The organism is Anaerotignum lactatifermentans DSM 14214 (assembly GCF_900142265.1).
In the GTDB taxonomy this organism is placed as follows: Bacteria; Bacillota; Clostridia; order Lachnospirales; family Anaerotignaceae; genus Anaerotignum; species Anaerotignum lactatifermentans.
Map to the genome: position 1 here is coordinate 1 of NZ_FRAH01000017.1, position 52017 is coordinate 52017.

48 protein-coding genes, 2 pseudogenes and 1 riboswitch are annotated in these 52017 nt (G+C 45.4%); of the genes and pseudogenes, 32 read left to right on the forward strand and 18 right to left on the reverse strand.

The window, feature by feature from the left end; all coding sequences use genetic code 11:
* The 3 genes and pseudogenes from BUB35_RS19540 to BUB35_RS06185 all read left to right on the forward strand — a co-directional run.
* Positions 1-155: pseudogene (locus tag BUB35_RS19540) on the forward strand (IS200/IS605 family transposase); the annotation flags it as partial.
* Between the two features lie 281 nt (positions 156-436).
* On the forward strand, positions 437-631 hold the full coding sequence (locus BUB35_RS06180; protein ID WP_072850128.1) for a 4Fe-4S dicluster domain-containing protein: 195 nt from the start codon (positions 437-439) through the stop codon (positions 629-631).
* Positions 628-1251, forward strand: a complete 624-nt coding sequence (locus tag BUB35_RS06185) for a 4Fe-4S binding protein (protein ID WP_072850131.1) — start codon at positions 628-630, stop codon at positions 1249-1251. Before BUB35_RS06180 ends, BUB35_RS06185 begins: the two co-directional genes overlap by 4 nt.
* 34 nt (positions 1252-1285) lie before the next feature.
* Here the strand turns inward: BUB35_RS06185 and BUB35_RS06190 are convergent, their stop codons facing one another.
* Positions 1286-1957, reverse strand: coding sequence for a Crp/Fnr family transcriptional regulator (locus BUB35_RS06190; RefSeq protein ID WP_072850208.1), 672 nt, complete (start codon positions 1955-1957; stop codon positions 1286-1288).
* A gap of 589 nt (positions 1958-2546) precedes the next feature.
* Between BUB35_RS06190 and BUB35_RS06200 the strand changes: the two genes are divergently transcribed.
* The gene (locus BUB35_RS06200) at positions 2547-2963 is read left to right on the forward strand and encodes a DUF1622 domain-containing protein (protein WP_072850135.1); all 417 of its coding nucleotides are present in this window, start codon (positions 2547-2549) and stop codon (positions 2961-2963) included.
* A gap of 89 nt (positions 2964-3052) precedes the next feature.
* Here the strand turns inward: BUB35_RS06200 and BUB35_RS06205 are convergent, their stop codons facing one another.
* Positions 3053-4942 (reverse strand): LTA synthase family protein, encoded by a 1890-nt coding sequence (locus BUB35_RS06205; protein WP_072850137.1) that lies wholly within the window; start codon positions 4940-4942, stop codon positions 3053-3055.
* A gap of 96 nt (positions 4943-5038) precedes the next feature.
* Entirely contained in the window at positions 5039-5641 is a 603-nt protein-coding gene (locus BUB35_RS06210) for a sugar O-acetyltransferase (RefSeq protein WP_072850139.1), read from the reverse strand.
* A 149-nt stretch (positions 5642-5790) separates the two neighbouring features.
* Between BUB35_RS06210 and hemW the strand changes: the two genes are divergently transcribed.
* From hemW to BUB35_RS06240, 6 genes are all read left to right on the forward strand, one after another.
* Positions 5791-6936, forward strand: coding sequence for a radical SAM family heme chaperone HemW (gene hemW, locus BUB35_RS06215; RefSeq protein WP_072850141.1), 1146 nt, complete (start codon positions 5791-5793; stop codon positions 6934-6936).
* Between the two features lie 250 nt (positions 6937-7186).
* Complete coding sequence (gene hrcA, locus BUB35_RS06220; protein WP_072850143.1) at positions 7187-8236, forward strand: heat-inducible transcriptional repressor HrcA; 1050 nt, start codon at positions 7187-7189, stop codon at positions 8234-8236.
* Between the two features lie 17 nt (positions 8237-8253).
* The gene (gene grpE, locus BUB35_RS06225) at positions 8254-8811 is read left to right on the forward strand and encodes a nucleotide exchange factor GrpE (protein ID WP_072850145.1); all 558 of its coding nucleotides are present in this window, start codon (positions 8254-8256) and stop codon (positions 8809-8811) included.
* Positions 8812-8851: 40 nt separating this feature from the next.
* Positions 8852-10684, forward strand: coding sequence for a molecular chaperone DnaK (dnaK, locus tag BUB35_RS06230; protein ID WP_072850147.1), 1833 nt, complete (start codon positions 8852-8854; stop codon positions 10682-10684).
* 97 nt (positions 10685-10781) lie between these two features.
* Positions 10782-11963: a molecular chaperone DnaJ gene (gene dnaJ, locus BUB35_RS06235; protein ID WP_072850149.1), complete on the forward strand. Its 1182-nt coding sequence runs from the start codon at positions 10782-10784 to the stop codon at positions 11961-11963.
* 153 nt (positions 11964-12116) lie between these two features.
* Positions 12117-12198: riboswitch (NiCo riboswitch) on the forward strand.
* Positions 12199-12271: 73 nt separating this feature from the next.
* Entirely contained in the window at positions 12272-13168 is an 897-nt protein-coding gene (locus tag BUB35_RS06240; RefSeq protein ID WP_072850152.1) for a cation diffusion facilitator family transporter, read from the forward strand.
* Positions 13169-13461: 293 nt separating this feature from the next.
* Here the strand turns inward: BUB35_RS06240 and BUB35_RS06245 are convergent, their stop codons facing one another.
* Positions 13462-14862 (reverse strand): aminotransferase-like domain-containing protein, encoded by a 1401-nt coding sequence (locus tag BUB35_RS06245; RefSeq protein WP_072850154.1) that lies wholly within the window; start codon positions 14860-14862, stop codon positions 13462-13464.
* Between the two features lie 121 nt (positions 14863-14983).
* On the opposite strand from BUB35_RS06245, the gene BUB35_RS06250 reads away from it, so the two are divergent.
* The gene (locus tag BUB35_RS06250) at positions 14984-15769 is read left to right on the forward strand and encodes a PhzF family phenazine biosynthesis protein (RefSeq protein WP_072850156.1); all 786 of its coding nucleotides are present in this window, start codon (positions 14984-14986) and stop codon (positions 15767-15769) included.
* 279 nt (positions 15770-16048) lie between these two features.
* On the opposite strand, the gene BUB35_RS06255 is transcribed toward BUB35_RS06250, so the two are convergent.
* Entirely contained in the window at positions 16049-16555 is a 507-nt protein-coding gene (locus BUB35_RS06255) for a DUF4854 domain-containing protein (protein ID WP_072850158.1), read from the reverse strand.
* A gap of 333 nt (positions 16556-16888) precedes the next feature.
* Here BUB35_RS06255 and BUB35_RS06260 point away from each other — a divergent pair, with 333 nt between their 5' ends.
* On the forward strand, positions 16889-17347 hold the full coding sequence (locus BUB35_RS06260) for a low molecular weight protein-tyrosine-phosphatase (protein ID WP_072850160.1): 459 nt from the start codon (positions 16889-16891) through the stop codon (positions 17345-17347).
* 59 nt (positions 17348-17406) lie between these two features.
* Here the strand turns inward: BUB35_RS06260 and BUB35_RS06265 are convergent, their stop codons facing one another.
* The 6 genes from BUB35_RS06265 to BUB35_RS06290 form a co-directional block, all read right to left on the reverse strand.
* Positions 17407-18021 (reverse strand): flavodoxin family protein, encoded by a 615-nt coding sequence (locus BUB35_RS06265; RefSeq protein WP_072850162.1) that lies wholly within the window; start codon positions 18019-18021, stop codon positions 17407-17409.
* 95 nt (positions 18022-18116) lie between these two features.
* On the reverse strand, positions 18117-19127 hold the full coding sequence (locus BUB35_RS19920) for a collagen-like domain-containing protein (protein ID WP_084730600.1): 1011 nt from the start codon (positions 19125-19127) through the stop codon (positions 18117-18119).
* A 265-nt stretch (positions 19128-19392) separates the two neighbouring features.
* A complete protein-coding gene (locus BUB35_RS06275; RefSeq protein WP_072850164.1) occupies positions 19393-20481 on the reverse strand; it encodes a putative NPN-dependent ornithine cyclodeaminase in 1089 nt (362 codons plus the stop codon).
* Positions 20482-20493: 12 nt separating this feature from the next.
* Positions 20494-20997, reverse strand: coding sequence for a GNAT family N-acetyltransferase (locus tag BUB35_RS06280; RefSeq protein ID WP_072850166.1), 504 nt, complete (start codon positions 20995-20997; stop codon positions 20494-20496).
* Positions 20994-21791, reverse strand: coding sequence for a carbon-nitrogen family hydrolase (locus tag BUB35_RS06285; protein WP_072850168.1), 798 nt, complete (start codon positions 21789-21791; stop codon positions 20994-20996). The genes BUB35_RS06280 and BUB35_RS06285 overlap by 4 nt, the downstream gene beginning before the upstream one ends.
* An 18-nt stretch (positions 21792-21809) precedes the next feature.
* Positions 21810-22145, reverse strand: a complete 336-nt coding sequence (locus BUB35_RS06290; protein ID WP_022364314.1) for an arsenate reductase family protein — start codon at positions 22143-22145, stop codon at positions 21810-21812.
* Between the two features lie 202 nt (positions 22146-22347).
* Here BUB35_RS06290 and BUB35_RS06295 point away from each other — a divergent pair, with 202 nt between their 5' ends.
* Both BUB35_RS06295 and BUB35_RS06300 read left to right on the forward strand, forming a co-directional pair.
* The gene (locus BUB35_RS06295) at positions 22348-23103 is read left to right on the forward strand and encodes an exodeoxyribonuclease III (protein WP_072850210.1); all 756 of its coding nucleotides are present in this window, start codon (positions 22348-22350) and stop codon (positions 23101-23103) included.
* Between the two features lie 41 nt (positions 23104-23144).
* On the forward strand, positions 23145-23423 hold the full coding sequence (locus BUB35_RS06300; RefSeq protein WP_072850170.1) for a hypothetical protein: 279 nt from the start codon (positions 23145-23147) through the stop codon (positions 23421-23423).
* Positions 23424-23784: 361 nt separating this feature from the next.
* Here BUB35_RS06300 and htpG read toward each other — a convergent pair whose 3' ends face one another.
* The gene (gene htpG, locus BUB35_RS06305) at positions 23785-25833 is read right to left on the reverse strand and encodes a molecular chaperone HtpG (protein WP_072850172.1); all 2049 of its coding nucleotides are present in this window, start codon (positions 25831-25833) and stop codon (positions 23785-23787) included.
* A 136-nt stretch (positions 25834-25969) separates the two neighbouring features.
* Positions 25970-26425, reverse strand: a complete 456-nt coding sequence (locus BUB35_RS06310) for a DUF5721 family protein (RefSeq protein ID WP_072850174.1) — start codon at positions 26423-26425, stop codon at positions 25970-25972.
* A 174-nt stretch (positions 26426-26599) separates the two neighbouring features.
* On the opposite strand from BUB35_RS06310, the gene BUB35_RS06315 reads away from it, so the two are divergent.
* From BUB35_RS06315 to pyk, 10 genes and pseudogenes are all read left to right on the forward strand, one after another.
* Positions 26600-28279 carry a glutamine--tRNA ligase/YqeY domain fusion protein gene (locus tag BUB35_RS06315; RefSeq protein WP_242949215.1) on the forward strand — a complete coding sequence of 560 codons (1680 nt, stop codon included), beginning with the start codon at positions 26600-26602 and terminating at the stop codon, positions 28277-28279.
* A 400-nt stretch (positions 28280-28679) separates the two neighbouring features.
* Positions 28680-30172 (forward strand): annotated as a pseudogene (locus tag BUB35_RS06320) (BCCT family transporter).
* Positions 30172-32253 (forward strand): homocysteine S-methyltransferase, encoded by a 2082-nt coding sequence (mmuM, locus tag BUB35_RS19925; RefSeq protein WP_159432865.1) that lies wholly within the window; start codon positions 30172-30174, stop codon positions 32251-32253. Before BUB35_RS06320 ends, mmuM begins: the two are co-directional and overlap by 1 nt.
* A 334-nt stretch (positions 32254-32587) precedes the next feature.
* Complete coding sequence (locus tag BUB35_RS06335) at positions 32588-33808, forward strand: efflux RND transporter periplasmic adaptor subunit (protein ID WP_072850176.1); 1221 nt, start codon at positions 32588-32590, stop codon at positions 33806-33808.
* 12 nt (positions 33809-33820) lie between these two features.
* Complete coding sequence (locus tag BUB35_RS06340; RefSeq protein WP_072850178.1) at positions 33821-34519, forward strand: ABC transporter ATP-binding protein; 699 nt, start codon at positions 33821-33823, stop codon at positions 34517-34519.
* Entirely contained in the window at positions 34513-35721 is a 1209-nt protein-coding gene (locus BUB35_RS06345) for an ABC transporter permease (RefSeq protein WP_072850180.1), read from the forward strand. The genes BUB35_RS06340 and BUB35_RS06345 overlap by 7 nt, the downstream gene beginning before the upstream one ends.
* Before the next feature lie 132 nt (positions 35722-35853).
* A complete protein-coding gene (locus BUB35_RS06350) occupies positions 35854-39339 on the forward strand; it encodes a DNA polymerase III subunit alpha (RefSeq protein WP_072850182.1) in 3486 nt (1161 codons plus the stop codon).
* 7 nt (positions 39340-39346) lie between these two features.
* A complete protein-coding gene (gene mtrB / locus BUB35_RS06355; protein WP_072850184.1) occupies positions 39347-39640 on the forward strand; it encodes a trp RNA-binding attenuation protein MtrB in 294 nt (97 codons plus the stop codon).
* Complete coding sequence (gene pfkA, locus BUB35_RS06360; RefSeq protein WP_072850186.1) at positions 39621-40601, forward strand: 6-phosphofructokinase; 981 nt, start codon at positions 39621-39623, stop codon at positions 40599-40601. Before mtrB ends, pfkA begins: the two co-directional genes overlap by 20 nt.
* A gap of 28 nt (positions 40602-40629) precedes the next feature.
* On the forward strand, positions 40630-42390 hold the full coding sequence (gene pyk / locus BUB35_RS06365) for a pyruvate kinase (RefSeq protein ID WP_072850187.1): 1761 nt from the start codon (positions 40630-40632) through the stop codon (positions 42388-42390).
* A 77-nt stretch (positions 42391-42467) separates the two neighbouring features.
* Here pyk and BUB35_RS06370 read toward each other — a convergent pair whose 3' ends face one another.
* Complete coding sequence (locus BUB35_RS06370; protein ID WP_072850225.1) at positions 42468-43019, reverse strand: cupin domain-containing protein; 552 nt, start codon at positions 43017-43019, stop codon at positions 42468-42470.
* 219 nt (positions 43020-43238) lie between these two features.
* On the opposite strand from BUB35_RS06370, the gene yhbY reads away from it, so the two are divergent.
* The 4 genes from yhbY to BUB35_RS06390 all read left to right on the forward strand — a co-directional run bounded on the left by yhbY (position 43239) and on the right by BUB35_RS06390 (position 46112).
* Positions 43239-43541 carry a ribosome assembly RNA-binding protein YhbY gene (gene yhbY / locus BUB35_RS06375; RefSeq protein ID WP_022255501.1) on the forward strand — a complete coding sequence of 101 codons (303 nt, stop codon included), beginning with the start codon at positions 43239-43241 and terminating at the stop codon, positions 43539-43541.
* Positions 43542-43563: 22 nt separating this feature from the next.
* Positions 43564-44796 carry a nicotinate-nucleotide adenylyltransferase gene (gene nadD, locus BUB35_RS19010; RefSeq protein ID WP_072850188.1) on the forward strand — a complete coding sequence of 411 codons (1233 nt, stop codon included), beginning with the start codon at positions 43564-43566 and terminating at the stop codon, positions 44794-44796.
* A 19-nt stretch (positions 44797-44815) separates the two neighbouring features.
* Positions 44816-45151, forward strand: a complete 336-nt coding sequence (rsfS, locus tag BUB35_RS06385; protein ID WP_072850190.1) for a ribosome silencing factor — start codon at positions 44816-44818, stop codon at positions 45149-45151.
* A gap of 280 nt (positions 45152-45431) precedes the next feature.
* Positions 45432-46112, forward strand: coding sequence for a phosphoribosylaminoimidazolesuccinocarboxamide synthase (locus BUB35_RS06390; RefSeq protein ID WP_022255504.1), 681 nt, complete (start codon positions 45432-45434; stop codon positions 46110-46112).
* 105 nt (positions 46113-46217) lie between these two features.
* Here the strand turns inward: BUB35_RS06390 and BUB35_RS06395 are convergent, their stop codons facing one another.
* From BUB35_RS06395 to BUB35_RS06405, 3 genes are all read right to left on the reverse strand, one after another.
* Positions 46218-46688 (reverse strand): GNAT family N-acetyltransferase, encoded by a 471-nt coding sequence (locus BUB35_RS06395; RefSeq protein WP_072850191.1) that lies wholly within the window; start codon positions 46686-46688, stop codon positions 46218-46220.
* Between the two features lie 249 nt (positions 46689-46937).
* Positions 46938-47234: a hypothetical protein gene (locus BUB35_RS06400; protein WP_072850193.1), complete on the reverse strand. Its 297-nt coding sequence runs from the start codon at positions 47232-47234 to the stop codon at positions 46938-46940.
* Positions 47235-47298: 64 nt separating this feature from the next.
* Positions 47299-47745, reverse strand: a complete 447-nt coding sequence (locus tag BUB35_RS06405; RefSeq protein ID WP_072850195.1) for a S1 RNA-binding domain-containing protein — start codon at positions 47743-47745, stop codon at positions 47299-47301.
* A gap of 105 nt (positions 47746-47850) precedes the next feature.
* Between BUB35_RS06405 and rlmD the strand changes: the two genes are divergently transcribed.
* The 4 genes from rlmD to BUB35_RS06435 all read left to right on the forward strand — a co-directional run bounded on the left by rlmD (position 47851) and on the right by BUB35_RS06435 (position 51585).
* Positions 47851-49224, forward strand: a complete 1374-nt coding sequence (gene rlmD / locus BUB35_RS06410; RefSeq protein WP_072850197.1) for a 23S rRNA (uracil(1939)-C(5))-methyltransferase RlmD — start codon at positions 47851-47853, stop codon at positions 49222-49224.
* Positions 49225-49855: 631 nt separating this feature from the next.
* Positions 49856-50566: a hypothetical protein gene (locus tag BUB35_RS06425; protein ID WP_072850201.1), complete on the forward strand. Its 711-nt coding sequence runs from the start codon at positions 49856-49858 to the stop codon at positions 50564-50566.
* 4 nt (positions 50567-50570) lie between these two features.
* Positions 50571-51176, forward strand: a complete 606-nt coding sequence (locus BUB35_RS06430) for a hypothetical protein (RefSeq protein ID WP_072850203.1) — start codon at positions 50571-50573, stop codon at positions 51174-51176.
* Between the two features lie 163 nt (positions 51177-51339).
* On the forward strand, positions 51340-51585 hold the full coding sequence (locus BUB35_RS06435) for a hypothetical protein (RefSeq protein WP_072850205.1): 246 nt from the start codon (positions 51340-51342) through the stop codon (positions 51583-51585).
* A gap of 178 nt (positions 51586-51763) precedes the next feature.
* Here the strand turns inward: BUB35_RS06435 and BUB35_RS06440 are convergent.
* Positions 51764-52017: integrase core domain-containing protein (locus BUB35_RS06440; RefSeq protein WP_143158948.1), on the reverse strand; the 254-nt coding region annotated here is incomplete at its 5' end.

Genomic DNA, 52017 nt, shown 5'->3' on the forward strand with positions numbered 1-52017 from the left:
ATTTTTGGTGTAGAGGATATTTTGTAGATACAGTAGGCAGATATGAAACGGCAATAAAAGAATACATCAAAAATCAGCTGGAAGATGATATTATGAATGATCAAATAAGTTTAAAGGAATTTACAGACCCGTTCACGGGTGAGCCGGTGAAATAAGGCATAAAAAGTGCCCCCGAGTAGGGGGCAGCCAGAGTTAAAAGTGTGGTTGCCAGACTATTCAATGCCCCCTTTAGGGGGCTACCACAAGAGATAGACCCTTATAGGGTCTGATCAAACCACCCGTTCAACGGGTGGTTTTGATTTTTAGATGATATTTGATATGTTTTCTTAAGGGGCATTTGCTTTGGATTTATCCGTTTTTTTATGTGACTCCATCACGGAAGAAGAAAACGCCATGGTGTATACTGATTACAGATCAAACAACAGGAGGAAATATCATGGCAAAAAGAAAAGCGAATGTACAAATCAAAGAATGTGTTGCCTGCGGTACCTGCGTGAAGGTCTGTCCAGTGGGCGCTATTTCTGTTTATAAAGGACTTTACGCAGATGTCAGCGCGAAATGTGTGGGCTGTGGCAGATGCGCCGCGGTCTGTCCCGCATCCGTCATTGAAATGCAGGAGGTGACACCATGACAAAGAAGAAAAAATGGTATGACTATTTATGGATTGTTTCCGCGACCTATTTGATTTTAGGATTTTTCAATATTCTCTTTGCATGGATTGGGCTGCTGTGCTTCTTCATTCCACTGCTCATTGCCATTTTTGGCGGTGATAAAATGTACTGCAATAAATTCTGCGGCAGAGGACAGCTCTTTGACCTGCTGGGCAACAAACTGGGACTTTCCCGGAAAAAAGATATTCCCAAATTCCTGCGGAGCAAATGGTTCCGTTATGGATTTTTGATTTTCTTTTTCATCATGTTTTTCAATATGCTTTTTAGCACCTATCTGGTATTCGAAGGCACAAGAGATTTGAAAGAAGTGGTCACACTCCTTTGGACCATCAAACTGCCTTGGAATTGGGCATATGACGGTACAGCCGTAACACCTTGGGTAGCGCAGTTTGCCTTTGGTTTTTACAGCGTGATGCTCACATCCACCGTCTTGGGACTCATTACCATGATTTTGTATAAACCACGTTCTTGGTGTGTATACTGTCCTATGGGAACCATGACCCAGACCATCTGTAAGGCGAAGCACAGATGCAATGGCGCCTGTGGCATTTCTCAACAAAATGATTCTCCTACAACATAAAAACAGAGCGGTTTTATACCGCTCTGTTTTTCGTTTACAGATAAGACCGCAGTTTCTTTTTGTCCAGAATGCGGATACCGCCCCGGAAGGTTTCCACAATGCCTTCCTCGGCAAAATACTTGATCATACGAGTGACCACCTCTCTGGCGGTGCCCATATACTTGGCAATCTGCTCCTGTGTCATATGGATTTCATCAGACTTTGTTTTTGCCATTTCGTCTGTCAGGAAGATTGCCAGCCGTTTGTCCATTGCCATGAAAAGGATTTGCTGCATGGCCCACATAACGTCGGAAAAACGGTCTGCTGCCATATGATAGCTGCATGCTTCTACATAGACATTTTCTGTAATCAGCTTATGAAAAGCGGAAGCGCTGACGGTGAGGATTTCTGACTTTTCCACCGTATCCACGGAAACGTCAAAGGTGATGGCGTCCAATACGCAGGAAGCGGAAAGAATGCAGATATCCCCGGGGTAGAGGCGGTAAAGGGTAACTTCCCGCCCATCTTCAGAAAGCAGATATGCCCGCAGCTGCCCGGATTTGATGTAAAGCAGACCAGCGCATTCTTCGCTGCCGTTGTGCAGGTTGACCCCTTTGGGATAGGTAGCCAGTGTGGCACTGCGGCAGAGCATGTCTTTCTGATCTTCTGTCAGATGCTCCCAGAAAGAAAAATTTTCTGCAAATATGGTTTCATATTCTCGTGTCATATTGATTTCACCGCTTTCGGATTGATTATCTTCAGTGTAACAAGCAATTTCTTTTTTTGCAAGAAAAAAGGCTCTCATCATTGAGAGCCTTTTCATGTTCGATGTTTCTGCATCGAGTAAGGGGAGGGGTATGTTCTATGTTTACAAATAATTTGGAAATTAGCTTTTGGGAAGGGGTGCCTGAGGCAACTCGGGGAAATCACCTCAGGCGGGAAGTAAAAGGGGGCGTCCTTTTGACTTCTCCTATAGTATATCGGGAAAATGTGTCCAATTTGTGAATAGAAACTTACAGCTAACTTAAGGAATTTGAAAGAACCTTTTTCGAAAAGCGAAAAAACTGCAAAACATGTGCGAAAATGCTGGAAAAACAACAAAAATTACAGCATGTCAGACAACAAAAAAGGAATTGTCGGATTTTTAAAGTGTGACATACAATTTGCACGGGAATATCCCTTTAAAATGGTAGGTTTTTCTGATAATATGCAAGAAATTTTGAAAAAGTGAATATTTTTATTTACATGGCATAAAGATTCTGTTAAGATTTTATATAAGAAAAGATAATGGAACGATAAGAGGAGGAAATGCTTATATGACAGAAGTGCTGCACCATTTGATGAGAGAACTGATTGAATATTCCATCATTTTGCTGGAATTGATTGGCGTACTGGTATTGCTGGCAGGCGCTCTGCGCGCTACCGTGAACTATATCAAGGGAGATCCCCACACCCGCGTGAAACTGTGCCGTGCTATGGCTATGGCGCTGGAATTCAAGCTGGGCGGCGAAATCCTGCGGACAGTTATCGTACGTGAGTTTTCTGAAATCGCATTGGTTGGCTGCATCATTGTTTTAAGAGCAGGTTTGTCCTTCCTGATCCACTGGGCAATCCGTACAGAGGAAAAAGACCAGGCGGAAGAAAAGCTGGAAGAATGCAATGTGGAAGTGCTGGACAAGGAAAAACGGGAAAAAGTGGCTCCCCGCTGGCGCTCCATCAAAGAAGTGATTTAAGATACAATTTCCTTCAATCCTAAATAAATAATACGAAACACAAAAGCACCTGACAGATTTTCTGTCAGGTGCTTTTGCATAATTTGTGATTAAAATTCAAATCCTTGCATTTTATCCAGATATTTTTCTCCAATGAGTTCATCATAAGTCAGATAACGATGGAGTTTCTGGAGTTCTTCATGTTCTTTCGCTGTGGTTCCAGGTGTATAGAGATTGTAATAAGGACTCATCACAGGGCAGGTTTCGTATACATGAAGCAGGAAATTGGTCTGCAGGCAAGCAGGTGCGTTGATGTAGTCGCAGAGCAGTGCCGGCAGCAGATAAGGAGAAACCTGCTGGTCTTCCGCACGATAGTCGTTGCCGGTGTCGTAGTTGGCAAACATCACATAAGGTGTGCAGAACATGGTGTATTTTTCTTCGTCTGTCCATTCTGCGGCTTTATCCGCATGAATGGTGCCTGTGGACGTGTAAGGTGTGAAATTATCCCCCAGTGTAGGCAGGTGGTCGCCGTACCAGAGCAGTACTGTGGGTTTTTCTCTCTGCATGATGTAATCATAGAGCATACCCAGTGCCGCATCGGAATCGCTGACACCTTTTGCATAGTTCTGAAGGGAAATCACTTCCTGTTCAGACAGGTTATCCCCGCTGACTTTAATGTCCCAGTCAGAAGAATCAAATTTATCTGTATATAGACTGTGGTTTTCCATAGTGATGGCAGTCAGATACAGACCTGTTTCGTGGGGCTGTTCCAGCTGATAAATGATTTCTTCTGCAATGGTCTGGTCAGTGATATAAGGACCGCTGTTCCAATGGAGTTCTGCGTGCATGTCGTTTTCACCCAGAAAATCATCATAGCCCATGAGTGGATAAGCCCGGTCACGTTCGTAGAATGTTTTCTGGTAGGTATGAACGCCCAAGGTGTCGTATCCCAGACTTTTGAACAGCTGTGCGTAAGAAAATGTTTTTTCCTTTAAATACTGTTGATAAGGCATATTGCCGGAGGGCAGTGTGCTGGTGGACATGCCGGATTGGATTTCAAATTCCGGTCGGATGGTGCCGCCGCCAAAGGTACAGGATACCATTTCGCCGCTGGGATGTTCTGCCGCAATGGCGCGGTAATTTTTCAGCGGATCATCAGAGAAGGTCACGCCTTCCAGTTTGGTTGGGTCCCAAAAGGCTTCAGACAGTACCACGATGACGTCAGGATTTTCAAAGTCAGAAGTATTTTCTTCCCTAGTGGGAACAAAGGGCGCGAACATCTCTGCCATGACTTCTTCGCTGTAATCCTGAGGCATCAGTGTGTCAACGGTGCCGAAGTTTAAAGCAAAGCCTGTCAAAAAGCCGTAGTTGTCGTAAATATAATCCTGATCGGTTTCTTCGTTGACAACGATACCGAAAAGGGGTTCATAGCATCCCCGCACCGTTGTGTTGGTGACAAATACCACCAGAAGGGCTGCCAGTACCGGAACTCCTACAAAATGCACTTTGCTGCGGATGGGCAGCATGGGGCGGGTCATATGCAGGAACAGCCAGTAAAGGATGGTCACCGCAAAAAGCAGGATATACTGCCATGGGAATGAAATGGAGCCTAAAAACTCTGTGAAGCTGCCGGCGTTCTGTGCCAGTGTCAAATCCCAAGGATAAAAATGATCCTGTAAAATGATGGATTTGAAGTGGTCAATGAGGGGCAGCAGGATAAACAAAAATCCTGTGATGCCTGCGGCTGTGGAAAAGCGGCGGAACAGGAACACAAAAGTGAAGTATACGCCGTAAACCAGAAGCAGCCCCAGCAGAAAGGCGCCTGTCTGTGCTGTGATGAGTGCAGACAGCATGGAACGGGAGCCAAAAGAAATGTAGTTCGCCACGAGGGTCATATAAATAGGAAACACAAGGGTCAGTATCCATAATATGGCTCTGGGCAATGGGGCGGAATGGAAAAATTTCCGCAGTTTTTTCGATTGTTTGGAAAATGTTTTCATTGGGTCAATGCCTTCTTTCTTTTCAATTACCCCGAGGTTTTATTTTATCATGACAATGGCGTATTTTCAACGCTGGCAGGGGAAATGAGAAGAATTTTATTTTCTGTCAGGGGTGATTTCCAGAGGGGTGATGCGGTCTTTTTCTGTAATGGGACGCAGTACACGGCAGGGATTTCCGGCAGCAAGGACTCCTCTTGGAATGTCATGAGTCACTACACTGCCTGCACCGATGACACTGCCTGCCCCAATGGTGACACCGCCGCAGACAGTAGCGTTGGCACCAATCCATACATCATTCTCCAGTGTAATGGGGGCAGAAGTGCCGATGCCTTCTCCTCTCTGGGCAGCATCCATGGCATGTCCTGCACAGGCAAGGCAGACACCGGGACCGATGAAGGCATTTGCGCCGATATGCACAGGAGAAGTATCCAGAATGACGCAGTTATAATTGATGATGGTCAGACCGTGGGTGTGGATGTGGAAGCCGTAATCACAACGGAAAGACGGCTCAATAAATGTCAGAGGGTGACAGGTGCCGAAAAGCTGTTGTAAGATTTCTGCCCGTCTTTCTGTTTCCGTAGGGGAAGTCTGGTTGTATTCCCAGCAAAGGGTTTTTGCTTTTGTTTGTAAGTGGTTGGGCATGTCGGTGTGGCGTGTGCAGTAGCCTTCCGGCAGTCCCATGATTTTCAAAATATCCATATGAGATGTCCTTTCTTTTGTTGAAATCAGATTTCCTAAGGATAAAATGTATCACATTTTCTGGCAGTACGCAATGGAGGAAAAAGGGGAATCTTGCGCGGATATTGCCGGATATGGTACACTGTTTGGAAAGAGAAGGAGGGGATTTTATGAGGGAAACAGGAATCTACATTCATATTCCGTTTTGTGTGCAGAAGTGTCTGTACTGTGATTTTCCGTCTTTTGGCGGGCAGGAAAAGGAATATGAGCGGTATACAGCGGCTTTGTGCCGGGAAATCGAAGCCAAGAGCCATCTGGCAAAGGATTGGAGGATTAAGACCGTGTTTTTTGGCGGCGGTACGCCTACGGTGCTTTCTGCCCAGCAGATGAAGCGGATTTTGGATACCGTTTTTCGATGTTTCGATGTGGAAAGTGACGCGGAAATCACTACCGAAGCCAATCCTGGTACATTGAGTCTGGAAAAATGCGTAGCTTTGCGGAAAATGGGATTCAATCGCCTGAGCATGGGCGTGCAGGCGTGGCAGGATGAACTGCTGGAGAGATTAGGCAGAATCCATACACGTCAGCAGTTTTTGAAAAACTTTGCCAGCGCCAGAGAAGCAGGTTTTGACAATATTAATGTAGATTTGATGTTTGCCCTGCCGGAACAGACCTTGGGTCAGTGGGAAGAAGCCCTTTCGGAAATCACCGCATTGCAGCCGGAGCATATTTCTGCTTACAGCCTCATTATAGAAGAAGGAACACCTTTTTATGATTTGTATGAAAAGGAAGTCTATCAGGAAACGGACGAGGAACTGGACAGAGCCATGTATCATACAGCGGTGCAGATTTTGGCGGAGGAAGATTATCATCAGTATGAAATCTCCAATTTTGCCAAAGATGGCAAAGAAAGCCGCCATAACCGCATTTACTGGCAGGATGAGGGGTATCTGGGCTTCGGTCTGGGTGCACATTCCTATTGGGAAGGAAAACGGTTCCACAATCCCTATGATTTGCATACATATATGGAGCAGGCAGAAAACGGCAATGTTTCCATGGAGGATGTGGAAGAACTTTCTTTGGCAGACCAGTACAGCGAATTTATGTTCATGGGGCTGCGTTTGAAAGAAGGCATCGAGAAAAAACGATTTGCCCAGTGTTTTGGCGTGGAAATGGAAGACGTTTACGGTGCGGAAATGGAGAAATGCAAAGAAGAAGGTCTGCTGGAAGAAAAGGACGGCTGGCTCCGTCTGACAGAGAGAGGACTGGATTTAAGCAATCAGGTTTTCATGGAATTTCTCAAAGAAGATGCCTGAAAAACCCCAGAAAACCAAAAGAAAATCCGAAATATAAAATTCAAAAAAAGTTCATAATTTTTTTCTCATTAGCACTTGACATTGCCGGTGGCAAGTGCTATCTTTATTACATGAGTTAGCACTCATAGCAAGTGAGTGCTAACAAAAGACAAATTTCCATAGAAGTGCGTCCAAATGAAAATGGACAGAAACAGAAATTTACTTCAAATAAAAACGGAAATTTACTTCATGAATGAGGAGGCGAAAGGCTATGTCGTTGAACGAAAGAAAAATTCAAATCTTACAGGCGATTATCAATGACTATATCGAAACGGCGGAGCCTGTCGGTTCCAGAACCATCGCCAAAAAATATAATCTGGGTATCAGTTCAGCCACCATTCGTAATGAAATGAGTGACTTGGAAGAAATGGGCTTCATCCTACAGCCCCATGCTTCTTCCGGCAGAATTCCATCAGACATGGGCTACCGTTTATATGTAGACCACCTGATGCAGAAAAAAGAACTGGGACCCGAGGAACAGCGGTATCTGCAAAATGTCATCACCAGAAATGTGGGACAGATTGATTACCTGCTGGAGGAAACGGCAAAGGCTCTTTCCGCACTGACCAATTACACCACCATCATTTCAGAGCCAGTGAGTCAGCGCACACGCATCAAACAGATTCGTCTGCTGCCCCTGGACAGCGTTTCGGTGCTGTTGGTCATTGTAACGGAAGATAATTTCATCAAAAATCATGTGATTCAGATGGGCACGGTTCCTGAGGAAGATAAGATCTTCACCATGGGCATGCGGCTGAATCAGGTGTTGCAGGGATATTCCCTACATGATATAGATGCAAGCGTCATCAACCGCCTGCAAACAGAACTCCATGAATACCGACAGATTCTGCCGCATATCTTATCGGCAATCGAAAGTACCATGCGTTCTGCGGAAAAGGTACAGGTTCACATGAGCGGCACCAAAAACATTCTGGCTTGTCCTGAGTTTTCTGATATCCAGAAAGCCAAGTCCCTGTTTCAGGCATTGGAAGAAAAGGATGTGCTGGTGACCCTCCTGCAGAGCAGTGCCGATACCAATGACATGCAGATTCTCATCGGCAGCGAAAACAGCGTGCAGTGCATGAAGGATTGCAGCGTCATTACGGCAACCTACAAAATGAGCGACGAAACCCGCGGTACCATCGGTATCGTAGGACCCACCCGAATGGATTATTCTCAGGTGGTATCCGTCCTCAACGGTATGGTTACCAATATGGAAAAAGTATTGAAAAATCTGTCGAAAGGCAATAAAAATACCTAGAGAAAAGAGGAGCAGATGTGGAAGATAAGGATTTAAGAGAAGAAAATCTGCAGGAAGAAGCCGCCAAAATGCAGGCGGAAGCAGAAGTGACAGAAGCCGTGGAAGCGGAAGTGGTTGATGAAACTGAAGCGAAAATGGCAGAGCTGGAACAGAAAGCTGCGGATTATCTGGATAAATATCAAAGATGTCTGGCGGAGTTCGATAACTTCAGAAAACGGACTTCCAAAGAAAAAGCAAGCATGTATGACGACGGTGTGAGAGATACCGTGGAAAAACTGCTGGCAGTGGTGGACAATCTGGAACGTGCCGTTGCGGCGCAGGAAGGAAAAGACACCGAAGATGCCTTTTTCAAAGGCGTGCAAATGACTTTGAAGCAGTTCCAGGAAATTCTCCATGGCATGGGCGTTGAGGAAATCAAAGCCCTGGGCGAAAAATTCGACCCCAATTTCCATGCAGCTGTAGCACATGAAGATGATGATGCTTACGGCGAAAATGAAATCATTCTGGAAATGCTGAAAGGTTATAAATATAAAGATAAAGTCATCCGTCACAGCATGGTGAAGGTGGCAAACTAAAACTGAAATTTTGATTTGACAATTTAGGAGGAAATAGATTATGGGTAAAATTATTGGTATTGACTTAGGTACAACAAACTCTTGTGTAGCAGTAATGGAAGGCGGCCAGCCTGTTGTTATCGTTAACAGCGACGGTGCAAGAACAACTCCTTCCGTAGTTGGTTTTGCAAAAAACGGCGAAAGACTGATTGGTGAAACAGCAAAACGTCAGGCAATCACAAACCCTGACAACACCATCAGCTCCATCAAACGTCACATGGGTGAAAACTATAAAGTAAACATCGAAGGCAAAGCTTATTCTCCTCAGGAAATTTCCGCAATGGTACTGCAGAAACTGAAAGCTGACGCAGAAAGCTATCTGGGCGAAACTGTTTCTGAAGCAGTTATCACAGTTCCCGCATATTTCAACGATGCACAGCGTCAGGCAACAAAAGACGCTGGTCGTATCGCAGGTCTGGATGTAAAACGTATCATCAACGAACCCACATCCGCAGCACTGGCTTATGGTCTGGATAACGAAAGCGAACAGAAAATCATGGTTTACGACCTGGGCGGCGGTACATTCGACGTATCCATCATCGAAATCGGCGGCGGCGTAATCGAAGTACTGTCCACAAACGGTAACACACACCTGGGCGGCGATGACTTCGACCAGAGAATCATTGATTACTTGGTAGCTGAATTCAAGAAAGCAGAAGGCATGGATCTGTCCAAAGACAAAATGGCTATGCAGCGTCTGAAAGAAGCAGCTGAAAAAGCGAAAAAAGAACTGTCTACCGTAACAACAACAAACATCAACCTGCCTTTCATCACAATGAACCAGGATGGTCCGAAACATCTGGATGTAACACTGTCCAGAGCAAAATTCGATGAACTGACAGCTGATCTGGTAGACGGCACAATGGGTCCTGTTCGTCAGGCTCTGTCCGACGCTGGTCTGTCCGCAAGCGAAATCGACAAAGTCCTGCTGGTTGGTGGTTCCACAAGAATCCCTGCCGTACAGGAAGCAGTTAAGAAATATACAGGCAAAGAACCTTTCAAAGGCATCAACCCCGATGAATGTGTAGCAGTAGGTGCTGCTATTCAGGGCGGTAAACTGGCTGGCGATGAAGGTGCAGGCAGCGTTCTGCTGCTGGACGTAACACCTCTGTCTCTGGGTATCGAAACTCTGGGCGGTGTTGCAACAAAACTGATCGACAGAAACACAACCATCCCTACAAATAAAAAACAGATCTTCTCTACAGCAGAAGATAACCAGACAGCCGTTGATATCCACGTTGTACAGGGTGAAAGACCTCTGGCAAGAGATAACAAAACTCTGGGTCAGTTCAAACTGGACGGTATCGCTCCCGCAAGAAGAGGCGTGCCTCAGATTGAAGTTACTTTCGATATCGACGCAAACGGTATTGTAAACGTATCCGCAAAAGACCTGGGTACTGGCAAAGAACAGCACATCACAATTACAGCAGGTTCCAACCTGTCTGAAGAAGAAATCGACAGAGCTGTAAAAGAAGCTGAACAGTTCGCTGAACAGGATAAGAAGAGAAAAGAAGCGATCGACGCCAAAAACGAAGCTGACTCCCTGATCTTCCAGACAGAAAAAGCGCTGGGTGAACTGGAAGGCAAACTGGGCGACGACGAAAAAGCAACAGTAGAAAGCGCTCTGAACAGCCTGAAAGATACTGTAAAAGATATGCAGCCTGAAACAATGACGGAAACAGACGTAGCAAACGTAAAATCCGCTACAGAAGCGCTGACACAGGAATTCTACAAAATCTCTGAAAAACTGTACCAGCAGGCACAGGCAGCTCAGGGCGGCGCAGCAAACGGCGGCGATCCTAATGTGGTTGACGGCGAAGGCAAAGAACTGTAAAATAAATAAGATTGCGATATGAAGGCAAGGGTGGGTTTCGTCCCGCCCCTGCTTTTGCCGTTTACAGTTTTTTCAGTAAAACAAGGTGGTGAGAAAGTTGGCTAATAAAAGAGATTATTACGAGGTCCTGGGGGTACAGAAGGGTGCGTCTGAAGCGGAGCTGAAAAAAGCTTACCGTAAGATGGCGGTAAAATACCATCCTGACCAGAACCCTGGCGATAAAGAAGCAGAAGAAAAATTCAAAGAAGTCAACGAAGCCTATGAAGTGCTGAGCAACCCCGAAAAACGTGCGCAGTATGACCAGTTTGGTCACGCAGCCTTTGAACAGGGCGGCATGGGCGGCGGCGGTTTCTACAGCGGCGGCTTTGAAGGCTTTGATATGGGCGACTTGGGGGACATTTTCGGCAGTATGTTCGGTTTTGGCGGCGGCGGTTCCGCTAGAAGAAATGGCCCCAGACGCGGCAGAGATATCAATGTCAGCATTCAGCTGACTTTTGAAGAAGCCATTTTTGGCTGTACCAAAGAAATTTCCGTACCCATTCTGGACGAATGCGAAACCTGTCATGGTACCGGCGCAAAACCCGGCACCCATGCAGAAAGCTGTTCCAAATGTAACGGTACCGGTCAGGAACGTTTTGTACAGCAGTCCATGTTTGGCGCTGTGACATCCGTTCGTACCTGTTCCGCATGTCATGGTACTGGTAAGATCATCAAAGAACCTTGTACCACATGCCGTGGTACCGGCAGAGTCAAAAAGACAAAGAAATACGAAGTCAAGATTCCTCAGGGGATTGACAACGGTCAGACCATCCGTCTGGGCGGCAAAGGGGAACTGGGCGAAAACGGCGGCGGCTACGGCGACCTGCTGGTAAGCGTTTACGTACAGCCCAACCGTGTCTTTGTTCGTAAAGGCAATGATATTTACTGTGATGTGCCCATCACATTCGTACAGGCAGCACTGGGCGGCGAAATCACCATCAAGACCATTGATGGGGAACAGAAATATACCATCAAACCCGGCACACAGCCTGATACGGTGGTTACCCTGCGCGGCGTAGGGGTACCCAACCTGCGTAACCCGAAGATCAGAGGGAACCAGATCGTCACACTGAAGGTAAAAATCCCTACCAGCATGACAGAACGCCAGAAAGACCTGCTGCGGCAGTTTTACGGTGATGCCCCGGCGGGGGCGGCAAAGCCCGAAACTTCTGCGGCGCCGGAGGAAGAAAAGAAAACTTTCGGTGAGAAGGTCCGGGACTTTTTCGAAAAGGACAAATAAGAATTTTTCCAAAGGGATGCTGATAAACCAGCATCTCTTTGATTTTCAGGCAGCGGCATCATACAAAAAATGTTATGCTTGACAAACTGCGAAATAATGCGATAAAATCATAAAAACTCTTTGCACTGCACATACGAAGTGACCTTCGCACATACAGTACAAACTGAGCAGACAGCGGATTTTTCCGTGTGGTCGGGCATTTTTGCAGCGAATGACAGACATTCGTGGGACAGTTTTATGTTCTACGGGTGTCTTTTTTTGTGTAAAATCAGAAGGGGCGGAGAGGTAAACATTAGGAGGGATTTTTTATGACAAATGACTTAGCAAAACAAAATGAGAAAATCGTCATGCGTGTTTCTACCAACAGCATGATCGTCAACATCATCTTATCGGTATTTAAAGTGGCAGCAGGGTTTATTGCCCATTCCGGCGCCATGATCTCTGACGGTGTCCATTCTGCATCAGACGTGTTCAGCACCATCATCGTTATGGTAGGCTATAAGATGTCCGCAAAAGATTCCGATGAGAACCACCAGTATGGTCATGAACGAATGGAATGTGTTGCAGCTATTTTGCTTGCTATGGTATTGTGTGTGACAGGCTTTGCCATTGGGGCAGGCGGTGTGGAAAAAATCTTCGGTGCAGAAGCAAGTGCACTGGAAGTTCCCGGCAAACTGGCATTGGCAGCGGCCATCCTGTCTATTGTGGTAAAAGAAGGTATGTACCATTACACCAGACATGCGGCAAAACAGGTCAATTCCGGCGCATTGATGGCAGACGCATGGCACCATCGTTCTGATGCCCTGTCTTCTGTGGGCAGTTTGATTGGTATCAGCGGCGCAATGCTGGGATTCCCCATCTGCGACCCCATTGCCAGCGTTGTCATTTCCCTGTTCATCATCAAAGCTTCTTATGATATTTTCAAAGATGCCATTGATAAAATGATGGATACAGCCTGTGATACAGAAACACTGGAAAAAATGAAATCTGTTGTGGAAGCTCAGAATGGCGTTATGGGCATTGACCGCATCCAGACCAGACAGTTTGGTGCAAGAGCTTATGTGGATGTGGAAATCGCCGCAGACGGCAATCTGACACTGACAGCAGCCCATGCCATTGCAGAAGGCGTTCACGATGCCATTGAGGAGAATTTCCCAGAAGTAAAACATTGTATGGTTCATGTAAATCCAGCAGTGGTCAGATAAGAATAAACCCCCTATTCTATGGAATAGGGGGTTGTAGGTGTCGAAAAAGTCGACACCCTTCGTCAAAGGCTCATTTCATTCAAGCCTTTGACGAGTAGACAGAAGTATAAAGCCAAAGTTCCATCGGCTAAAGAGCCTTGAAACTTCGGCTTTTCCTTGTCGGAAGTCAATTCCGACTGCGGATTAAAAAAGGGAAACTCTTCGTTTCCCTTTACCCTTCAGCGGTATCAAAAATTTGAAAAATAGGTTTTTTGACAGTCTGAATCTCCCTATTCTATGGAATCGGGGGGGTGTTATATACAGAAAAAATTTTCATCCATATCAGAAGCCAATAAGTCACGCAGGATAGAAAGCCCTTTTGTCAATTCTTCTTTTGTATCAGGAGAGGAAAGGGCAATCCGCAGGTACTGCTGCACATCGGCTTCTCCTACAAGAAAACGGTGGGAATGACAGACGGAAATGCCGCGCTTCTGTGCCAGATGTTCAAAGTCTGTTTCATGAAATCTTTCTGGCAGAGGCAGCCAGAGGGAGAATCCCAGCGGATTTTTTGCAATTTCCGGGAAAAAGTCTTTGCAGATTTCACTGCGGGCAGCAGCTTCCATACGCTTTTGTCCTATGATTTTTTTCGCAGTGCCGCTGTAAATCAGTTCTCCTGCGGTTTCGCTGTTCAATGATGGGGTTTTCACGTTGACGTTATAAATGCCCCGCCGGATATCTGCGGCAAACCGTGTGGGAAATGTCAAATAGGCGATGCGCAGACCGGAACAGATGGATTTTGACAGACTGCAAATATAACAGGTGTAATCCGGTGCAAAATGTGCCAGAGGCAGGGATGGTTTTTCCAGCAAAAATCCATAAATGTCGTCCTCAATTGCCAAAAGCGCATATTTGCGGATAATGGCAGCAAGGGCTTCCTTTCTGGATTGGCTCATGATGTGCCCGGTGGGATTGTGGTAATTGGGCACCAGATAAATGCCGTTGAGCTGCTGCAAACGACAGTGATTTTCCAGCACATCCGGCAGCATCCCTTCTGCGTCCCCAGAAATGGGTATCAGACGAATCTGCATCATGTTTGCCAGCTCAATAAAATTGGCGTATGTATAATGGTCTGTGGCAATCTTATCGCCAGGGCGGAATAATGTCAAAAGCAGTATGGCAAGGGCGTTTTGGGCGCCGGCAGTGATGGCAATGTTGGATAGAGAAACATCCATGGAAAAATGCTCTAACCATTTTTGAGCAGCGGCTCTTTGGTAAGGGGTTCCCATGGGGTAACTATAATCCAAAAGGGAGGTGCTGCCTCGCTGGAGCACCTGTTCCATGACGGCATAGGTTTCCGTATTGAAAGCGTCTAAGGGCTTGATGATTCCCATTTCGATGTAGGAAGCTTCTTCTTTTTCATCGGCAATGGCAATGTCAATGGCAGCATTGGGAGATACAAAGGTACCCCGTCCCGTGATGCCGTAAAGGAGCCCTTTTTGGGTGCAGAGCTGAAACGCCCGTGTGATGGTGCTGAGGTTCAAGTCCAGATAGTCTGCCAGTTCTCGCTGAGGAGGCAGTTTGGTGTGGGGCGGCAGTTTGCCTGAAAGGATATCGTCAGCAAGCAAGTCTGCCAATGCGCGGTATTTGGGGGATGTCAGCTGTTCTTTCTCTGGTTTCCATGACATGGGATAATCATCAAATGAGTTGACAGGCATGAAAACACTTCCTTTCAAAATTGTATTGCATACAATGATTCGATTGCATGGTGAATTTTCAGTTATTATAATCAGATTATAGAAAATGTTTTTTCGGAAAACAAGAGAAGGAGGGTTTTTGATGAAGTATTTTGTGGTGGATGCCTTTGCGGAGCATGTCTTTGGCGGAAATCCGGCAGGGGTTTGTGTGCTGGAAAAACCCATGGATACAGAATTGATGCAGCGCATTGCGGCGGAAAATAATCTGTCGGAAACGGCTTTTGTATATGGTCGGGAAACAGGGAAATACGACTTGAAATGGTTTACCCCAAAGGCGGAAATCGACCTTTGTGGACATGCTACACTGGGCACGGCATATGTGGTGGCAAATTTTGTAGACCCGGAAGTGGAAACCATGACTTTTTCCACATTAAGCGGAGAATTGACCGTTGTGCGGAAGGGTGCATATTTTGAAATGGATTTCCCCAGCCGGATGCCGAAACAGATACCTGTCACACAGGAAATGGAAGCAGTCATTGGTATGCCTATCGCAGGGGCATATCTTTCCAGAGACCTTGTGTTAGAATTGGAAAACGAAAATGCGGTGAAAGACTGTGCGCCGGATTTTGAGAAAATGCTGCACATGGAGCAGGGGCTAGGCTGTGTTGTTACGGCAAAAGGCAGCCAGTGTGATTTTGTATCCAGATGTTTTTTCCCGAAATTAGGGGTAAATGAGGACCCTGTCACAGGATCTGCCCACAGCAGTTTGATTCCTTTCTGGGCAGAACGACTGGGCAAAAAAGAATTGCTGGCAGAGCAGTGGTCGGAACGAGGGGGAAAACTCCTTTGCATAGATGATGGAGAACGGGTGAAGATTGCTGGAAAAGCTGTGTTGTATTTGCAGGGAGAATTGCTGCTGGAAAAGTAACATAAAACACGAAAGCGGTTTTTCCTTTAGACGAATCTTCAAAAAAACTAATGAAAGCTGAAATCCTTATTATACGGAGGATTCCAGCTTTCTTGTTTTTTGCTGAGATTTTATTTGGCATATTTTCTTCTGAGAGCAGCCATCTTAGTTCCTCTTAAGAAATCAAGAAAAGGGAAAGCCCATGATTACTTAAGGAAAAGTATCTTTGAAGCCCAACGTTTGTTTTGGTGTGAAACCATAAAAAAAGACGCCGCATTATGCGGCGTCAAAAAAGAAATTTTATTCAGCAGCTGCTTCTTCAGCGGAGGAGAAGGACTGGCTGTACAGTTCGTTGCCTTCGCCATCGAAGAATGTCAGTACTACGATTACAAGATCGTTGGAAACGCTGTCTTTTACTGTTTTTGCAAGTTCGTAATAAGATGTTGCGGATGCTTCTGTGCCTGCTTTCAGAGCTTCTGTCAGTTCAGAACGAGTGTCTTCTGTTGCTACGACGTTGTCGATTGTGAAATCGTAATGCATTTCATCGCCTTCAGCATACAGTTTTACACTGATACCCTGATCTTCATACTGTGCCTGCATAGCATCCAGCATGCTCTGAACTTCTTCACCATCAGCAGCGAAAGATTCTTCCAGAGAAGGCAGGTCGCTGTCAGAAGCGTCAGAGGAAGTTGTTGTTTCTGCAGTTGTGTCAGAAGTTGTTTCTTCCTGTGTAGCGCTGCCACCGCATGCAGCCAAAGATACTGCAACGCACATCATAGTCAGCAAAGCAATAAGACGTTTTTTCATGTTTCATTTTCTCCCTTCTAAAAATAAAGCATTATAGTTGTTTCATTTGGCAAGCCAAATGTTTTGTGGAAAGTTTGATGTCGTTTATATTACATATGAAATATTAAAAGAACACCAAACCAACACAAATCATATTTTAATGAATAAAAACGCGGATTACAATAGAGATTGATACGGTTTTATGTTTCTTACAAAAATAATGATTATGTATTTATATAATTTCTGTAAAATATTGTCAGAAAAATGAAAGAAACTGGGATGAATTTGCAAGGGTCGCAGCAGTTGTGGTAGAATAAAGCATCAAAAAAGTATGATGAGGAAGGAATAATAAGTATGATTCATGTATTATTCATCTGCCACGGCAATATCTGCCGTTCCCCCATGGCAGAATTTTTATTCAGAGATATGGTCATGAAAAAAGGACTGTCCAGAGAAATTTCTGTTGCCTCTGCCGCAACCAGCAGAGAAGAAATCGGAAACCCTGTTCATAGAGGCACGGTGCAGAAACTGGCGCAATACGGCATTTCTACAAAGGGAAAATATGCCCGTCAGGTAACAAAACAGGACTATGCAGATTATGATTATATCATTTGCATGGAAAAATATAATCTGCGGGAGATCAAACGGATTTTACCTACAGACCCGGAAGGAAAAATCTGCTGTCTGTTGGATTTTTCTGATCATCCGCGTGATATTGCAGACCCATGGTATACAGGAAACTTTGATGTGACCTATGACGATATTTTAGAGGGCTGTGAAGGGCTGCTGGCACATTTGGAAAAAGAATTGTAAAATCAAAAACCGGAATTTCTGAGTATCACAGGAATTCCGGTCTTTTTATTATATAAGATTTATCGAACAAAATTGGTCCAGACTTTTTCTTCTTTTTCAGGTTCGGGAACACCAGCCTGTTTGCCAGCTTCGATGCATTTCAAAAGCCAAGCCATGTTTCTGCCCAGAATCCGCATGGTCTGCATGCCTTCCAGATCCTGTTTGACTTCTTCGGGGGTATTGCCGTGAACCATGTTCCAGTAGCTGGATGTGACGATGGGCATGCCTTTGATGGCAAAATACTTGTTGATTTCATCAAAAGTTGCTGTAGAACCGGCACGTCTGCAGCTGATGACAGCAGCGCCAACTTTTCCGCTGAAATCTCTGCCGTAAAAAGCTCTGTCCAGGAAAGAAATCAGGGCACCTGCCGCAGAAGCGAAGTGTACGGGTGTACCGAATACAAAGCCGTCTGCATCAGCAGCTTTTTCAAGGAATTCGTTGACACAGTCGTTGCGGAAGCATCTGTCCGTTTTTTTACAGTAGCCACAGTCGATGCATCCAGCAACAGGATCGTTGCCCAGCCAGAAGATTTCTGTTTCAATGCCGTTTTGTTCCAAAGCGTCTGCGACTTCACGCAGTGCTGTATATGTGCAGCCTTCTTTATGAGGACCGCCGTTTACCAATATCACTTTCATGGAAAAATCCCTCCTTAATTGTGTTTTGCATGTTATTCATTATAGCACGATTTCACGGGAACACAATAAGTTCCATGAAAGGAAGGATTATGACTTTATGCAAAACGGCGGAGTTTTAATATGGTCAAGTTGAATTCACCATCTGTGGCGTTGGCAGAACCGGAATAGTAGAAGGAAAGTGTGGTGGCTGCGGGGGCATACAGTATCAAATATGCAGAACCGCAGGCGGTGGAGCCATTGGTAGCAGTGGCAAAATAAACGCCCGTTTCCAAATGGGAGGTTCCGTTATAAAAGGGCGTAATCTGTAGATAGTTGGCAGTGGAAAACAGCGCGGATATTTTGTAGGAAATCAGGTAATATCCGGGTGCGAGAGAAATTTGCTCCAGGCTGGTCTGCGTGATGTTTCCGGTGGGATCCTGCACATCAGGAAAAAAGGAGAGCTGCGTACCGCGGACAAGGGGAAATTGGGTGTTGATATAAGATGCAAAAATATCATCGGGAATAGGACCGGTAGGACCAGTTGCACCGGTAGGACCAGTTGCGCCGGTGGGACCGATTTCACCCGTAGGACCAGTTGCGCCAGCTGCCCCTGTCGCGCCTGTCGCGCCCGTAGCCCCCGTTGTACCTGTTGCCCCTGTTTCACCCGTAGCCCCTGCGGGACCAGCTTCACCTGTAGGACCTGTTGCACCAGTTGCTCCAACTTCTCCTACAGGACCTACAGCGCCAGTGGGACCCGTAGGACCGGTTATGCCTATTGTACCGGTAGCTCCCGTTGTTCCAGTGGGACCTGTGGGACCGGTTATGCCCGTGGGACCAGTTACGCCGATAGGCCCAGTTATACCAGTTGTACCAGTAGGCCCCGTTGCGCCGGTAGCCCCCGTGGCTCCAGTAGGACCGATTTCACCCGTTGGTCCAGTAGGACCCGTGACCCCGGTAGCCCCTGTTGCCCCCGTAGGACCCGTGATCCCGGTAGCCCCTGTTGCCCCCGTAGGTCCTGTTTCACCTGTGTCACCAGAAATACCTGTTGGTCCAGAATCCCCTGTGGGACCCGTTTCGCCAGTAGCACCTGTTTCACCAGTAGCGCCTGTTTCGCCAGTTGGACACATACAGCAAATTTGTACACAGCAGGGAGGCGGAAAGGGACCTCTCCAGCAGCAATGATAAAAAAAGGACACGATGACTCCCCGCTTTCATTTTGTCAGTTATAGTATCCTATTCAGAAAGTGGCTGCTGGTGCCTGGTTTATTTGAAGTTTAAAAAAGCTGAATCAGTCAATTTCTCTTAAGAAAACATACCAAATGAAAAAAGCTGGAATCCTTTGCATGGTAAGGAATCCAGCTTTCTTCGTTTTCTTATTTTAGCTGCAGATTTTTATAATCCCAAAGCCTTGGCAGTGGTGCAGATGAAGTCCTGCACATTGGTGACGATGCCTCTTGCGGACAGACTGCCTCTGTCAGCCAGTTTATTAACGGCAAATTCAGAAATATCCACACAGTAGAAATAAATCTGCCGCACAGTACCATCTGCCATAACCCGATAAGAGGGAGTCATATTCCCTGTGGCAATGGTGTGGAGCATGGTTGCCATGCAAATGACAGTGGTGGCGCTGCGAATCTGGTCACGCATGGCATTCTGGGCTTCATATACATTGCCGAAAACAGGCGGCAGGGGACCGTCGTCCCGGATGGAGCCTGCAAGGACATAAGGCACATGGTATTTTTCGCAGTTGTAAATGATGCCGTTGTCGATGTGCTCTTTTTCCAGAAAAGCGGGAATGCTTTCGTGGAAACGTACCCGATTGATGGTGTCCAGATGGTTGTAATGTCCGTTTGGCTGGTTTTTCTGGGTGTAGATGTTCTGTCCCAGAGCAGTGTTCAGATATGCGCCTTCCAGGTCGTGGGTGGCAAGGGCATTGCCTGCCATGAGGGCGTGAACGTATCCTCCTGCAATCATTTTGGAAAAAGCATCTCTTGCGTCTTTGTCAAAGGTGAAAGCGGGACCAAGCACCCAGACGATTTTCCCATGGTCACGGTCATGACGGAGGATTTCGTACAGTTCATTATAATCTTTGGAAAAGGCTGTTTCCCGGGAACGTCCCTGACGGAAAGCAAAAACTTCCTGCAATTCCCTTTCTTCGGAAAAGCCGTTAGCATGAACATAAATGCCCTGAGAACCGTCCTCTGTGCGTCCGATGGCAATGAGGTCGCCTTTTTTCAGCAGACGGAATTCACGCACAATGATTTTTCCATTTTCATAAACAGCGACGCAGTCCATGCGGCTTTCTTCTGCCAGCAGCCATGTACCGTTGACTTTGAAATATTCCGGGAAAATGCTCATGGCGTGATACTGTTCCGGTGCCACGCCGTCAAAGGGTGTAGGCTGGAAACAGACATCCGGCGCGTCAGCCAGAAAAGGCTGTGTGAAATCCGGCGGTGTATAGGGGCGCAGTGAAAAACTCATATCAATTCTCCTTTATATAGATTTTGAACGATGGATGGAAAAAAGCAGATAAGATTTGCCCATGCGGTCTAATGTTTCCGCTTCCTGTGCCATGCCGATGGCTTTGGCAACGGAAAGGGAAGGGTAATTGTCAGAAGCGATGGCTGCATAGACAACAGGTTCTTTGCGGACAGAAAAGGCAAACTGTACACAGGCGGCAGCGGCTTCTTTGGCATAGCCGTTCTTGCGCTGGGAAGGTGTGATGCCGTAGCCGATTTCCCAGAGCATCCGTCTGCCAAAACGCTGGAATGTCAGTCCAGCCTGACCAATGAGGGTATCGTCATCCTTTCGGCAGACACCCCAGATGCCAAAGTTCTGCCGGTAACGCTGCTGCTGTCTGGTGAGCCAGTTTTGCAGTTCTGATTGCGAAAACTGACGTTCATAAAAATTACGTTGTCCGTTCATCATTTCCAGCAGCTGGGGCAGGTCTGCTTCTGTCAATTCCCGCAGATACAGACGGGGTGTTTCCCAAATCATGTCTTTGTTTCCTCGAAAAAGCGGCTGTAAAGGTCTTCTTTTCGGTCTGCTTTCAGGGGGAATTCTGCCCGATATGCTTCTGCTTCTTTGGGGTCGATTTCCACCACAGCCAGTTCATTTTCTCCTGTCAGATGGGCTAAAATTTCCCCTGTGGGAGAGATGAGCATGCTGTCACCAGTGTAAGTGAGGGTGCGGTCTTTGCCGCTGCGGTTGACACCTACGATGAAGCTCTGGTTTTCAATGGCGCGTGCCTGCAGGAGTGTTTTCCAGTGACCCACACGGGCAACGGGCCAGTTGGCAATGACGGTCATAACAAGGCTCTTTTTGGAAGCAGCCTGAAAGATTTCCGGGAACCGCAGGTCATAGCATACAAAAGGGGAAAGGGGCACGCCGTCCACCTGACAGAATGTCAGCGCATCGCCGCCGCTGTAATACTTGGCTTCCGCACCATAGGAGAAGGGGTGGATTTTGGCATAATCCGCCAGAATATGACCGTTTTTGTCCATAACAATGCTGTGATTCCGCGCCGTTCCATCTTCTAAAAAGATTACGCCGAAAACAACAGCCATCTGGAATTTTTTTGCCACATCCTGAAAGAAAATAATGGTTTTGCTGTTTTCCTTTAATTCTCCATAGGTGGCAGGGGACATGGTAAAGCCTGTCAGTGTCATTTCAGGAAAGACAATGAGGTCAGCCTCTTTTGCTGCGGCTTTTTCCATGAGCTCCACACAGGTTTTCATGGCAAAACCCTTATCCTCAAAACCCATATCCAGCTGTGCCAATGCGATTTTCATACACAAAAACCTCCTTCGTTATTCCCAGTTTTTCCATACGTCCGGGCAGTAACCCAGTGTGAATTCCTTTCCGTTGCGGACGATGGGTGTCCGAAAAAGGGCAGGATTTTCAAAAAGGGTGCCTTCCCGTTTTTTCTCGTCGATATAATCCATATATAAATCTTTGTATGCCTTTGCTTTGCGGTCAATCATGTCTTCCACGTCGATGCATCGCTTTGCAGATTCAAATACGCTTTTGCTCATGCCGAAACGGTGGATGTCGATGGACTGAAAAGGGATTTTCCGTTCCTTGAAATACCGTTCCGCTTTCTTGGTGTCGAAACATTTTTTTGCGCCGTAAATTTGAATATTCATATAAAACTCCTTTCCTGTGGGCATCTTCTGGAAAAATATTTTTCTGAAGATAGCCGTTGCAGCTCCTTTTCAGGAAGAAAAAATAGAGGGGAAGCTGCTTTGGGGTTTGCTGATTTTATTTTACTCCTTTGGTGCAAAAGACACAAGACAAGGGGGAAGGATTATGGTATACTTTGAGAAACAGGAAAAGGAGCGGATTGAGATGAAAATGATTTCATGGAACGTTAATGGTCTGCGGGCAGCTGTAGGCAAAGGCTTTTTGGATTATTTCAAAGAAGCGGACGCAGACATTTTTTCCATACAGGAAACAAAATTGCAGGAAGGACAGATTGACCTGCCCACAGAAGGCTATCACCAGTACTGGAATTATGCGGAAAAGAAAGGCTATTCCGGTGTGGCAGTATTTACCAAACAGGAACCCATTTCCGTTTCTTACGGCTTGGGCATTGAGGAGCATGACAAAGAGGGGCGTGTCATTACACTGGAGTTTGAGAAATTCTATCATGTGACCGTTTATACGCCTAATTCCCAGCAGGAAAACGCCCGTCTGGATTACCGCATGACTTGGGATGATGCTTTCCGGGCATATTTACAGGAATTGGACAAAACAAAACCTGTCATCGTCTGCGGCGACCTGAATGTGGCACATACGGAAATTGACCTGAAAAATCCTTCCACCAACCGCAGAAACGCAGGCTTTACAGACGAAGAAAGAGGGAAATTTACAGAACTGCTGGAAGCAGGCTTTGTGGATACCTTCCGTCATTTTTATCCTGACTTGACAGGTACATATTCCTGGTGGAGTTATCGTTTTAACGCCAGAAAGAATAATGCCGGATGGCGTATTGACTATTATGTGGTTTCCGAGCGTCTGAAGGATGCATTGCAGGACGCGAAAATCCACAGTGACATTATGGGGTCGGACCACTGCCCTGTGGAATTGGATATTGCTTTGTAAGATCAAAAGAATCTTTCATTGGATACGGAGGTGCATGGGTTATGTTGTACATTGGATGGAAAAAGATCTATGAGGGGTATGATGTTGTTCTGGTAGGACGTATCAAAGAAGCGCTGCGGGAAAGCGGTGTGGAATGTAAAGTGCGTGTGGATAATCCTGTTCAAAACAGAATGTCCAGAGATGTTGCCTTTGGGGGGAATCCGCTGATCATCAATAACATTGGGGTAGATACCTCAGCAAATGCGTACAGCGTTTATGTGCCGAAAGAAAAGAAAGAATTTGCGGAAGCCGTTGTTCATGGGATTAACCGGGAAGATTAAAGAGGGCTACCAAGTGAAACCATAAGAAAAAGCCGAAACTTCTAAAAAGAGGTTTCGGCTTTTGTTGGGTGCTTTAGCTTAACAAAACCCCTAGTTCTACTAGGGGTAAATAAAATACTTTAGTATATTTTTTTTGAATGATAATTACTATGGATTTACTAATTATCAAATGAAGGATAGATATGCAATATTAAATTAAAATACTGTATTCTCAATTATAGTACCTGTTTACAGGTTGCAGTGCAAATAAATGCGATGATATTTTTCGATGCCCCTTTTAGGGGTCGGCACGTAATACCCCTTCTAGGGGTTGATCAAACCACTAGTTTACTAGTGGTTTTGATTTTGCATTCGATAGTTTTTATTTTTCCAGTTCTGCCAGTTTTTCCAGAATCTGATTGCTTCTGTCAATGAAAGCAGTCATTTCTTCGCTGGTCAGTGTTCTGTGGCTCATGAGTGCCAGATCGTATACCTGATGGCAGATCATGTCGCAATCTTCTTTCTTGTCTTCTTTGCCTGCTGCGTCCATAAGGAACTGCACCAGTTTATTGGATTTGTTCAGCACCAGTGTTTCATCAGGTTTTACCTGTGCAAACATGGCTTTGTACATTTCGTTGTCACCATAAGCTTCCATCATTTCCATCATACGACGGCTTTCTTCACTGAGCAGAATCATAGCGGATACATTTTGCGCTTTCAGGTTTTCCGCTTTGACTTTCAGATTTTCGTTGCCCAATACGCCGCGGAACAGATTTTCCATCTGGGTATTTGCAAAGGCGTCTGCCTGTTTCTTTGCTTCGCTTTCTTCGCCTTCTGTTTTTTCCTGCAAAGTATCAGTGATGTCCGCGTCGATACGCTGTACCTTTACGCCGGGATTTTTGTATTCCAGGAAGGAAACGAAGGGTTTATCCACAGGAGAAGTGAGGATTGCCGCTTCCAGACCCTGTTCTTTGAACATACGGATATACTGTGCCTGCTGTGCTTCGTCGGTAACAAAGAAAATTTTGTTTTCGTGTTTTTCTTTGTTCTTTTCCAGATATTCCGCAACGGTTTCGTATACGCCGTCGGTGGTCTTTAACAGCAGTGCGTCTTTGATTTTGTCATAGAGTTTTTCTTCACGCATGCAGCCGTATTTGAAGAACATGCCGATGTCATCCCAGAAACCTTCGTAAGCAGTTCTGTCAGCTTTGAACAGCTGATTCAGTTTGTCCGCTACTTTCTTGGTGATGTAGCTGTTCATTTTTTCCACATAGCCGTCGTTCTGCAATGCGCTTCTGGATACATTCAGAGGCATGTCGGGGCAGTCCAGAACGCCTTTGAGAAGCAGCAGGAATTCAGGTACCACTTCTTTGATGTTATCTGCGATGTATACCTGATTGGAGTACAGTTTGATCTGACCTTCCACAACATCCATCTGTTCTACCAGTTTAGGGAAGTACAGGATGCCTTTCAGACGGAAAGGATAGTCCATGTTCAGGTGAATCCAGAACAGAGGGTCATTCAGGTCGAAGAATACTTTGTGGTAGAATGCTTTATATTCTTCATCGGTACAGTCTTTGGGCTGTTTCAGCCAAAGGGGAGAAGGATCGTTCAGAGGTTTGGGTTCTTCCTCTTTTTCCTCTTCTTTTTCACTGCCTTCAGCGCTTTCTGTTTCTTCTGCTTTATCTTTGTTTGCTTTTGCCAGAATTTCGTCCTTTGTCAATGTGGCAGCTTCTTCCTGAGAAATATGGATGGTGTTGTCTTTTTTCTCGGGTTCTACTTTTTCTTCGTCATTGGTGATGACATCGATAAAGATAGGAACGGGCATGAATGCGCAGTATTTCTGCAATGCTTCGTACATTTTGCTTTCATCCAGGAATTCTTCGCCGTCTTCGCTCACGTGCAGTGTGATGGTGGTACCGCGTTCTGTACGGGTGCCGTCTGCCATTTCGTAGTCGATGCCGTCTGCACAGCTCCATTTTGCAGCTGCTGCGCCGGGCAGGTAGGACAATGTATCAATTTCTACTTTATCGGCTACCATGAAAGCGGAGTAGAAGCCCAGACCGAAATGACCGATGATTTCGTTGTCGCCATCTGCTTTTTCTTCGTATTTGGACAGGAAATCTGTTGCGCCGGAGAAGGCGATCTGGTTGATGTATTTCTTGATTTCCTCGTCGGTCATACCGATACCGTTATCCACAATCTGCATGATTTTTTCGTCTTTGTTCAGTACCACATGAACGGAAAAGCTTTCATCAGCGGGGATGTGGTCTGCTTCCCCCATGATCATCAGCTTTTTCAGTTTGGTTACTGCGTCACAGGCATTGGATACCAGTTCACGGATGAAAATATCCTTATCGGTATAGAGCCATTTTTTGATAATTGGTAAGAAATTTTCACTGTTAATGGAAAGATTCCCTTTTTCATTCATACTATTCAGCCTCCTATTGATAGATGGAAAAATCCATATATTTTCTGCTTTACAAAGAATATTGTAACACTCGGAGGACAAAAGTCAAGAAAAAATTAGCACTCAATCAAATTGAGTGCTAACAAAATTTCGAATATTAATTTTCTTTCTGAATGGCAATGCCATGGCTCTGGCAAAAGTCCAGCACCCAGCTTTCCCACTGGGCTTCGTGGGTCTTATCCAGAGAAAAACTTTCCTGAGCGGCAGAAAGGGTGCACAGCAGGGTATCCTCACGGAATAACAGATTCCAGAACAGCGCCTTTGTGTTGGGGAAAGATGCTGTTTTTTCCTGAGAAAGGGAAAGGACGAGCTTCATGTTCTTGGGTGTTTTCTTTCCTTTCACTGCCTGAAACACAAGGGACTTGATTTCGCTCCAGCTGCACCATGGCTCTGTGACGGTTTCGTCGTAATAATCCAGATCCCGTTTGCCGTCAATGGAAACGTAGGCAAAAGCGGAGATTTCTCCCCGTCGAAAAGCAAAATCGTCAAAGGCATCGCCCTTTAAGAGCAGTGCCATAAAGTGTCTGGTGTCTGGTATGGTAAAAGCAAGCATTGCTGTATCCTCCTTTGGTTTCTTCGCCTGTCATTATACATTTTTTTGCCCTCTTTGACAATGCGCGGGAGGCGGAAAGGAAAAATCATGTATTTTTATTGCGTTTGATGCCATGCTATATTATAATGAAAGACAAGTATTTTTAATGTAAGAGGAAGTAGGAGGGAAAACCCTATGGCAGAAGAAAAAACAATGGAAAACAGTGGTCTGGGTGCCACCGGTAACTTTATACATAACTATATCCAGGCAGACCTGGAAGGGGAACTGAATAAAATTCATACCCGTTTCCCGCCGGAACCCAATGGCTATCTGCACATTGGTCACGCAAAATCCATTTGCCTGAACTTTGGTCTGGCAAAACTTTACGGCGGCAAATGCAACCTGCGTTTTGACGACACCAACCCCACAAAAGAAGATGTGGAATATGTAGAAAGCATTCAGGAAGACGTAAAATGGCTGGGCTTCGACTGGGAAGACAGACTGTACTACGCTTCTTCCTATTTCCAGAAATATTATGAAGTGGCAGTGAAACTCATCAAAGAAGGCAAAGCTTTCGTATGTGACCTGACAGCGGAAGAAATGCGTCAGTACAGAGGTACACTGAGCACACCCGGTAAAGAAAGCCCTTACCGCAATCGTAGTGTGGAAGAAAATCTGGACTTGTTTGAACGGATGAAAGCAGGGGAATTCCCTGACGGTTCTCATACACTGCGTGCGAAAATCGACATGGCTTCTCCCAACATCAACATGAGAGACCCTGTTCTTTATCGTATTTCCCATGCGGCACACCATACAACCGGTACAGAATGGTGCATCTACCCTATGTATGACTTTGCCCATCCTCTGGAAGATGCCATCGAAGGCATTACCCACTCCATTTGTACCATGGAATTTGAAGACCATCGTCCTCTGTACGACTGGGTAGTTAGAGAAGCTGGTTATACCGTAAATCCTCCCAGACAGATTGAATTTGCCCGTCTGGGTATGACAAATACTGTTATGAGTAAGAGAAAACTCCGTGCGCTGGTAGAAGACGGTCTGGTTGACGGCTGGGATGACCCTCGTATGCCCACCATCAGCGGTCTGCGCCGCAGAGGTTATACACCTGAATCCATTCGTGATTTCTGCGAACGTATCGGTGTATCCAAAGCAAACAGCATGGTAGACAGCGGTCTGCTGGATTACTGTATCCGTGACGACCTGAAAGCAAAAGTGCCTGTTGTCATGGCAGTTCTGGACCCTCTGAAACTGGTTATCACAAACTATCCTGAAGAACAGGTAGAAATGATGGAACTGGAAAACAACCCTGAAAATCCTGAACTGGGCACAAGACTGGCACCTTTCACAAGAGAACTGTATATCGAACGGGAAGACTTTATGGAAGAACCTGTGAAAAAATTCTTCCGTCTGGCTCCCGGCAAAGAAGTTCGTCTGAAAGGGGCTTACTTCGTAACATGCACCGATTTTGTCAAAGACGAAAACGGCAATGTGGTAGAAGTACACTGCACATATGACCCTGAAACAAGAAGCGGCAGTGGTTTTGAAGGCAGAAAGGTCAAAGGTACCCTGCACTGGGTAAGCGCTTCCGACAACGTGAAGGCAACAGCAAGACTGTACGACTACATGATGCTGGATAACCCTGACGATCCCAGCGGCGAAATGATCATGAACCCCAACTCTCTGGAAGTGAAGGAAAATGTAATCATTGAAAAATCCATCGCCGGTGCACAGAAAGGCCAGCGTTATCAGTTCATGCGTAACGGTTACTACATTGTAGATACCAAAGATACTACAGAAGATCATCTGGTATTCAACCGTATCGTGCCTCTGAAGAGCTCTTTCAAACTGAAATAAGATGATAGACAAAGCGTGTGTGTCTGAAAAGACATACACGCTTTTTTATCATGAGCAAGCAAAATATTTTTTGGTGAATGTACACTTTTGTATTGCAACAGTGGAAAAATAGGTGTATAGTTTTTGCATATGTATTCAAAATGGCGGGGGAACAGTGACAGTGTTTTTCTGGATAAAAAGAAGGAGGTACAAAGGAAAAGCAGGGAGAGTTCACAGAATTACCAAAGAAGATTATATATACAGAATATGGTATAAAATATACTGTATATTGTATATATAATGAAATTTTCATGATTCAGGAGGAGGTAAATATGTTTCAACACGCGAACAAAGCCCTCATCGCAGCGGCTTTTTTATTTTGGCAATTGTCATCATTCCTATTGTGCTGGTGCCGGAAGCCATGGTAGCAGCCATTGGACAGGTTTATAACTTCATTACAACAGATATGGCATGGCTGTATTTGCTCATCGGTTTTGGTATGGCAGTAGGTGCCATCGTGCTCCTGACGACGAAATTTGGGGATATTCGTCTGGGGGACGGGATGCAAAGCCGCATTATAAAACATTTACTTGGATCGCTATGAACCTTTGCTCCGCGTTGGCAGCAGGTATCCTGATCTTTGGCATGTGTGAATGGATGTACTATGTAACAGGTACGCCTTTCGGCATCGAACCTTATTCCGTGCAGGTCTATGAATATGCTTCCGCTTACGGCATGTTCCATTGGGGCTTTTCTGCATGGGCGTTTTATCTGGTGGCAGGGGTAGCCATCGGGTATCTGTACTGGAATAAAAAAATCGGCGATTTGCGTATTTCCGCCCTGTGCAGCAACCTCATCGGCGGTGACTCCAAAGGGAAAAAAGCCTTCCGCTGGGTGCTGGATGCCATCATGGTATTTTGTTATTTCATGGCAATGATGACCACCGTCGGCATCGGTACACCTGTTATGGGGGAACTGGCAAGCAGCCTGCTGGTCATTGAAAACTCTTTTGCGCTGAAAATCGGCATCATCATCATTTTCTGTCTGTTCTTTACCCTTTCTACATCCAAAACCATTGCAAAAGGTATGGGACGCATCAGTGACTTCAACGTATGGCTGGCAATTGCCTTTTTCATTTTCGTACTCATCGTTGGGGACACCAGCTTTATTCTGAATAATATCGTCATGGCAATCGGTACCAATATCCGTGAATTTGTCCGCATGAGCTTTAACTCTGATGCCATTGCCCAGACAGGCTTTGTACAGAACTGGACCATTTTCTACTGGGCTTGGTATGTGGCACTGACATTTATGTGCGGTCTGTGGATTGCCAGAACTTCTTACGGCAGAACATTCCGTGAAATCACCGTGGCAAACTGCATTTGGGCAGTATTGGCATGTTGGGTAACATTCGGTATTCTGGGTAACTATGGCATGGGTCAGGAACTGTTCCATGGCCAGAATTTCTCCGGCGTCATCAGCGAAGTAGGCAACAACGGCGTTACATTGCTGGTACTGCAGACCATGCCTTTGCCGAAACTTTGCATTTTCGTATTCATGATTCTGATTTTCTTCAATCTGGCAACTTCTGCCACAGCAAACGGCACTGCTTTGAGTATGTATACATCCAAAGGTCTGAAAGCCGATGAAGAACCCAATAGCTGGTACAAAACATTCTGGTGTGTACTGTTTATGATCATTCCTGTAGGCATTTTGCTGCTGGAACACAGCGTGGAAGGACTAAATGTGCTTAGTACCATTCAGTCCCTCATCACCATTTCCTCTCTGCCTGTGTTGGTAGCGCTGGTCGTATTGTTCTGGTCTTTCGGCAAAGTCCTGCGCAAAGATATTTCCGATGGCACTATCCGTCAGTATGTGGATAAGAGCAAAGAAAACAAATGGGGGAATGGCTGATGGAAGAAAAATATGTAAATGCTTCTATCGCATGGACACAGCAGTTTTGCCGTATCAACAGCTTTTTGGGTGCAGGCAAACGGGAAGCGGTGTTTCTGGCAGGAAAAATACTGAAAGAATCCTGTGACGCGAATGTCACTGTTTATGATGCTGATACAGAAGAACCTTATATCATCGCGGCGAAAACATGCGAAAATCCAAAATTCCAGCTTTTGCTGGAAGGTCATCTGGATGTGGTTTCTCCCGAAGGCATGGAACATCCTTTTGACGCGGAGATCAAAGACGGCATTTTGTATGGTCGTGGCTCCGTGGATATGAAAGGCGGCTGCGGTTCCATGCTGGCGGCATTTGTGAATGCTTGCCAGAAACCCCTGGAAGGAGATTTGTACCTGATGTTTTCCACAGACGAGGAATACGCTGGGGAAGAAATCAAAAAAGCTTTGGAAAAGGATTATCTGCCGAAAGTGGATTTTGCCCTGATTGCGGAACCGACTGGTGGAACCATGGCAACAGCACACAAAGGGGAAGCATGGATTGATGTGGAATTTTTCGGTAAAAGCGCCCATTCCAGCATGCCTCACATGGGGAAAAACGCCATTTATATGGCAACAGCATTTTTGCAGAAATTACAGGCATATCTGCCGGAATTGGAACAAATGGCACATCCCCTTTATGGTGCACCTACCATGAGCGTAGGTGTCATGGAAGGCGGCAGCACTCCTAATGTGGTGCCCCCTTACGCAAAAATGACCATTGACCTGCGGTATCTGCCGGGACAGAAATCAGAACTGTTTTTGCAGAAATTGCAGGAACTGGCTGCGGCATGTAAGGTAGAAGACCCTGACTTTTCCGTGAAAATTACCAAGACCGGCGAATGGAACGATGTCTGCACAGACAGAGAAGGCGCGATTTTCCTGCGTATCTGGCAGGCGGCTTCCAAAGCATTGGGAAAAGATGTGGAACTGACTGTTATGACTGGCTGGGGCGAAGGCGGTTTCATGAACCTCTACGGCATCCCTGTGGTATACTTTGGTCCCGGGGAAAATGGCATGTCCCATCGTCCCGAAGAACAGATTCATGTGGATGAAATCAAAAAAGTGGCATTGGCTTATGAACAGATCATCAACGAGGTGTGTGGCATGAAACGAAATACATTGGAAGAAGTTTTGAAACAGACAGGTATTATGATGGCAGATGGCGCCATGGCAACAGAACTGGAACGGATGGGCTGCGACCTGAACGACTCTCTTTGGAGCGCAAAGGTACTGGCAGAACAGCCGGAACTCATCGGAAAAGTACACCGCAGCTATTTTGAAGCAGGCGCAGACTGCGGTATCACTGCAAGCTATCAGGCAACCATCGACGGTTTCTGCAAACGCGGTTATACAGAAGCGGAAGCGGAAGAACTCATCCGCCGTTCTGTGGACATCATGGTGAAGGAAAGAGAAGATTGGTGGCAGGCAGAAGGCAAAGACGCTGGCAGAGCTTATCCTCTGGTATGCGCTTCCGTTGGACCTTATGGGGCATATCTGGCTGATGGCTCCGAATACCACGGCAATTATGGCGTTTCAAAAGAAGATTTGCGCAACTTCCATAAACGTCGTATGGAACTGTTGTGGGATGCAGGGGCTGACCTTTTCGCAGTGGAAACCATTCCTTGTCTGGATGAAGCACTTGTGGCAGCGGAACTGACACAGGAAATGAACGCGGCATGCTGGATCAGCTTCAGCTGCAAAAATGAAACAGAAATCAGCGACGGCACAAAGATTGCAGACTGTGCAAAAGCGCTGGAAGCCTTTGAATGTGTAAAAGCCATCGGCATCAACTGCACAGCCCCTCATTTTGTGGCAAGCCTCATCAAAGAAATCAAAAACAACAGCACAAAACCCATCATCGTATACCCCAACAGCGGTGAAGAATACGACCCTGTTACAAAAACATGGCATGGCAATAAAGATGGTAAATGCTACTGTGATTTTGCGGCAGAATGGATTGCTGCTGGTGCGAAAATCGTTGGCGGCTGCTGCCGTACCACACCGGATAATATCCGGGAAGTGGCAGAATTGGCAAGAAAGAAATAAGTTTGGATTGCCAGAAAGTAAAAGACAGAGAACTGTAAGCAAATTCCACTTAAGAAAACATGAAACTTCCTTTTTCTTGATTTTTTAAGGAAAATTACGACGGCTGTCTACGGAAGGAAACATACGAAAAAACAGGAAAGCTGAAATCTTCTATTATGATAAGGATTTCAGCTTTCTTTGTTTTCTTATGAAGATATCCCTTACGCATTTTTCTGTCTTTTTTTGTTGACATAAATATTAAAGAAAAATTAAAAAAGTCTGCCGTGCATCTTCCAATTTACTGTTTATAATGGGCACCAGAATATGTGAACGTATGTAAGAGGAGGAAAGCACCATGACAAAGAAAAAGAAGATGATCATAGCAGCTGTAGCCGTTGTTTTGATTGCCGGCGGGTTGAAAGTGGCTTTGGGCAGCAGACAGACAGAACCTACAGGAACACCTGTGACAACAGGAACAGTAGTGCGTCAGGATCTGGAAGAAGTTCTGAAGCAGAAAGCAACGCTGGAAGGCACAGAAAGCGCGGAAGTGGCTTCCAAACTCCATTATGAAGTCAAGCAGGTACTGGTAAAAGAAGGAGATAAAGTCACAAAAGGTCAGCTTTTGGCAGTGCTGGACAGCGGCGATATTCAGGACCAGATTGCCCAGACAAAAGGTGACATCCAGCTTCTGGAATATCAGCAGCAGGAAACACTGGCAGAGCGTCAGCGCCAGATTGACAACGCTTTGATGGAAAAAGAAAATGCGGCAAAAGATTATAAAGACAAACAGGACCTCTTTGCCATTGGTGCAGCCAGTCAGGCAGAAGTGGATGCGGCAAAAGATGCGCTGGATAAAGCACAGAGAGCCTTGGACGACATTCCCAATGAAAATGGAAAGGCTGTTCTGACTTCCTCTGAAAAACAGACAAAGGCAAATGCCCAGCAGAAAGCCAGCATCCAGTCCTCTACCCTCAGCGACTGCCAGATTCGCAGTGCCATCAGCGGCACCGTTACCAGAGTGAATACAACAGTTGGCCGTTTTGCCGATGAATCCGAGGATAACAAGCCTATGTTTGTCATTGAAAATCTGGAAACTTTGCAGATGAAAGTCCTTGTGAGCGAAAATGACATTGACCGTGTGCAGGTAGGGCAGGAAGTGGAAATCTCCGCCGATGTACTGGGCAAAGAAACCGTACAGGGTGTGGTAGAACGGATTTCTCCCACAGGGGAAGCGAAAAGCTCCACATCTTCCGAAAGAGTCATTCCCGTTTACATCAAAGTAAAAGAAGAAAATGAAAAACTCATTGCTGGCATCAACGCCAACGCTACCATCAAAATCGCTTCTGCAAAAGATGCACTGGTGGTTCCTCTGGAAGCTTTGGCAGAACTGGAAGATGGCACCACAGCCGTTTATACCGTAACAGATGCAGGAACCGTACATATTGTGCCTGTTACACTGGGTCTGGAAACAGATTTGCAGGCAGAAATCAAGTCTGACGAAATCAAAGAAGGACAGACGATCATTCTCAATCCCGGTGCAGCCATGACAGAAGGTATGGCAGTAACGGTACAGTAGGGGTGATGCCATATGAAAGAAATCATCAAAATTGAAAATTTGAATAAAACATATGATACCGGTGCCATTCAGGTCCATGCCCTGCGAGGGATCAACCTGACCATCCATGAAGGGGAATATGTAGCCATCATGGGGCAGTCCGGTTCTGGGAAATCCACATTGATGAATATTCTGGGATGTATGGACAGACAGTTTTCCGGCACTTATGAACTGGACGGCATCAGCATTGCCCAGCAGAGCGAAAACCAGCTTTCTGCCATCCGCAACCAGAAAATCGGCTTCGTTTTTCAGGCATTCCAGCTCATTCCCAGAACTTCTGCATTAAAAAATGTAGAAATCCCCATGATTTACGCGGGTATGAAGGCAGACGCAAGAAAAGCGAAAGCTGCTGCCCTGTTGGAAAAGGTAGGCCTGGGACAGCGTATCCATCATATGCCAAATGAACTTTCCGGCGGTCAGAAACAGCGTGTTGCCATCGCAAGGGCATTGGCAAATGACCCTGCCATCATTCTGGCAGACGAACCTACCGGGAATCTGGATACAAAGGCGTCTTATGAAATCATGGAGTTTTTCACCAATCTGAATAAAGAAGGGGCGACCGTAGTGGTCGTTACCCATGAAGAAGAAATCGCTGCTTATACAGACCGTATCATCCGGTTCCAGGATGGGCAGATCATCAGTGACAAAAAGGTGGTGAAGGGCTCATGTTGATTTTTGAAAATATCCGTTTGGCGCTTTCCTCCATTCGTGCCAATAAAATGCGCTCTTTTCTGACTATGCTGGGTATGATCATCGGCATCAGCTCCGTCATTGCCATTGTTTCCCTGGGGGATACCATGCGGAGTGTTGTGGCAAATGAATACAAGAATGTAGGTCTGGGGCTGGCATATATGTATATCAATCCTCCAGATGACACCTATGGAGATAATACATATTTCACCACCGCAGACGCGGAAAAACTCAAAGAAGCCATGGGCGATGATCTGGCTTATGTGGGCTTCAATCAGAGTCTGCGAAAGGACATGACTGTTGGCAGAAGAACAAAAACACTGTATGTAAGCGGTCTGGCGGAAAATCCCACAGCTATGAAAAATCTGAAGATTATTTACGGCAGAATGCTCAGCGATAAAGATTTTCAGGAAAAGCGCCATCACATCGTTTTGCAGAAAGAAACAGCAGAAGGATTTTTCGGAGATGCCAATGCTGTTGGGAAAACCGTCAAAGTGAAGCTCAATGAAGATCAGGAAGAATTTCTGGTAGTAGGTGTATATGAAAATCAGGATTCCGCATTGATGAAGGCTTTGCAGGGGGGCAGCATGGAGTTTGCCTATATTCCCGAAAGCCTTATGGTGACAGAAGATTCCTACAACTGGTCTCTTTATTTCGTGGTATCTGATGTGAATCAGATGGATAGTATGAAATCTCGTGTGACAGCTTATATGGCGCGCATGAAGAATTTACAACCGGAATATATCGTCATGAGTTCCGCTTCTGAAGAAATGGGCATGATTGACAGCATGCTGGGTTCCCTGTCCGCAGTGGTGGGTGCCATTGCAGCCATTTCCTTGGTGGTAGGCGGTATTGGTATCATGAATATCATGCTGGTATCCGTTACAGAACGTACCCGTGAAATCGGTATCCGAAAAGCCCTTGGTGCAAGAACAAGAGATATCCTTACCCAGTTCTTGATCGAGGCTGCCATGATTTCTGCCGCAGGTGGGCTCATTGGTACCATCCTTGGCATATCGGTGGTTGCCATTGGCGGTATGCTTTTTGGCATTACAACGGTGGTGAAACCACAGGTGATTGTCATTGCAGTGGCATTCTCCGCCATGGTTGGTTTGGGATTTGGGCTGTATCCTGCACGAAAGGCAGCCAAAGCAGACCCTGTTATCGCTCTGCGTTATGAATAAAAAAATGTAACAAATTGATAGAAAAGGTGTAAAACATGGAAAAATTTCATGGGTTACACCTTTTTTTGTGTTGATTTTCCTGCGAGTATGGTATAATACCTAGATGATAAATACGGAAGGGGGCTATTTTATATGGAACAGGAAGTACAGACAACTGAACAAAGACCGTTTACACATCTTCATGTCCATACGGAATACAGCCTTCTGGACGGTTCTGCGAAAATCAAAGAACTGGTAGAGCGTGTCAAAGAACTGGGCATGGACAGCATCGCCATCACAGACCATGGTGCCATGTATGGTGCCATTGAGTTTTACAAGGCGGCGAAAGAAGTGGGCATCAAGCCCATCATCGGCTGTGAGGTTTATGTGGCAGCTGGTTCCCGCCTGACAAAAGAAGGCAAGGGCGGCGGTTATTACCATCTGGTGCTTCTGGCAGAAAACGAAACAGGTTATCATAATCTGATTAAGCTGGTTTCTTATGGTTTTATCGACGGATTTTATTATAAACCTCGTGTAGATAAAGAACTGCTGCGGCAGTACCACGAGGGAATCATTGCGTCTTCCGCCTGTCTGGCAGGGGAAGTGGCAAGGGATGTGCTGACATTATCCTATGACCACGCCAAGGAAGCCGCTTTGGAATATGAAGAAATTTTCGGCAAAGGCAATTTTTTCCTGGAATTGCAGAATCACGGCATGGCAGAACAGAAACGTGTCAACGAGGCACTGATTCGTATGTCCAAGGAAACGGGGATTCCCCTCATTGCCACCAATGACAGCCATTATATTTATAAAGAGGACGCAGTGCCTCACGATATCCTCCTGTGTATCCAGACTGGGAAAACTGTGGAGGATGAAGACCGTATGCGGTATGAGGGCGGACAGTTTTATGTGAAAAGCCCTGAAGAAATGTATGACCTTTTCGGCGACGTGCCGGAAGCCTTGGAAAATACCGTAAAAATCGCTAAGCGGTGCAATGTGGAATTTGTGTTCCATGATTTGAAACTGCCCCGATTCGATGTGCCGGAGGGCAAAACAGCACCAGAGTACCTCCGGGAATTGTGCTATGATGGTTTTGCCATGCGGTATCCGGACCCGAAGCCAGAGTGGAAGGAACGACTGGAATACGAACTGCATACCATTGAAACCATGGGCTATGTGGATTATTTCCTCATTGTTTGGGACTTTATCAAATATGCCAAAGACCATGGTATCATCGTAGGTCCGGGACGTGGTTCCGCTGCCGGCAGTATGGTTTCTTACTGTTTGCAGATTACCACCATTGACCCCCTGCGATATGACCTGATTTTTGAACGTTTCCTGAATCCCGAACGTGTCAGCATGCCTGATATTGACGTGGATTTCTGTTATGAACGCAGACAGGAAGTCATTGACTACGTGATTTCTAAGTACGGCGAAGACCATGTGGCACAGATTGTCACATTCGGTACCCTGGCGGCAAGGGCTGCCATCAAAGACGTGGGTCGTGCACTGGCAATGCCTTACGCCGATGTGGACAGGATTTCTAAGATGATTCCCACGGAATTGGGCATCACCATCAAAAAAGCCCTGCAAATGAACCCCGACCTGAAAAAGGCTTATGAAAACGAAGAAGATACCCACCATTTGATTGATATGTCCATGCGTCTGGAAGGTCTGCCAAGACATTCTTCCACCCATGCGGCAGGGGTTGTCATTTGTCGGGAACCGGTTATGGAATATGTGCCCCTCAGTGCCAATGACGGGCAGGTCAATACCCAGTACACCATGACATTGTTGGAAGAACTGGGGCTTTTGAAAATGGACTTCCTGGGGCTGAGAACTCTGACGGTTATCCAGAATGCAGTGCAGGAAGTGGAGCGTATCCATGGTGTGAAACTGGATATGGAACATCTGCCGGACAACGACCCGGCGGTGTATCAGCTCATTAGCCAAGGGAAAACGGAAGGCGTGTTCCAGCTGGAAAGCGGCGGCATGAAGCAGTTCATGCGGGAACTAGAGCCTACCTGTCTGGAAGATTTGATTGCGGGGATTTCCCTCTATCGTCCGGGTCCCATGGATTTTATTCCCAAGTATATCAAAGGGAAAAACGACAAAGACAATATTCAGTATACCCATCCGGCTTTGGAGCCGATTTTGAAAAATACTTACGGCTGTATCGTCTATCAGGAACAGGTTATGCAGATTGTGCGTGATTTGGCTGGATATAGTCTGGGACGAAGCGACTTGGTGCGCCGTGCCATGAGTAAGAAAAAAGCCTCTGTGATGGCAGAGGAGCGGAAAAATTTCGTTTACGGCATCGGCGATGAAGTGCCGGGCTGTGTGAAAAACGGGATTCCCGCAGAAGTGGCAGAAAAAATATTCGATGAAATGACGGACTTTGCAAAGTATGCCTTCAATAAGAGTCACGCGGCGTGCTACGCTGTGGTAGGCTATCAGACGGCATGGCTGAAAGCCCATTATCCCGTGGAATTTATGGCAGCGCTCATGACCAGTGTCATGGATAACGCTTCCAAGGTTTCCGGCTACATCGAAGAATGCAAAAAAATGGGCATCCAGCTTCTGCCGCCAGATATCAACGAAGGTTTCGGACATTTTTCTGTATCCAATGGGAAAATCCGTTTCGGTCTGGCTGCCATCAAGAATATCGGCAGAAATGCCGTAGAGGCGTTGGTGGCGGAACGGGAGAAGAATGGACCTTTCCACTCCATGACAGATTTCTGTAACCGCATGAGTGACGGCGAATGGAATAAGAGAGGCATTGAAAGCCTGATTAAGTCCGGTGCTGTGGACTCTTTCGGCGGTGCCAGAAGTCAGTACATGGTGGTTTATAAAAACATTCTGGATGGCATCGGTCAGGCGAAGAAAAACAATATTGCCGGACAGATGAACCTGTTTGATTTGGGCGGCGAAAATGAATCTGTTGCCCAGAAAGACGAACTGCCTGCCATTTCCGAATATGTCCAGCGTGACCGCCTTGCCATGGAAAAAGAAGTGCTGGGAATTTATGTCAGCGGTCATCCTTTGGCGGAGTATGAAAAAACGCTGCGCCGGAAGGTAAGCCATACCAGCATTGATTTTCTTCCTGTGGAAGAAGGCGAAGATCGCATGCAGATTGCTGAGGGCACAAAAGTTGCCGTTGGCGGTATGATTGCGGCAAAATCCGTAAAATATACCAGAAATAATGAAAAAATGTGCTTCCTGTCATTGGAAGACCTGCAAGGTACCATGGAAATTATTGTTTTCCCCAAAGTCATGGAACAGTGCAGTGCGTTTCTGGATGAAGAGGCAGTGGTTCTGGTGAAAGGCCGGGCAAATGTTTCCGCTGACGGCGAGGCGAAAGTCATTGCCGCTTCCGTGACACCCCTTATGGAAGAAACGGAGGAAAACAAACCTGCGTCCCTTTGGCTGAAACAGGCGGCAGGCAACGAAATGCCCCTTGTGTGGATCACAGCCATTTTGGAGAAATACAAAGGCGACACGCCTGTGTATATATATGAAGAAAAAACAAAACGAAAGATGAAAGCAGACCGGAAATTCTGGGTAACCTTAGAAGAAGGACTGCTGGAGGAACTGCGAAAACTGCTGGGTGAGAAAAATGTGGCGGTAAAGAACGGATAGGAGGCAAATGATGAAAGAAGATGACAAATTCTATGCTGAAGCACCGTATGTCTGCGTGAAAGCACTGGAAAAGGGTGTGAATATTATCGGCGTCACCAGGGGAGAAGTGACAAAGATTCATCACACAGAAAAACTGGACCGTAATGAAGTGCTGATCGTGCAGTTTACCGAACACACTTCCGGGATCAAAATCCGCGGGAAGGCTGAAATTTATACCCACTACGGCATCATTCGCAGTGGAGACGAAGAAGAAGGCGTAACACTTATTGGGAGGAATGAACATGGAACAGAAAACAATTAAGAAAATCGGTGTACTGACCAGTGGCGGCGATGCTCCCGGCATGAACGCTGCCATCCGTGCTGTTGTTCGTACAGCACTGTATCATGATGTGTCCGTCATTGGTATCCGCAAAGGCTACAATGGTCTGATCAATGGCGAAATCAAGGAAATGTACAGCAAAGACGTTTCCAATGTCATGAACCTGGGCGGTACCATCCTGCATACAGCACGCTGCCCTGAAATGATGACAGAAGAAGGTCAGAACAAGGCAGCTGCCATCTACAAAATTCTGGGTCTGGATGCGCTGGTTGTTATCGGCGGCGACGGTTCTTACCGTGGTATGGCAGAACTGGCAAAACGCGGTGTAAACTGCATCGGTATCCCTGCTACCATCGACCTGGATATGAACAACACAGAATACACCATCGGTTTTGACACTGCTGTCAACACTGGTATGGACGCCCTGAATAAACTGCGTGACACTTCCAGCTCTCACGAACGTTGCTCCGTTGTGGAAGTTATGGGCAGAGATGCTGGTTATATCGCTATCTGGTGCGGTATGGTCGGCGGCGCTGAAGACGTTATGTTCCCCGAAGAAAAGGGTGAAGTGGACAGCGCGAAAGTCATCCAGCAGATTCTGGAAAACAGAAGCATCGGCAAACGTCATAACCTGATCGTTGTGGCTGAAGGCGTTGGCGGCACACAGAAACTGGCAAAAGAAATCCAGGAAATCACTGGCATTCAGACCAGAGCAACAATCCTGGGCCATCTGCAGCGCGGCGGCAGCCCTACAGCTGTAGACCGTATGCATGCTTCCATGATGGGTTACCATGCTGTAAAAGCAATTCTGGCTGGGGATCAGAATAAAGTGGTAGCTTACAACAGAGGCAGATATGAAATTCTGGATCTGGAAAAAGCATTGAAGATGGAAAAAACACTGGATCGCGAAGTTTACGAAGTAATCAAGATCCTGGCAATCTAATTGGTATGAAAATAAGAGGAGGTATTCCATGCGCAGAACGAAAATCGTTTGTACCCTGGGTCCTGCAACAGATGATGTAGAGATCATGAAAGAGCTGATCCGCAATGGTCTGGATGCAGCAAGAGTAAACTTTTCCCACGGGACATATGAAACTCATGGAGAAATTATCAAAAAACTGAAACAGGCTAGAGAAGAATTGAATGCACCCATTCCACTGATTTTGGATACAAAGGGTCCCGAAATTCGTATCAAAACCTTTGAAAACAATAAAATCCGTCTGGAACAGGGGGATAAATTCACCCTGACAACAGAAGATGTACCCGGCACACAGGAACGCGTTTCCGTAACTTATGCAGACTTGCCGAAAGACCTGCAGAAAGGCTCTCGTGTGCTTATTGATGATGGTCTCATTGAACTGCGGGTAGAAAGCATCGTTGGTCCCGAAGTGCACTGTGAAGTTGTGACTGGCGGCGACGTAAGCTCCCGTAAAGGCGTAAACCTGCCCGGCGTGCAGGTAAATCTGCCTTCTTTGACAGAAAAAGATATTTCCGACCTGAAATTCGGTATCGAAAATGATTTTGATTATGTAGCTGCATCTTTCATCCGTTCCGCTTCTGACGTTGTGAAGATTCGGAAAGTGCTGGAAGAAAACGGCGGCGAAAACATCCAGATTATCTCCAAGATTGAAAATCAGGAAGGTGTGGACAACATCGAAGAAATTCTGGAAGTTTCCGATGGTATCATGGTAGCCAGAGGGGATTTGGGTGTGGAAATCCCTCCTGAAGAAGTGCCTCTGGTACAGAAAGCTCTGATTGCACTGGCAAACAGACGCGGCAAACCTGTCATCACAGCAACACAGATGCTGGAAAGCATGGTAAAAAGCCCCAGACCTACTCGTGCGGAAGCAAATGACGTTGCAAACGCCATCTTTGACGGCTCCGATGCCATCATGCTTTCCGGTGAAACAGCTATGGGCAAATACCCCTGTGAAGCAGTGGCAACCATGGCAAGAATCGCTGAAAAAACAGAAAGCAGCATCAACTATGGCAAAAACCTGACAAAGAGTCTGGAAACAGGTCTGACCAATATCACAAATGCTATCAGCTTTGCGGCATGCACTACAGCAGCAGAACTGAAAACAACCTGCATTTCCACCATCACAAAATCTGGTTTTACTGCAAGAATGATTTCCAAACACAGACCTGTATGCCCTATTGCAGCAGGTACGATGTGCGATCAGGTATGGCGTCAGATGAACCTGGTATGGGGCTGCCGTCCTGTACTGCATAAAGCGCCCATCCCCAAAGGTCAGGTATTTGACTCCGCTATGAAAGTAGCTCAGAAGAGCGGTCTGGTGAAAAACGGTGATACCATCGTTATGGCACTGGGCATGCCTGTAGGCGTAAGCGGTTCCACAAATACCCTGCGTGTTGATATTGTTGGTGATGTACTGTGCAAAGGCATCGGCGTTGGCACACAGAAAGTCAGCGGTACAGCAAGAGTCATCAAAGTACGGGATGAAATGGAACGCGAATTCAAGAAAGGCGATATTCTGGTAACAACATCTACAGACAATGACTTCATGCCTTATCTGCAGAAAGCCGCTGCCATTGTAGTTGGTCCTATGGATCACGCAGAAAACTGTCATGCGGAAATCGTTGGAAGAGCACTGGATATCCCTGTTGTGGTATGCAATGCGAAAGTCATCGACTTTATCCCTAACGATACCCTCATCACTGTAGATGCAGCAAAGGGCTTTGTATACAAAGGTATCCCTAACGAAAAATAAGAATTCTTTGGCGGTTATCGTCAATAAAAAAGGAGTCGTACTTCCTGTGAAAACAGGAAGCATGGCTCCTTTGATTTTTAGAAATATTTCGGTGTCATGACCCAGACAGATACGGAATCTGTATCGCTGGTGTTTTTGCATTGGTGGGGCAGGGTGCTGTCCAGGGTGATGCTGTCCCCTTCCTGTAAGACATAGATTCTGCCTTCTACAATGACCTGTAAGGTGCCTTGGATCACATAGCCGCAGGTTTCTCCTTGGGCAAAAGAAGGGCGATAGTCATAAGAACAGCCTTTTTTCAGTGTCAGCTCCACAAAATCCAGCATACGTCCCGGATTGTCTGGGCAGAGTATCTTGTGGATACAGTTATTTTCCTGTGCTGTCAGGAGGCTGTGGCTGCCTTTTCGGATGATAGGCGTATCTTCCGGCGGTGTATCTTCAAAAAAGGCATACATGTCTGTTTCCAGCGCCTGTGCCAGCCGAAAGAGGATGAGGGCGGAGGGAACCACCAGATCACGCTCAATCTGGCTGATGAGCCCTGTGCTCACGTCGGATATGGTGGAAAGCTTGGCGATGCTTAGCTGTTTTTCGTTGCGCAGTTCACGCAGTTTGCTGCCGTTGAATTGGGTCATGGGTTCCTCCTGAATGAAATGATTTTTGAAAACTTTTATCATTTTATCATTTTTTTTGGAAGGGAACAAGGGACAGGAATTTTTTTCCTTTCCCATTCCAAAGGGGGACAGATGAGAAAAAACAGCCGTTTTTCGTCGTCTTTCGTTGCAAAATCAAGGTGTCTGTGCTATGATGTTTAGGATTATAGATTGAAAAAAGACGAATTTGAGGAGGAAATTATGTTAACAAGCAAACAAAGAGCATATCTGCGCTCTCTGGCAAACGGTATTGACGCGATTTTTCAGGTGGGGAAAAACGGCGTGACACCAGAATTGCGTGATACCGTACATAACGCACTGGAGGCAAGAGAATTGGTAAAAATCAGTGTGTTGGACAATAATATGCTGGGTCCTGCGGAAGCGGCAGAAATGCTGGCAAGCAGAACTGGTGCGGACATCGTACAGGTCATCGGCAATAAATTTGTACTGTACCGTGCTTCCAAGACAAAACCTGTCATCGAACTGCCTCCTGTGAAGAAATAAGCAGGCAGAGGGAGGAAAGATCATGCGAAACGAAATCGCTAACTTCAGAAACTGCAAAAGTATTGCCATCATGGGCGGTACTTTTGACCCCATACACTATGGACATCTGGTAACGGCAGAAGCGGTGCGCCACCGTTTTCATGTAGATAAGGTGGTATTCATTCCCACAGGCCGTCCTGCCCATAAATCTCATAAAGAAGTAACCCATAATGAACACCGGTATCTGATGACGGTTCTGGCAACCATGCGGAATGAGAACTTTGAAGTATCCCGTATTGAAATCGACCGCCCCGGCACCACCTATACCATCGACACCATCGAACAGCTGAAAAAAATGTGCCGTCCCGATGTGCGTCTGTATTTCATTACCGGTGCCGATGCCATCCATCAGATCATGAGCTGGAAGGAACCGGAACGTCTGCTGTCCCTCTGCGACTTTGTGGCAGTAACCAGACCCGGTTATCAGAAAAATCAGATGTTTGAGGAAATCGGAGAAATTCAGGAAAAATATGCCAGCAGAATCCACTACATGGAAGTGCCGGCATTGGCTATTTCGTCTTCGGATATCCGTACCCGGGCACAAAGAGGCATGCCCATTCAGTACCTGCTTCCACAGGAAGTAGAGGACTATATTCATAAATTCGGTTTGTATCAAAACGAAAGAAAAGACGAGGTGAAATTTATGCTGCCCATTGAAGTCATGCAGGAAAAATTGCAGTCTGCTTTGTCTGTAAAACGTTATATCCATACCATGGGTGTATCCGAAGAAGCAGTGCGGCTGGCAGAAATATACGGCACACAGGCAGACCGTCAGAAAGCCAAAGTGGCAGGTCTGCTCCATGACTGCGCCAAGGATTATCCAAAAGAACTGCGGCAGCGTTTCTGTAAGGAATATAAAGTGAAAATGGACGAGATTCTGGAACAGCAGCCGGATCTGATTCATCCATTTTTGGGTGCGGAAGTGGCAAAACGGGAATATAAAATCAAAGATGAAGATATCCTCAATGCTATCCGCTACCATACCACAGGACGTGCTGGCATGTCCATATTGGAAAAGATTGTGTTCATTGCGGACTATATCGAGCCTAATAGAGAACAGTTCGAAGGTCTGGATGAGGCAAGACGTCTGGCATATCTGGATTTGGATATGGCAATGCGCTTCATTCTGGAACAGACCATTGACTTTGTAAAAGAACGGGGCAGACTGCTGCATCCCCTGTCTTTGGAGGCACTGGAATACTATAAGAATAAATAAGATTACAAGGAGGAATAACATGGAAGCTTTAGAAGCTGCAAAAATCGCACAGGCTGCGTTAGATGATAAATTAGGTCAGGACATTCAGGTGCTGAATCTGAAAGGTCTGTCCAATGTGGCAGACTGCTTTGTCATTGCAAGTGGTAAAAATGTAAACCATCTGCGTGCAATGGCAGATGAAGTGGAACAGAAACTGTTCCAGGCTGGCGTAAAAATGCATCATTCCGAAGGCTACAGCACAGGTACATGGATCTTGTTAGACTTCGGCAACCTGCTGATTCACCTGTTTAATGAAGAACAGCGTGAATTCTACGGTTTGGAGCATGTTTGGGGCGACGCGAAGCCTGTGGAATAATCTCGAAAAAGTCAATAAATGAGAGAAAAATGACGGATTTTTAATGCCGATTGTGCAGTAAAATTCGGTCAGAGGGGGCAAAACAGGAAATTTTTTACACATCTAGTGAGAAAATATTTCCACATGCACCCTGGAAATTGCATAATTTGCCGAGATTTCAAAGATTTGCAAAAAATACTTGTATCCAAGCGGATTTTGCAGTAAATTTTATTTGTTGAGAAAATTTCATAACAGGCATGCTTTTATGTCGGTCTTAAATCAGAAAGGATGGAAAAGATTTATGGAAAAGATTTATCAGGGCAAAACAAAGGACGTTTACAAACTGGAAAACGGCAATGTGCTGCTGAAGTTCAAAGACGACTGCACAGGTAAAGATGGTGTATTCGATCCCGGTGAAAACTCCGTTGGTTTGACCATTGAAGGTATCGGTAAAGCAAATCTGGAAACATCTATCAAATTCTTCGAAATTTTGAAAGAGGCTGGCATCAAAACACATTACGTTTCTGCTGATGTAGACAACGCTACAATGGAAGTTCTGCCCGCAACCGTATTCGGTCACGGTCTGGAAGTTATCTGCCGTCTGAAAGCTACAGGCAGCTTCATCCGTCGTTACGGCGATTACATCGCTGATGGCACAGTTCTGGAAGGCGGTTATGTTGAAACAACATTCAAAGACGACGCAAAAGGCGATCCTCTGGTAACAAAAGACGGTCTGATCGCACTGGGCGTTATGAGCGGCGAAATGTACGACAGCATGAAAGAACAGACACTGAAAATCACTCGTATCGTTGCTGACGAACTGGCGAAAAAAGGTCTGGATCTGTACGACATCAAATTTGAATTTGGTTACAACAACAACGAAGTTATCCTGATCGACGAAATCGCTTCCGGTAACATGCGTGTTTACAAGGACGGCAAAATCGTTGAACCCGTTGAACTGACAAAAATCATTCTGGGCTAATCCTGTTTGATTCAGATACATATGAAATGTTTCATCTGTCTTAGGGCAGATTGAAGAAAAAGAAAACAGCATCCAAAAGGTAATTTTGGATGCTGTTTTTCGTTTTTAACAAATGGACAGACGGTAAAGACGCTGTTTGTCATCAGGTGTCAGGTAGGTGGGGAATGTTTCCACATACTCCCATCCGAATTTTTCATATAACCCCTCATGACGTGTAAAGAGGTAAAGCTCTGTCAGATGTAAGCGAGCAGCATGTTCTTTGATGGCTTCCATAACGGTATAGGTCAGTCCTTTTCCGCGAAATGCAGGCTCTATCCAGAAATCCCGCAGCCATGGATAACAGTCGGGGCGGGTGTCAATATCAGACATGGCAAATTGGAAGGTGCCGGCAGGTACGCCATCCTGCAAAATCAGAAATACCTGCGGGATACGGTCTTTGCATACAGCATTGCGCACGTATGCTTCCACCTGTTCTTTTGTATAATCTTCGTCCTTTCCCCACCAGTCATAGAGCCACTCGATGATAGCGGGCAGGGCAGGATGATTTTTGTCAGTGATGCAGATGATTTCGGTCATACTATCCTCCTGTTGATAGGCAAAAAGAGAGCCGAAAAAGCAGCCGCCATTAAGAAAACATTGTTTTTCGTTTTCTTGATTTCTTAAGGAAGGCTGCGACGGCTGTCTTCAAAAGAAAACAGACCTAATAAAATCTTGGCAAAATAAGAAAGCTGGAATCTTTTGAATTGTAAAGATTTCAGCTTTCTTTGTTTTCTTTTGAAGAAGCCCCTTAGATTGAATAGATTTTTCGGCTTCTTTCTATTTCTGTTATTTTTTTCGGTATTTTTCATTGCATTTGGCTAAAAATACCACACACACCAATAGCAGCACAATAAAGACAATGAACAGTGTCATGCTGCCGGGAAAGACTTTGTCCAGAATGGCTTTTCCCACCAGAACAAGTCCGGTCAGGAAGTTCCATACACCTTCTTCCCGCAGATATTGGGGTAGATGATCGGGGTCAATGTTTTCCAGTGTGCCTTTTCTGTAAAAAATAGGTTGTCCGTACCATGCGAATATGCCCCGGGCAAATAAATAAATGCCTGCTACAAAGAAAAGCATCATGGGGGTTCCCTCCTATCTTGTTTCCGTTGCCAGAAACAGCGTTTCATGGTATCATAAGCAAGAATCAATAAGAGCGTTTGTTGGCTCTCTTATTCAGACTGGTCTGTCTTTCGTTGGACTGTTTCATCCATTCCCGCATTTTTTCTTCAAAATCGGCAGAAGGATTGACGGTCTGTGGTTTGAAATATTCTTCGGCAGGATTGGTGGTTCTGTTTTCCTGCTTGTGTCCTTTGTAAGGACGATCTCCTTTGGGCTGACGCGCTTCCTTTGGCAGCGCTTCTTTCATGGAGAGAGCAATTTTGTTTGTTTCGGGATCAATGGAAAGGACTTTCACCTTGACAATGTCGCCTACTTTCACATGGTCGTTGATGTCCTGTACAAAGGTGTTTGCTACCTGTGAAATATGAACCAGACCCTGTACCTGTTCTCCCAGAGAAACAATGGCACCAAAGGGTTTGATGCGAACGACTTTGCCTTCTACGATACTGCCAACTTCGGGTTTTTCAGACATTCTGTAATACACTCCTGTTCGGTAATTTTAAAAATCAATATGGGAACAGTATAACACAGAATACAGTTGAATACAAATAAATTTATGTTACAATTGGAGGAAAAAATGAAGAAAAAAGATATCATTACCGTAAAAATTGACGGCGTGCGCTTTCCCAATAAAGCCTATGGCTTTGTGGAAGGGGAAAAGGTTATTGTGAAAAATGGCGTACCCGGTCAGACTGTTTCTGCACAGGTCATCAAAAAGCGCGGCGGCAATGTGGAAGCTCGTCTGCTGGAAGTGGTGGAACGCTCTGAACTGGAACGACAGGAAGGATGCTGTTCCCATTATGAAATTTGCGGCGGCTGCACTTACCAGACCATGAAACGTCAGACAGAACTGGATATGAAAGAACAGCAGGTGAAAACATTGCTGGAAGATGCGGGCATCCATGTGGAAAGCTGGGAAGGCATCACACCTTCTCCTTTGGAAACAGGCTACCGCAATAAATGCGAGTTTTCCTTTGGGGATGAAGTGAAAGATGGTCCTCTGGCACTGGGTATGCGTAAGAAAATGAGCCATTATGAAGTGGTGACACTGAAAGACTGTAATATCGTAGATGCGGACTTTGTGACCATCGTACAGGGCGCACTGGTCTTTTTCCAGGAAAGAAACGTTGCCTTCTATCACCGTATGCGTCACGATGGTTCTCTGCGCCATCTGGTTGTGAGAAAGGGGAAAGCAACAGGGGAAATCCTGGTGCATCTGGTGACTACATCTGAAGTTCCTTTTTCTCTGGAAGAATTCAAAAATATGATTTTGGCGCTGCCTTTGCAGGGCGAAATCTGCGGCGTACTTCATTCCGTCAACGACGGCGTGGCTGACGTGGTGCGCAGCGATGAAATGACCATTCTGTACGGCAGAGATTTCTTCATGGAAAAACTCTTTGATTTGGAATTTAAAGTGTCTGCCTATTCCTTCTTCCAGACAAATACAGAGGGTGCGGAACAGCTTTACAGCATTGTGCGGGAATTTGCCGGTGATGTGGAAAATAAAATGGTATTCGACCTGTACTGTGGTACTGGTACCATCGGACAGATTATGGCAAGAGCTGGTTCCAAAAAAGTCATGGGTATTGAACTGGTGGAAGAAGCCGTTGTGGCAGCCAATGAAAACGCCGCAAGAAATGGCTTGACCAACTGTACATTCTTAGCTGGGGACGTGCAGAAAATGGTGGATGAACTGACAGACAAGCCTGATGTTATTATCGTAGACCCTCCCAGAGAAGGTATCCATCCCAAAGCCATCGGCAAGATTATCGACTTTGGCGCGCCGGAAATCGTTTATGTGTCCTGTAAACCCACATCTCTGGCAAGAGATTTGCAGGAATTCCAGGCGGCTGGATATGAGGTGAAACGGGTACGGCTTATGGATATGTTCCCTAGAACGGTTCATGTGGAATCGGTGGTACTGATGACACGTTGTGGTGGACAGGCGTAAAATAAGGGTGAAACCACAATGCGTACCGGAAAGAAATCCGGCGGCGAAGCCGTTTTTGCGAAGCAAAAATACTGACCAGTTGTGGTTTGAAGGCAAAAAAACAGGGTTTTTTCGGCTAAAAAATGCCCGTTTTTTGCCCTCTGAAAATTGCGTTTTGACAGATGACATCCACTGTTTTAAGAATTGAAGCAGAATAATCTGTGGTGTTTCAATCAGATATAAGCGGTGGATGTCAGAAGATAATAAAAGATTCTCTATGGTTAGCACCTTGCAGAAATGCAGGGTGTTTTTTCATTCATAGATTGTTTATACAGAGCTTAAGCACGAAAAGTTGAAAATGCAAACCATTTGGTTTATAGTAAATTAAGGCTTATTTTAGATATACAGGATTATGATGAAGATATCCGATATAATGAAAGAATTATGTAATAAAAAGAATATAAGTGTTTTGGAACATGCTAGACAGATAGATTAGACACCGCAGAATTTTTGCAAGAAACTGAAACGAGATACTGTGACTTTTGAGGAAGTAAAACAGATAACAGATGTTATGGAAGTGATTTTTGAGTAATCGTTTATTTTTCCGGATGGAGAACAGATAAAAACAAGTAACGAATAGGAGGTGCTTGGCATGGACACAGTGGATTTGATTATTAAGTCATCAACAGATTTTTATGATGAGTTGAAATCTGATGAAAATGCTCGATATCGTTCATGGGAACATTGCTATTCACATTTTATGATGGCTCGTGGCAATGAAGATATTGACTATGATTATTTGAGCTTACAGCTTGCTTTCTATTTAGCGAGTTGGGGAATGTATCGCGGTTCATCATTTTTATTGCAGAAGGACTATAGAATACATATTCCCGTTGTAAAAGAATTGCTAAGTGAAAAGTATGATGCATTGGCAGGAATTAAATGTGTTGATTTTAGAAAAGAAAATAATCAAAAGCTACTCCAAGAAATAAATGCATTTTTGGATAAATACTATGATAAGATTAGACATGAAGTAAAAGAGCAAGAACTTAAAAATCAGTTATCCTATACACTTATAACAAAGATATTGATGGGAACATTAGGATGTGTTCCAGCATATGATAGATATTTTATAGCCGGAATTAAAAATCAAAAGGTAGCAACGGGCAATTATAACCTAAAGTCCATTATGTTGCTTGTAGATTTTTACGAGAAGAATACTGAACGATTGGAAAGTGCTAGATCAAAAATGAAAATAGAAGATATGCCATATCCACAGATGAAATTACTTGACATGGGATTTTGGCAGATTGGTTTTGATTTAGACATGAATAAGGGAATAAAAACCGCTGCTAGGAGGTAATGGCATGGAATATACACAAAGAGAAAGAGATGTTCTTGCCATGATGAAAAGAACGGATTTTAAGAATTTATCAAAAGATGATGTAATTAGTTTTGCATCAAAAATTGGAGAACTTCGTCCTGAAGTAGCTAAAGAAGTTCTTGCGCAGTTCCCAGAGTTTGTTGGCTTGATGAAATCAGCATTAACTGAATATAAAGGAATGCTAGATACTATTATCAGTAGTGATGACGAAAGTATTAAAGAGTACTATGGTATTGCCAATAAGGAAATGGATAGTGCTGCTGAAAGTAGAAAGCAATTCTATGATTTTGTTAAACAAGTTCAAGGTGATTGTAGTAAGATCCTTGACAATCCAAATCTTCCACCAGAAATTATGATAGAGATTTTAAATCGAGAAGTAGAACTTGCTAAAATGGCGAATGAAAAGGATACAGAGATTCGGGGACAGGAAAAAGAAATTGAAGATAAAGTAAACAAGAAAGATTCTGAAAAGAGAGAATTCAACTGGAAATTGGTTGGAGGAATCAGTATTGCATTGATTATGGTTGCTGGGGTTAGCGCTGGAGTTTTGGGAGGAAAGTTTGATCTAAAATTACCTAAAAAAAGCTAATTATACTGGAAAGAAATCTTGTGGCACAGCTTTTTGGATGAAAAACTGCCCGTTTTTTGCCCTTGAAAAATGACCTTTGGACAGATGACATAGGGAATTTTTAATAAAAGATTGGAAAAGATGAAGGCGTCATTATGAATATGATTAAGAGGGGGCTAGAAAAATGAAATCAATTTGGGAAAATATAAAGAGGCATGCGGGAGAAGTTTTTTATACCGTATCTGGTTTGGAATTTACCTATCAAGTTGTTGGTGAAAAGCTGATTCACACACGCAGTAAAGTAGCGATATCAAAAAGTGCTTTTGAAAAAGCCGTTGTTTTAAATCCTCAAAAGCCGTCAGATCTTCACAATGATGTAGTTGGACCATCCTATATTTATGCAATTATTTCAGATTCAAGAATTCGATGAGTTGTTATGTGATGGGACTTTAAATTTTTCTGGGAAAAGAAATGAAAAAGCGACTGATATATCAGTCGCTTTTTTCGTGCCCAAAAGTTTTCAGAAACAGCCGAAAGACCTCTTGATCCGTGGACTATAGTCAATAAAGTGGACACAATTTATAAAGAAAAGTGCCGAGTACAGCTGCTTAGTGCTGTGCCCAGTACCATTCTTCTTTTTCATTTGGTGTCATCATTCCGAGAGAACTATGCGGTCTCTTGGCATTATAGAATCCTTCGATGTATTCGAATACAGATAACCGGAGTTCCTGCAGAGAATGATATGTTTTACGGTTAACTTCTTCTTTTTTGAGGTACTTGAAGAAACATTCACAGCAGGCATTATCGAAAGGATATCCTTTCTTGGAAAATGACTGTACAACATTCAGAGAATCCAATAACT

Coding starts and splice junctions, on each gene's coding strand:
- BUB35_RS06260 (WP_072850160.1), top strand. CDS start 16,889: ATGATTCATGTATTATTCATCTGCCACGGCAATATCTGCCGTTCCCCC.
- BUB35_RS06310 (WP_072850174.1), bottom strand. CDS start 26,425: ATGCTTGCTTTTACCATACCAGACACCAGACACTTTATGGCACTGCTC.
- mmuM (WP_159432865.1), top strand. CDS start 30,172: ATGGAAGAAAAATATGTAAATGCTTCTATCGCATGGACACAGCAGTTT.
- BUB35_RS06400 (WP_072850193.1), bottom strand. CDS start 47,234: ATGATGCTTTTCTTTGTAGCAGGCATTTATTTATTTGCCCGGGGCATA.
- BUB35_RS06275 (WP_072850164.1), bottom strand. CDS start 20,481: ATGAGTTTTTCACTGCGCCCCTATACACCGCCGGATTTCACACAGCCT.
- rsfS (WP_072850190.1), top strand. CDS start 44,816: ATGGAAGCTTTAGAAGCTGCAAAAATCGCACAGGCTGCGTTAGATGAT.
- mtrB (WP_072850184.1), top strand. CDS start 39,347: ATGATGAAAGAAGATGACAAATTCTATGCTGAAGCACCGTATGTCTGC.
- BUB35_RS06245 (WP_072850154.1), bottom strand. CDS start 14,862: ATGCCTGTCAACTCATTTGATGATTATCCCATGTCATGGAAACCAGAG.
- BUB35_RS06390 (WP_022255504.1), top strand. CDS start 45,432: ATGGAAAAGATTTATCAGGGCAAAACAAAGGACGTTTACAAACTGGAA.
- BUB35_RS06205 (WP_072850137.1), bottom strand. CDS start 4,942: ATGAAAACATTTTCCAAACAATCGAAAAAACTGCGGAAATTTTTCCAT.
- htpG (WP_072850172.1), bottom strand. CDS start 25,833: ATGAATGAAAAAGGGAATCTTTCCATTAACAGTGAAAATTTCTTACCA.
- BUB35_RS06180 (WP_072850128.1), top strand. CDS start 437: ATGGCAAAAAGAAAAGCGAATGTACAAATCAAAGAATGTGTTGCCTGC.
- BUB35_RS06430 (WP_072850203.1), top strand. CDS start 50,571: ATGGAATATACACAAAGAGAAAGAGATGTTCTTGCCATGATGAAAAGA.
- pyk (WP_072850187.1), top strand. CDS start 40,630: ATGCGCAGAACGAAAATCGTTTGTACCCTGGGTCCTGCAACAGATGAT.
- BUB35_RS06190 (WP_072850208.1), bottom strand. CDS start 1,957: ATGACACGAGAATATGAAACCATATTTGCAGAAAATTTTTCTTTCTGG.
- BUB35_RS06315 (WP_242949215.1), top strand. CDS start 26,600: ATGGCAGAAGAAAAAACAATGGAAAACAGTGGTCTGGGTGCCACCGGT.
- BUB35_RS06435 (WP_072850205.1), top strand. CDS start 51,340: ATGAAATCAATTTGGGAAAATATAAAGAGGCATGCGGGAGAAGTTTTT.
- BUB35_RS06200 (WP_072850135.1), top strand. CDS start 2,547: ATGACAGAAGTGCTGCACCATTTGATGAGAGAACTGATTGAATATTCC.
- BUB35_RS06395 (WP_072850191.1), bottom strand. CDS start 46,688: ATGACCGAAATCATCTGCATCACTGACAAAAATCATCCTGCCCTGCCC.
- BUB35_RS06255 (WP_072850158.1), bottom strand. CDS start 16,555: ATGAAAAAACGTCTTATTGCTTTGCTGACTATGATGTGCGTTGCAGTA.
- BUB35_RS06185 (WP_072850131.1), top strand. CDS start 628: ATGACAAAGAAGAAAAAATGGTATGACTATTTATGGATTGTTTCCGCG.
- BUB35_RS06345 (WP_072850180.1), top strand. CDS start 34,513: ATGTTGATTTTTGAAAATATCCGTTTGGCGCTTTCCTCCATTCGTGCC.
- BUB35_RS06350 (WP_072850182.1), top strand. CDS start 35,854: ATGGAACAGGAAGTACAGACAACTGAACAAAGACCGTTTACACATCTT.
- BUB35_RS06280 (WP_072850166.1), bottom strand. CDS start 20,997: ATGATTTGGGAAACACCCCGTCTGTATCTGCGGGAATTGACAGAAGCA.
- BUB35_RS06340 (WP_072850178.1), top strand. CDS start 33,821: ATGAAAGAAATCATCAAAATTGAAAATTTGAATAAAACATATGATACC.
- BUB35_RS06290 (WP_022364314.1), bottom strand. CDS start 22,145: ATGAATATTCAAATTTACGGCGCAAAAAAATGTTTCGACACCAAGAAA.
- BUB35_RS06265 (WP_072850162.1), bottom strand. CDS start 18,021: ATGAAAGTGATATTGGTAAACGGCGGTCCTCATAAAGAAGGCTGCACA.
- BUB35_RS06300 (WP_072850170.1), top strand. CDS start 23,145: ATGTTGTACATTGGATGGAAAAAGATCTATGAGGGGTATGATGTTGTT.
- nadD (WP_072850188.1), top strand. CDS start 43,564: ATGCGAAACGAAATCGCTAACTTCAGAAACTGCAAAAGTATTGCCATC.
- BUB35_RS06240 (WP_072850152.1), top strand. CDS start 12,272: ATGACAAATGACTTAGCAAAACAAAATGAGAAAATCGTCATGCGTGTT.
- BUB35_RS06425 (WP_072850201.1), top strand. CDS start 49,856: ATGGACACAGTGGATTTGATTATTAAGTCATCAACAGATTTTTATGAT.
- BUB35_RS06335 (WP_072850176.1), top strand. CDS start 32,588: ATGACAAAGAAAAAGAAGATGATCATAGCAGCTGTAGCCGTTGTTTTG.
- hemW (WP_072850141.1), top strand. CDS start 5,791: ATGAGGGAAACAGGAATCTACATTCATATTCCGTTTTGTGTGCAGAAG.
- yhbY (WP_022255501.1), top strand. CDS start 43,239: ATGTTAACAAGCAAACAAAGAGCATATCTGCGCTCTCTGGCAAACGGT.
- BUB35_RS06295 (WP_072850210.1), top strand. CDS start 22,348: ATGAAAATGATTTCATGGAACGTTAATGGTCTGCGGGCAGCTGTAGGC.
- BUB35_RS06285 (WP_072850168.1), bottom strand. CDS start 21,791: ATGAAAATCGCATTGGCACAGCTGGATATGGGTTTTGAGGATAAGGGT.
- BUB35_RS06210 (WP_072850139.1), bottom strand. CDS start 5,641: ATGGATATTTTGAAAATCATGGGACTGCCGGAAGGCTACTGCACACGC.
- pfkA (WP_072850186.1), top strand. CDS start 39,621: ATGGAACAGAAAACAATTAAGAAAATCGGTGTACTGACCAGTGGCGGC.
- rlmD (WP_072850197.1), top strand. CDS start 47,851: ATGAAGAAAAAAGATATCATTACCGTAAAAATTGACGGCGTGCGCTTT.
- hrcA (WP_072850143.1), top strand. CDS start 7,187: ATGTCGTTGAACGAAAGAAAAATTCAAATCTTACAGGCGATTATCAAT.
- BUB35_RS06250 (WP_072850156.1), top strand. CDS start 14,984: ATGAAGTATTTTGTGGTGGATGCCTTTGCGGAGCATGTCTTTGGCGGA.
- BUB35_RS06370 (WP_072850225.1), bottom strand. CDS start 43,019: ATGACCCAATTCAACGGCAGCAAACTGCGTGAACTGCGCAACGAAAAA.
- dnaK (WP_072850147.1), top strand. CDS start 8,852: ATGGGTAAAATTATTGGTATTGACTTAGGTACAACAAACTCTTGTGTA.
- BUB35_RS06405 (WP_072850195.1), bottom strand. CDS start 47,745: ATGTCTGAAAAACCCGAAGTTGGCAGTATCGTAGAAGGCAAAGTCGTT.
- BUB35_RS19920 (WP_084730600.1), bottom strand. CDS start 19,127: ATGTGTCCAACTGGCGAAACAGGCGCTACTGGTGAAACAGGTGCTACT.